Raw genomic sequence first — 56390 nt, 5'->3', positions numbered from 1 at the left:
CATGCGCTGCTGAAACTGCTCCCAGGATTGCTCCGGATGCTGCGGCCAGAACTGGTTTTTTCCACCCACCGGCAGGCTGACTTCGTACAGGCGCTGCCACTCCTGCTGCGAATCATCGAGCATCAGCGCCTTGCCGATCCCGGTGCGCGCCAACGGCATGCGATGGCCGACCCGCGAACGCATTTCCGGGCCATTGCGCCCCGGATTCTTGTGCAGGTACAGCACTTCGTCGCCTTCACGAATCGCCAGGTGAATGGTGTCGCCGGTCAACGCCGACAACTCATCCAGGTACGGCCCGGCCAGGGTTACCAACGGCAGCTCTTCACGGGCCTGAAAGCCCAGTTCGATCAGTTTCGGCCCCAGCAAATAACCGACTTGCGGCACCACCCGCAGATAACGCTCGTCCACCAGGCAACTGGCCAGGCGATGGGTGGTGCTGCGCGTGGTGCCGATCAGCCGGGCGATTTCCTTGAGATCCCGGGCGCCGCTGGCCACGGCCTGGACCACACCCAACCCGCGAAGCAGGGTCTGGGTGCCGGTCGGCGCGGCGTCCTTGGCGATTTTTGGGGCGTCTTCCTGCATATCCAGCCTTTACCGTTGAGCGAGTGAACGGGCGGCATTATGGTCGCCCGCGTGCCACGACTACAACTTGATACGCTCGACCTTGCCTACCAGCAAGATGTAGGACAGTGCGCCAATCAGTGCCAGCACCGAGATGTAGGTGATCGCCGGGGCAAAAGAATCACCCGTCGCGAGGAAGCCGATCACGATAGGCGTGGCAATCGCCGACAGGTTGCCGATGAAGTTGAACACACCACCGGTCAGCCCGAGCAAGCGCGCCGGAGCCAAAGTCGATACCAGCGACCAGGTAATCGAAGCCAGGCCATTGCCGAAGAATGCCAACGCGAGGAAGGCAATCACCAACGGCGTCGACTCGACAAAGTTGGCGCCGATGATCGAGGTGGAAATCAGCAGGCCGCTGATGATCGGCAACTTGCGGGCGAAACCTACCGTGTAACCGCGACGGATCAAAAAGTCCGAGAAGAAACCGGAACACAGCACACCGATAAACGCGGCGAGAAACGGCAGCGATGCCAACAGGCCGGACTTGATGAAGTCCATGCCGCGATACTTCACCAGGTAGGTCGGGAACCAGGTGAGGAAGAACCACAATGTCGAGTTGAGGCAGAACTGCCCGAGGTAAATGCCCCAGAGCTTGCGCTTGGTCAGGACAATCCCCAGGTCGGTCCAGCTGAATTTGGCTTTGACCCTGGCCTGTTCGGCCTGGATATCCACCAGCCCGCCGCCCTCGCGGATCAAATCGATTTCCGCGTCATTGGCGCCTTTGAAATCCCGTGGCTCGCGATACACCGCGTACCAGATCACCGCCCACACAATGCCCACCGCGCCGGTGGTGACGAACACCATGTGCCAGCCGAACTCGTGCTGCAGCCAGGCCAGCACCGGCGTCAGGAAGGCCAGACCGACAAATTGCCCAGAGGTATAGAAACCGATGGCCGTGGCACGCTCGCGCTCGGGGAACCAGGTGGTGACCACACGGCTGTTGATCGGGTACGCCGGCGCTTCCAGGGCGCCGACTGCCATGCGCAACACGAACAGCGCGATGAAGCTGCCGGCGAAGCCGAGCATCACCGTGGCCACCGACCACAACAGCAAGGCAACACTGTAAAGGATGCGCGGTGGCACGCGATCCACCAGCCAGCCGCCGGGGATTTGCATGGCCGCGTAGGTCCAGCCGAACGCGGAGAAGATCAGGCCGACGTGGATCGGGTCGATGCCCAGGTCACTGGTCAATGCCGGGGCAGCGATGGACAGGTTGCTGCGGTCCAGGTAGTTGATCACTACAGTGATGAACAACAGCACCATGATGAAAAAACGCTTGCGGCTGGGCGTCACAAACGACGCCTGCCCGGTGAGGGTTTGCGGTTGCATGGGGGGTGCCTCTTCTTATGGTTATTGAGGTCGATTTGAAACTTCGCGCAGACCCCTTGTAGGAGCGAGCCTGCTCGCGATAGCGGTGTGTCATTCAGCATTGATGTCGACTGACACACCATCGCGAGCAGGCTCGCTCCTACAGGGGATAGGTGGTGGATCAGAGATCACTCACCACTCGGCAAAACTGCCATCGGCATGGCGCCAGATCGGGTTGCGCCAGCGGTGGCCGATGGCGGCGCGTTCGATCACGTATTCCTCGTTGATCTCGATGCCCAGGCCCGGGCCGTTCGGGATTTTCACGAAGCCTTTGTCGTAGTCGAACACCCTTGGGTCTTTGACGTAGTCGAGCAGGTCGTTGCTCTCGTTGTAATGGATGCCCAGGCTCTGTTCCTGGATGAACGCGTTATAGCAAGCCGCGTCCAGTTGCAGGCACGCCGCCAGGGCAATCGGGCCCAACGGGCAATGCAGCGCCAGCGCCACGTCGTAGGCTTCGGCCATGTTGGCGATCTTGCGGGTTTCGGTGATGCCACCGGCGTGGGAGGCATCCGGCTGGATGATGTCGACATAACCTTCGCTGAGCACGCGCTTGAAATCCCAGCGCGAGAACAGCCGTTCGCCCAGGGCAATCGGCGTACTGGTCAGCGGCGCCAACTCTTTGAGCGCTTCGTAGTTTTCGCTCAGCACCGGCTCTTCGATGAACATCAGCTTGTACGGATCAAGCTCCTTCATCAGCACCTTGGCCATGGGCTTGTGCACCCGGCCATGGAAGTCGACGCCTATGCCGACGTTCGGGCCGACGGCATCGCGCACGGCAGCGACGTTGGCCAGGGCCTGGTCGACCTTGTCGAAGGTATCGAGGAATTGCAGCTCTTCGGTGCCGTTCATTTTCACCGCGGTAAAACCACGCTCGACCGCTTCTTTCGCCGCACGCGCGGTGTCCGCTGGACGGTCACCGCCGATCCACGAGTACACACGAATCTTGTCCCGCACCTGGCCACCCAGCAGATCGCTGACCGACACGCCCAGCGCCTTGCCCTTGATGTCCCACAAGGCCTGATCGATACCGGCCAGAGCGCTCATGTGGATCGCGCCGCCACGGTAGAAGCCGCCGCGATAGAGCACGGTCCAGATGTCTTCGATGTTGCGTGGGTCTTTACCGATCAGGTAGTCGGACAATTCTTCAACGGCAGCGGCAACGGTGTGGGCGCGGCCTTCGACCACGGGCTCACCCCAACCGGTGACGCCCTCGTCGGTTTCGACTTTGAGGAAGCACCAGCGCGGCGGAACGATGAAGGTGGTCAGTTTGGTGATTTTCATCTTTTGGCTCTCTTATTAGATGCAGCGCGCTCGGCGCTCAATGAAGTCTTAGCGAAGGGCTTTCCAGGCAGCGACGTAGGCCTCGGCATTGGCCGCCACTTGCGTAGGCGTCATGCCCGGTTTGAACAGGCCGGAACCGAGGCCGAAACCTTTGACGCCGGCGTCGATGAACGACTGCATGTTGTCTGGCGTGATCCCGCCAACCGGCGCCAGCAGGGTTCCGGCAGGCAATACGGCGAGCCAGGCTTTGACGACTGCCGGCCCCATCTGCTCGGCCGGAAACAGCTTCAGCACATCCGCGCCTTCAGCCAGTGCCGTGAAGGCTTCGGTCGGCGTGGCGACACCCGGCGACAGGTACAACCCTGCCGCTTTCGCCGCGCGCAAGACCTTCGGATCGCTATGGGGCATGACGATCACCTGGCCGCCCGCGGCTTTCACTTGCTCGACCTGCTCCGGCGTCAACACCGTACCGGCACCGATCAGGCAATCGGCGGGCAAGGTACTGCGCAGGATGCGGATACTTTCGTACGGTTCAGAGGAATTGAGCGGCACTTCGATGACGCGAAATCCGGCGGCGTACAGGACTTCGCCGACGGCCGCCGCTTCCTGCGGGCGCAGGCCACGCAGGATCGCGATCAGGCCGTTTTGCGCCAGGGCTTGTTTGAGCATGTCAGGACTCCAGTCAGGTTTAACGGGATGCGGTGCACGTGACCAGGCCGGCAGCCAGCGCCAGTTGCCACAACCCGCGTTCGGTGGCCTGATCGGCCAGAGTCACCCGGGCAAAACCGCAGGCGTCGAGCGCACGGCTGTAGCGGGCACAGAGTTGGGTGTTGCCGATGAGGATGATCGAAGGCAGATGCACACTGTTGCGTCGGCGCCGCTGGACATTGGCCACGGCCGTCAACTCGTGGCCGATCAGCAGGCCGGACAGATAGTCCGCCTGGGCGATTGCACTCAACTCGCCGGTCAGCCCGAGACTGCGGGCGCTGAACATCGTCGATAGCGGACCGATTTCACCGTGCGCCGACAACGCGACCTTCACGCCGCGATCAAACGCATCGCCATCGAAAGACGCGCCACATTGTTGGGTGCGTCCGAGAATGCTGTGTTGACTGAGCACAGCGAAGACTTCGCCGGTCATGAAAGTGTCGAAGTGCACGATGCAGCCGTCGGCCACTTCCACCCATTTCGAATGGCTGCCCGGCAGGCCGATCAGCAGATCAGCGCCCGCCTCGCTCGTCAGGTTTTGCAGCACGCCGAGTACCTGGGTTTCTTCGCCGCGCATCACGTTCGGCAAAGGCGAACGCTCGATGACGCCGGGCACGATGTGCACATCGACGCCGCGCCGGCTGCGCACGGTTTGCAAGGACGTACCGAGCGTGGCGACGTTCGCCGGCGTGTCGCGGTAGGCCGCTTCGCTCCAACCCTGGGCGCTACCGACCATGCCGCAGGCAATCACCGGCAAATCCGGCTGGGCGTCGAGCCAGTCGCCGCAAGCCTCATCGAAGGCCAGTTCGAAACCATCGGCGCATTCCCGGCCGCCAATGATTCGCGGCGCTTTCGGCAGCTGCATGATCCCCGACGACAGCGAGCGCTGTTCGAGCACTTGCCCACCTTCGGCCAGTTTGTAAGCACGTAATGAGGTTGTCCCCCAGTCGAGCGCGATCAATTGCGCCTGCATCGCTTCACCTGTTTTGGTTTTTGGCAGTGAGTGAGCGGGACTATAAACCTGTGACGGGACAAATCTCAATATATAAATATCAATCCCATATTATGAGGCAAGACAAAAAAATCGCAGCCCGAAGGCTGCGATCTTTTAGAAGCGATCAGTTACCCGCTGCAAAATCCCGCAACACCGCCCCATCCATCCGATAGCGCACCCACTCCTCCTGCGGCTGCGCGCCCAGGGATTTGTAGAAATCGATGGCCGGCGTATTCCACTCCAGCACGCTCCACTCGAAACGGCCGCAGTCGTTGGCGCAGGCGATTTTCGCCAGATGCCGCAACAGGGTCTTGCCCGCGCCACCACCGCGTTGTTCCGGGGTGATGTAGAGGTCTTCGAGGTACAGGCAGTTGCTGCCAAGCCAGGTGGAATAGCTGAAGAAGAACACCGCGAAACCGATGGGTGCACCCTCGCGCAGGCAGATCAGGCCATGGGCTGTGGCGCCTTCGCTGAACAGGCTGCGCTCGATATCGGCAACGCTGGCGATGACTTCATGGCGGGCACGTTCGTAGTCGGCCAGTTCAGTGATGAACGCGAGGATTTGCGGTGCGTCACTGGGGGTCGCCGGGCGGATTTCGATCGTCATGGACGTGCCTTGTCAAAAGTGGAAAACGCCATACTAAGTCGGCGCGGTATTTGTGGCGAGGGAACTGTCCCAACACCTGTAGGAGCTCGCTCGCGATGGTCGTTAACGATAACGCGTGCTTTCTGGATACACGCGGTGTTCTCGGGCTCATCGCGAGCAAGCTCGCTCCTACAAAGGGGGTTTACTCCGGCCGGCGCTAACCCTGGCATCGATAACCTCGGACCTAACATTCAGGCACTGCGTGGTTAGATAGATGCGCTGCTCATTTATCCGGCCAAGGAACCGCCTCATGTCTTGCGCAACACCTCCTGTATCAAGCAAGTTATTCGGCCTTTTTTGCCTCGCCAGTTACCTGTTGTCATTGTCCTACGGCTCGACGTTTCTGCTGTCGTTGCTGATTGGTTCTCGCGGCGGTAACGAACACGACGCCGGAAGTGTGATTTCGGCGGCGATGCTCAGCACCTTTGCAGCGGTGATTGTTTCCGGTCATTTGTCCGACCTGCTCGGTGCCGCCCGCTCGGTGGCGCTGTTCGGTGTATTGCTGGTAGCGGCCAGCCTGGGCTTCGCCCTGACCCCGGGCTTCGGTCACCTGTTGTTGTTTTTCGGCCTGCTGCTGGGCTTGGGCTGGGGCGTGTTCTACACCCTGGGGCCGATCATCGTGGCAAGCCTGGTGACACCCGCGCAGCGCGCCAGATACTTCGCCCTGTTGTCCGGCAGCATGATGACCGGGATCGGCAGCGGCCCGTTGCTCGGCCGCGCGGCGAGTGCGCTCGGTTATCCGGTGACCGCGGCGTTTTACCTGGCGGCGCTGGCCAGCCTGATCGGCGTATTGCTGTTCTGGCGCCTGGATCGACAACTGAAACCGGCGCCCGCGCAATCTGGCAGCGTATCGCGAATTTCCTGGCGTGCAGCGGGTCAGGTGCTGTCGTCCAGGGCCGTTCTCCCGATCATCATGGTTGGTCTCGGCGGCTGCGTGTTCGGTGGTCTGTCGAGCTTTCAAACCAGTTATGCCGCAGCGCGCTCGCTCGACTATTCGCTGTTCTTCCTCGGCTTCATGAGCGCGGCGATCAGCGGCCGCATGCTGGTTGCCGGTTTCGTGGTCAAGCGCGATCCATTGCGTGCATCGTGCCTGCTTTCGGGGCTGATGCTGGCATCGATCGTGATGTTCGGTGTTGTCGTCGACAGCAGCGTCAGCTACGTGCTCGCGGCGGTGATGCTCGGGATCGGTTACGGCCTGACCTACTCGGTGATCAACGGCCTGGCCGCCAATGAAGCGCCGAACGGCACCACCGCACAATCCTTGCTGCTGTTCAGCCTGTCGTACTTCATCGGCGTGTTCGGATTTCCATTGCTGGCAGGGAAAATCATCGTCGAGCAAGGCATGCCCACGCTGTTGCTCACGGTGTTGGCGGTTGCCTCGCTCAACTGGCTGATCACCGTGGGCCGCTTGATCTGGCGTAGAGCCACAGCGGTCAGGGCACTGGAGGAGGCCTGAGCCGTTCGTCGCTGACAATGCACCCATCCGGATCGAGGGCGGACTAATCAGGTAAGGACTCTACTCGCTGGAGACGCCACCATGACCCTGTCCAGGTTGACCGCCCTCGTTTTCACTGCCCTTTTATCCGCCGCCTCCTTCGCCGGAACCATCGGCTCGAGCACCGGCCCGACCAATCCGGTGGAAAAACCCAGGGCTCCCGCCATCCAGAGTGCCCCCGGCATGAACACCGATGGCACGACGATCGACCAAAACCTGCCGCCCGCCACCGGCACCGACCCGCGGATTCAAGGCAACGACGCGGGACGTCAGGGCGGGACGAATCTGCCGGACAAAAAAACACCCGGCAGTGGTGGCCTCGGTTCAAGCACCACCGAGGACGAGGAAAGCCATTTGAGCCAGTAATGAAGCCAGTCCGTCATCGCGAGCAAGCTCGCACACAGGTGTAATGGGGTATCAGCGCTGTTTCAGGCGGTCAATCACGACGGCCAGAAGCAAAATCGAACCCCGGATCACATACTGATAAAACGTATCGATGTTCTTCAGGTTCATCGCATTTTCGATGATCGCCAGAATCAACACCCCGGCGATCACGTGCCGGATCATCCCGATCCCGCCACTCAACGACACCCCGCCCAGCACGCAGGCCGAGATCACCGTCAATTCGAAACCCTGGCCGATCATTGGCTGGCCGGAGGTCATGCGCGAGGCCAGGATCACCCCGGCCAACGCGCCGATCACACCGTGCACGGCGAAGATGATGATCTTGGTCCGGTCGACATTCACACCGGCCAGCAGTGCCGCTTCCTGGTTGCCGCCGATGGCCATGGTGTTGCGCCCGTAGGTGGTGTAGTTCAGCAGCCAGCCGAAGAACAGGAAGCAGACGATGGTGATCAGGATCGGTACCGGCACGCCAAACATCTGGCCGTTACCGAACACAAAGAACGATTCCTGGGACACCCCCACCGCTTTGCCGTTGGCAAAGATGTAGGCCAGGCCGCGCACGATCTGCATGGTCGCCAGCGTGGTGATCAGCGCATTGACCCGCAGCTTGGCGATCACTATCCCGTTGATCAACCCGACGATCAGGCCCATCACCAGCGCGGCACAGACACCGAGAAACACGCTGTCGGTGTCGCGCATCACCACCGCCGCGACCACCCCGGCACAGGCAATCACCGAGCCCACCGACAAGTCGAAATGCCCGGACGCCAGACAATACAACATGGTGCAGGCAGCAATTCCGGTGGTGGAAATCGCCAGGCCCAGGCCACGCATGTTCAGCGGTGAAAGGAAGTTGTCGATCAGCAAAGTGCAGGCGACAAAGATGCCGACCGCCGCCAGCAGCATCACCCAGTCATCAAGGAAGCGCCGCAGGTCCAGCGGTTTGCGCGTGGTCGGCAGGGTGTTGTTTTGGGTTGTCATCATAGTCACCTCTCAGTTCGCCACGCCGTCGGCGCGTTGGCGCGGCAAAGCCAGTTGCAGCAGGTTGGATTCGTTGGCCTGTTCGCGGCTCAGCTCGCCACGCAGGGCGCCTTCGCACAGCACCAGGATGCGGTCGGAAATGCCCATGACTTCCATCAAGTCGCTGGACACCACAATCACCGCGATCCCCTCGGCTGCCAGGTTATGGATGATCTGGTAGATCTCGGCCTTGGCACCGATGTCGATGCCGCGTGTGGGTTCGTCGAGCAGCAGCACTTTCATCGGCATCGACAGCCAGCGACCGAGAATGGCCTTCTGCTGATTGCCACCGGACAGGTACATGATTTTCTGCGCCGCATTGGGCGTCTTCACTTTCAGCGCCTTGATCTGCTGCTCGGCGTTGTCCTTCTCCCACAGGCCACGCAACAGGCAACCGAAGGTGGAGTGGGCGCCTCGGGCGCTGATGTTGATGTTCTCCGCGACGCTTGCCAGCGGCAGGATGCCTTCCTTCTTGCGGTCCTCGGGGCACAACAGGATCCCGGCGGCAATCGCGTCCCGGGGTGAACGCAGCTTCAGTTCATGGCCTCGAAGTTTCAGCTGTCCGGCGCTGTTGCGCGCTAGGCCACTGAGCAGGCGCAACAGCTCGGTGCGACCGGCCCCAACCAGCCCGAACAGCCCGAGGATTTCGCCTTTGTGCACCTCGAAACTCACTGGCTCGCGCAACCCCGGCCCGAGCAGTCCGTCGACATTGAGTGCCACCGCGCCGCGCTGGCGCGGGCGGTAATCGTAGATGTCCTGGATGTCGCGCCCGACCATGCAGGTGACCAGTTGATCGTGGGTCAGTTGGCTCATGTCATCGAACGTGCGCACGTAGCGCCCGTCCTTGAACACCGTCACCGCGTTGCAGATGCGGAACACTTCTTCCATGCGATGGGAGACATAGAGCACCACTTTGCCTTCGTCCCGCAGCCGGCCGATGATTGCCATCAAGCGGTCGATCTCCCTTGCCGAAAGGCTGCTGGTGGGTTCGTCGAAGGCAATCACGTGGGCGCCACGGGACAAAGCTTTGGCGATTTCCACCAGTTGCCGCTGGCCGAGAGACAGGCGCCCGACTTTCTCCTGCGGGTCGATTTCATCGGCCAGGCCTTTGAGGCAGGCCAGTGCCTGCTGGCGCAGGGTGCTGCGATTGATCAGGCCGAAACTGGCTGGCAGATGCCCGAGAAACAGGTTCTCGGCCACGGTCATTTCCGGCACCAGATGCAGCTCCTGATGGATCACCGCGACGCCACTGCCGATGCTGTCGGCGGTGGACTTGAAGTCCATCGTCCGCTCGCCGATTTGCAAGGCACCGCTGCAAGGCGTATAGGCCCCACCTAGAATTTTCAGCAGCGTCGACTTGCCGGCGCCGTTCTCGCCCATCAAGGCGTGAACCTGCCCCGGATGGGCGACGAAGCTGATGTTGTCCAGCGCCTTCACCCCGGGAAAGGTCTTGCCGATCCCGTTGAAGCGCAAGCTGCCGGTAAGGCTGTGTTCGTGTTGGATTGTTTGCGCGTGCATAACCACCTCTTCACACCGATCAGGCGACCCCGCCGCCGAGGCCGCCGCTGAAGTCAAACGGCCGTCAGTTCCACAGGCCGATCTTTTCCAGTTCCTGCTTGAAGTTGTCGCGGGTGATCAGCGTCACGTCATCCATGGCGGTGTACTTCGCCGGTTCTTTGCCGGTGGTGACCCACTCGTACATCATGCTGGCGGTGTTGTAGCCCTCAATGTGCGGGCTCGGCAGCATCGAGCCGTAGAAGCCGCTGTCGGGTTTCTTCAGCTCGCCGATGGCGTCGGTGCCGTTGATGCCGATGCCGATCACGTTGGCCGCGGCGAAACCGGCGCTCTCGGTGGCGCGCACCCCGCCGAGCACGGTGTTGTCGTTCATGCCGCCGATGATCAGGTTTTTCGCCGCCCCCGGCAGTTTCACCAGGGCCGAGTTGGTGGCGTCCATGCTGCCCGGCACGTCGAGGGTCTTGAGGGCCGCGAACAGGATGTGGTCTTTGGGCATGCCGGCATCCTGCAGCGCTTTCACCGAACCGTCGGTGCGCTTCTTGCCGGTGTCGAGTTCGTTGTAGGTGTTGATCACCGCATAGGTGTCTTTCCAGTCCCAGCCGCGTTTCTTCGCTTCGGTCGCCATGGCATTGCCTTGTTTCTGGCCGACTTCGAAAGCGGCCATGCCGAGGTACGGCACGTCTTCCATGAACTTGCCGCTGGCATCGACGAAACGGTCATCGACGGCGATCACTTTCAACCCGTTGAGTTTGGCCTTGGCCATGATCGCCGGGCCGAGGGACACGTCCGGCGGGCAGATCACGAACCCCTTGGCGCCGTTGGCCGCGAGGCTGTCGATGGCAGAAAGGGTTTTCTCACCGTCGGGCACGGCGATCTTGATCAGGGTGAAGCCCTTCTCTTTCGCGGCCTTTTCGGCAAAGGCCCACTCGGTCTGGAACCAGGGCTCTTCGGCCTGCTTGACCAGGAAACCGATCTTCACTTCCTCGGCTGCCAGCAGCGTGTTGCTCAGGCTGAACGCCGAGACCGCCAACGCGGCACAGCACAGGGAACGGATAGCATGACGACGATTCATAAGCTGACTCCTTGTTATTTTTCTTGAGCACTCGTTGAAAGCGTTCTTTGTTAACCAACGGGCGGTAAAAACATACTGCCAATAGTCATATCGTATGATGATTGGATTTCAGGCGTAGCAAGGCGCCGGAAAGCCCGATCACTCAGTCGTGGTACATCACCGAGCGACCACCATCGATGGTGATGCACGAGGCATTGATGAACGGCGCTTCATCACTGGCCAGGAACACGGCGGTCATTGCCACTTCGATCGGCTGCCCGATACGGCGCGGCGGGTGCAGGTCAAACGCGCGCTGGCGTTCGGCGTGGGGGTCGGCAAAACCGTTCCAGTAATCGACGTTCAACTGGGTTTCGATGTAGCCCGGCGCAATCGCGTTGACGCGCACACCCTTGGGCGCATATTCGATGCCCAGCGCGCGGGTCAGACCGAGCAGGCCATGCTTGGCCACCGGGTACGGGAAGCAGCCAGGAATGATGTGGGTGGAATGGGTGGACGCGATATTGATGATGCTGCCGACGCCCTGCTCGATCATCTGCGGCAGCACTGCCTTGCAACCGTACCAGGCACCATCGAGGTCGATGGCAAAGCAGCGACGCCAGTCTTCCTCGGTCATTTCCAGCGGATCGCGGAATACGTTGACCCCGGCGCAGTTGACCAGCACATCGATCCGGCCGTGCAGGTCGATCGCCAGCCGGGCCATGGCGTGCAGGTCCTGCTGACGCGACACGTCGGCCTTGATCGCCACCACATCGGCGCCCTGGTCTCGCCAATGCGCCGCGACCTTCTCGACTTTCTCGCCCTGAATGTCGCTGATGATCAGCCTGGCCTGCTGGGACGCGAAGGTCGCCACAATCGCTTCGCCAATACCCTGGGCGGCACCGGTCAGCAATACGACCTTGTTTTTCAGGCGTTCGCCCTTGGGCGGTTCGGGCACCGGTGGCAATGACAGTGGTTCAGCCATGAATCAAGACTCCTGTTCGAAAACACGACGAAAACCGGGCATCTGTCGATGTCCGGTCAAAAGGCGCTGGGTAGGAAACAGGTGAGCGCGAAACGTTTCAGCCTGGAAACGTTCTGAGGCACAGGCTCCGCAAGGGAGCACGGGGGAACTTCGCTGCATCACTTCACCTGTTTTGTTTTTTTAAGTGTGAGTGCATGTAACTGGTGAGGCCGACTATAAACCCGGCCTGCGACAAATCTCAATATATATATTTGCATCCCATATTTTGGGATTCATCCAGCAAAGCGCGTACAATGTTTTCCAGGCACATCCACTGTGATCGACAACACAGCCCCATCCAACGGATGGCCCAGCGGACTGGCCGCGCTGGTGATGTACAGGGTTTTGAGGTCTGAACCGCCGAACACGCAACTGGTGGGACGACTGACCGGCAGTTCGATGATCCGATCGACTTTGCCGTCCGGGCTCAACCTGAGCAGGCAGCTGCCGTCCCAACGGGCATTCCAGATAAAACCTTCGGCATCCATCGCTGAACCATCCGGGCCGCCACGCTCGTGCGGACCAAACCAGACCTGCGGCGCATCAAGGGTTCCGTCGGTACGGATGAAATGTCGATACAAGGTGCCGTCGAGGCTGTCGCCGAAATACACGGTGGTGGCGTCATCGCTCCACAGCAGCGTGTTGGGAATGCCCAGATTGCGCAGCAACGGCGCAACCCGCCCGGCGCGATCGATGCGGAACAGTCCACCGGAACGGTGGACGATGGGCAGGTCTTCGCCGTTTGCGCCGATGTTGTTTTGCATGGTGCCGAGCCAGAGCCGGCCTTGGGCGTCGCAACGGGCTTCATTGGGGCGGTTGCCCGGTTGCGGATCGGCAACGCAAAACAGTGTCAGGCGCGGCGCCAGGCCCGGTGAATCGAGATCGAGCCGATACACGCCGCTGCTCAATGCCACCAGTGCATCGCCGCTTTCGCAGGGAATGAACGCCGACACGTGCTCCGGCATCTGCCAGATCTGCACGTTGGCGCCGATCAACCGCAACGCCTGCTTACCGGCGATATCCACCCAGTACAGGGCTTGGGTGGGCGCATCCCAGAACGGGCCTTCGCCCAGTCGTGCCCGATGCTCGGTCACCGCAGTCCACGCCATGAAACCTCCTGCGTTGTTCTTGTTTTTATTGTGTAGGAGCCAGCTTGCTCGCGAAGGTGTGCCAGTCAACCTGGTGGTAGCTGATACACCATCGCGAGCAAGCTCGCTCCTACAGTGGTTCGAGCTGTCAGCTGGCTTTTTTATCGGCCATGACTTGCGGGTAGTAACGCTTGATCGCAAGGTCCGCGTTATCGATCAGGGTCATACAGGCCCAGACACCCCGGGCGGTATCCCGGGCCGCGATAGCCTCGGCCAGGTCCCGGTGAATCGGCAGGGTGCGACGCAGTTCATCCGGGTCGGCCGCGGACACTTCAAAGGCCACCGCCAGCAACGCGCCGAGGGCGGGAACCATTTGTTCAATGAATTGATTGTGGCTGGCGGCGAGGATGCACTCGTGGAAGAACTGATCGGCGCGGTTGTAATCGATGCCGCTGTCCACCGCCCGTTCCAGCGCGTTGCAGGCCAACAGGATCTCGTTCACCTGTTCGCCGGTTGCGCGCTCGCAGGCCCAGCGCACGGCCATCGGTTCGATGGTGCGGCGCAGGTCGAGCAGATCGTCGACGAAGTTTTCCGGTAAGCCGCTGCGCGACAACCAGCCAACGACTTGTGGATCGAAGAGGTTCCAGCGCCGCACTGGCAATACCCGCGTGCCGACTTTCGGCCCGACCTCAAGCATGCCTTTGGCAACCAGGGTCTTGATGGCTTCACGGATGACCGTGCGGCTCACGCCGAGTTGTTCGCCGAGGTCGGCTTCGACCTTGAGTGACTCACCTGGCTTGACCTGCCCCGTGGCGAGCCAGCAACCCAGCCAGTCAACCGTCGATGCATGAAAGCTGCTGGACATGGACACCTCAATGCCGTTCGCAATGGAGGCCCACGCTAATCATCATATGATTGGATGTCAATTTGATTTTTTGAGTGTTCGCAATCCCCTGTGGGAGCGAGCTTGCTCGCGATGACGGAGTAACAGGCACCCTCATCGCGAGCAAGCTCGCTCCCACAGGGTTATGGGTCAGGGTTCGAGACCGATGGGGAAGAACTCGCCGCCACTCCATACACCGAGCCAGCGCTGGCCGTCGATCTCGCGACTCACCGCCAGCTCCACCAATTGATAGAACACGTTGCGATGGATCAACGCTTCAAGATTGCTGCGCACATGCACGTAAGGGGCAGGCTCTTGCGTTACCGGGTCGATGACCACACGCAGGAGGTGCTCGGCGCCGGCCTCGGTGGTTTCATCGACGTTGGTGGTAAAGCGCAACACCTGCGCCTCGCCCTCGCCTTCCACGTCCACCGCAATCGCCACGAACGGCGCATCGTCGACCTTGATCCCGACCTTTTCCACCGGTGTGATCAGGAAATAATCATCGCCGTCGCGGCGAATGATAGTGGAGAACAGTTTGACCATCGGCTTGCGCCCGATCGGCGTGCCCAGGTAATACCAGGTGCCGTCCCGGGCGATGCGCATGTCGATGTCGCCGCAGAAATCGGGATTCCACAGGTGCACCGGCGGCAAGCCTTTGGTCTTGGGGATTTGCCCCAGCAAGTCGTTGGCTTTTTGCGGGCCACTCATGGCGTTCTCCTTGAAATTACTGGTCGCTGAGCCCCAGCAGGCTGCGCGCGTATTGTTCCAGCGGCGGGCCCATCAGGTCTTCGGGTTTTTTATCGTGGAACGTCAGTAAACCGCCACGACTCTTGATGGTTGCAGTATCAATCAAATACTGGGTGCTGGTCTCGATCAACATGATCTGAATCATACCGCTGTCGATGCCGAGACGATCCAGGGCTTCCTGGTCCAGCCACTCGTCCGAGTTGCCGATACGGTCGTCAGACTTGGCAAACCGGGTGTAGAGCAGATAGTGCGCACCGGCCGCACGGGCTTCGCCCATGGCCTGGTCGAGGCCTTCCGGCGTACGGGCACGGCGGACCATCGGGAAATATTCGACAAAGCCGTCGAACGCGACTTCGGCAATCACGTTGGGCCGCGGATAAACGGCGCTGCCCGGCGGCATGAAAGCGCCCTGGGCGATGTAGACGAACGAGTCCGGCTGAATGCGCAGGTTGTTTACGCGACGGCTGTCACTGTGATCGAGCAGCCCCGCATCGCTCATATGGTAACGAGTCCCTTCGGCCATATCGCTGACGTTCATGCAGCCACCAAGTGCCAAAACGGCCAGCAGCAAAACCAGGCTACGCATCCTATCCTCCAGAGGCCGGTGTCGGAAAACCGGCGAATGGCCGTAGGATGCAGCTTCCGCGCCAGCTCATTAGCATCAGCATCTGACAGACCGAATCGCGAGCAAGCTCGCTCCCACAGGGGATTGCATATCACCCGTGGGAGCGAGCTTGCTCGCGATTGCGGAAGATCAGCCGCCGATAATCTTCATGACAGTCGCGCCGCCAGAGAACGCCACTTCCTGCTTGTCACCCAAGGCTTTCACCAGCAGCCGCTGCAAGGCCGGCAGGGCCTGATGGCGTGGCTTGTCCAGCAGATCACCGATGTAATGGCGATTGCTCGACGACAGGCAGCCATGCAGCCACCCGGTGGAAGACAAACGAAGTCGCGAACAGGTACGGCAGAAAGGCACGCTCTCGTTGGCGATCACGCCGAAATAACCCTGGCCGGGAATTTCATATCGAACGGCCGTCGCATCGACCGGGGCATCGGCTTGCAGATATTCGTAGCGTTCGCCGATCAGACTCAGCAATTGCTGGAGACTGACGAACTGCTGCAGAAAGGCATTGGAATCGTTGGCCAGGTGGCCCATGCGCATCAGTTCGATGAAGCGCAGTTCATAACCGCGCTCCAGGCAGTAGTCGAGCAGCGGCATCACTTGATCGAGGTTCTGTCCGCGCAGCGGCACCATGTTGACCTTGATCTTCATGCCGGCCGCACTGGCCTCGCTCATGCCGTCGAGCACGGTGGCCAGGTCGCCGCCCCGGGCAATACTGCGGAACGCACTGGCGTCGAGAGTATCGAGGGAGACGTTGAGGCGCCGGATACCAGCGTTCACCAGCAGCGGCAGTTTCTTCGCCAGCAACTGGCCATTGGTGGTCAGGCTGATGTCTTCCAGGCCCATCTGCCCGACCGCCGTCATGAACGCCTCGAGTTTCGGGCTGACCAGCGGCTCGCCGCCGGTAATGCGCAGACGCTCGATGCCCGCCGCTTCAATCAGATAAGCCACGCCGCGCGCCATGGCTTCGGCCGACAATTCATCCTGCGCAGCCACCAGCCGCTTGCCGTTGGGCACGCAGTAGGTACAGGCGTAATTGCAGGCTGAGGTCAGACTGATTCGCAAGTTGCGAAAACGCCTGCCTTGACGATCAACGATCATGGTCACTCCGGCGGAAGAATATCGGGCCGCTAAAACTTGACTCAGAAATCAAGTTTTAGCAAGTCCTCTACCTGAGTATATTCCTGCGCTACTGCGCCATGTAGCGAAATCATGGCGCAATAAGGCAACTGAATGGCTCAGCTGCCGGAAGTGTCGGTGTCACGCTTGCGCTTGTTGCCCATGCGCACGCCGATGTCCATCAGGAACTGGAAGAAACCTTCCTGATCTTCCAGCACATTGCTCCAGAACGGCGAGTGATACAGCGCGACGGCACCGTGCACCAGCGCCCAGGACGCGCAGTAGTGGAAGTAAGGTGGCACGTCTTCCAGCTTGCCTTCGCTGATCCGGCCCTTGATCAGCAAGGTCAGGCGTTCGAAATTCGAGGCACGGATCTTGTGCAGCTCCTCGATCATCTCCGGCACCTGGTTGCCCTTGACCACTTTCTCTTCGAGGCGGTCGAACAGGCGATAGCGTTGGGGATCGCGCATGCGGAATTCGAAGTAGGCCCGGGACAGGGCTTCCTTGTCCTTGTCGACATCGGCCGAATGCAGCAGAGCGTTCAAATCGCGCTCGTAGTCGAGCATCAGGCGCAGATAGATTTCCGCCTTGGATTTGAAGTGCTTGTAGATCGTGCCTTTGCCGATACCGACGGCATCAGCAATCATCTCGACGGTGACACTGTCTTCACCTTGTTCGAGGAACAGCTTGAGCGCGGTATCGAGAATTTCCTGCTCGCGGCGACGGAATTCACGGACCTTACGAGGTTCTTTATGCATAAGAAAAGGTCTGTCGGGGTCAAAATTCGAAGCCGCGTATTATGCCTAACTTACGCAAAAATGCACGGATCATCCGACCATATCTGCGCTTTCTGGTCATTCCGCGTACGTTTACAGGGTGATGAGAACTCTTCCGAAGCGCACGTATTCCAAATTTGTTTAAAAACCCGGACCGGTAAACTGGACGAGGCGCAATCCTGATCAATACTTGAACTGTCGGCGGGGCATCTCCCCCAAGTGTCACGCCGATATTGGTACCAACGGACCGCGTGCCATTGTTTTACTCCTAATGGTCTTAACCCGGATTCACCCCCCAGAACCCGGGTTTTTTTTGCCTGCGATTTAACCTTTTACGTGTGCCAGCGGGAACAGTCGCTTGAAATTCGCCGTGGTTTGCTCGGCAAACCGCTCGTAGGGCTCACCACGCAACATTGCCAGAAATTCCGCAACTTCACGCACGTACTGCGGCAGGTTTGGTTTGCCACGATACGGAATCGGCGCCAGGTACGGCGAGTCGGTTTCCACCAACAACCGGTCGGCAGGCACCTTGCTGGCCACATCGCGCAACGCATCGGCATTGCGGAAAGTGACAATCCCGGACAGGGAAATGTAATAGCCCATGTCCAGCGCAGCCTTCGCCATCTCCCAGTCTTCGGTGAAGCAATGCAACACGCCTGCCTGGGGCAGCGCCGCGTCCCGCAGCAAGTCCAGGGTATCGGTGCGGGCGCCGCGGGTATGGATGATTACCGGTTTGCCGGTCTGCTGCGCCGCTTGCAGGTGCAGGCGGAACGATTCCTGCTGCAACTCTGCCGCTTCAGGCTCGTAGTGGTAATCGAGGCCGGTTTCGCCAATCGCCACCACCCGCGGGTGATTGAGCTCCTGCAACAGCCAGTCCAGCGCCGGCGCGCCCCCCGGCTGCACATCCAGAGGGTGCACGCCCACCGAGCAGTCGACATCGTCATAACGTTCGGCCAGGGCCTTGACGTCGGCCGCGTTGTCCGCGCTGACACCGATACACAGAAAGTGCCCTACCCCACGCTGCCGGGCAGCCTCCAGGGCAGCATCCAGGGAGCCCTCGTGGGCGGTCAGGTCAAGGCGATCAAGGTGACAATGGGAATCTACGAGCATAAAAGGCTGCAACTTGTATGGGTGGGACGGTCGGATGTTCTGATACTCAGAGTCTAGGCGCAGACAGTCATCGTTGGGCAGGCAACGACGCCCATTGCACCAGCAATGCTTCCAGCAACAAGGCGGGGTTGAGGTTGGCCTTGCTCAGAACTTTCTGCCGCTGGGCGAGGATCCAGTCCTGAATATCGAGGACTTTGCCCTGGGCGCTTTTCTGCGCCAGGTATTGCACGACCTTGCGCATGTCGGTCAGGCCGAGGCCGGCTTCATCCTGAGTCAATTGATAGCGCAGGATCAGGCTCGACCAATCGCAGAACCAATCGAACAGGCGCAACATCGGAATGTTTTTCCATTCTTCGGCCAGTTGCGTCGGCGACTGCTGTTGCTTGAGGAGTTTTTTCACCCCTTCCACCACTTGCGTGCGCTGTTCACGCACGCCCTGGGCCTGGAGATTGACCGCCGCCAGCGGCGAACCGGCGGCCAGCGTCAGCAGTTCGACGCGCTCATCTTCGGAGGATTCCGGCAACGCCTGGGCCAACCACTTCAAGCTCATGGCCTCGCCCGGCAGCGGACAGGCCTGCTGCACGCAGCGACTCTTGATGGTTGGCAACAAGCGGCTCGGCTGATGGCTGACCAGCAACAGAACGGTATCGCCGGACGGTTCTTCAAGGCTTTTGAGCAAGGCGTTGGCGGCGTTGATGTTCATCGACTCGGCCGGCTCGATCAGCACCACTTTGCGCCCGCCCAACTGTGCGGTCTGCACCACGAAACCGACCAGGTCGCGAACCTGGTCGACCTTGATCGCCTTGTCGGCTTCTTCCGGCTCCAGGATGTAGTTATCCGGATGGCTGCCAGCCCTGAGCAGCAGGCAGGATTTGCATTCGCCGCAGGCTTGCAGCGCGTTCGGGCGCTGGCACAGCAAGCTGGCCATCAAGCGCTCGGCCAGTGCCCGCTTGCCGATTCCGGCAGGGCCATGCAGCAGGTAGGCGTGCGCATGCTGGGTGCGACCGGCCAGTTGCTGCCAGAGGTTTTCCTGCCACGGATAGGCCTCAGCCACGGCTCAACTCCAGCAGGCGCGGCAGCAAGGCATCCAGCGATTGCTGAACCTGTGCCAACGGCTGGGCAGCATCGACCAGCACATAACGCGCCGGATCCGCCTTGGCCCGCTTGAGGAAGGCACTGCGTACCGCGTCGAAAAAGGTCCGGCCTTCGAGCTCGAAGCGATCCAGACGACCACGAGCGCTGGCGCGGGCCAGGCCGACCTCGACAGGCAGATCGAAAATCAGAGTGAGGTCCGGGCGCAGATCGCCCTGGACGAAGGTTTCCAGGGTCGCGATGCGCTCCAGCGACAAGCCGCGACCGCCGCCTTGATAGGCGTATGTCGAGTCGGTAAAACGATCACACAAGACCACGGCACCGCGGGCCAGCGCCGGGCGAATCACCTCGGCCAGATGCTGGGCACGCGCCGCGAACACCAACAGCAACTCGGTATCCGGGTTCATGACTTCATCGACCGGGGCCAGCAGCACTTCACGAATGCGCTCGGCCAACGGCGTGCCACCCGGCTCGCGGGTCAGCACCACCTCGATGCCGGCGGCGCGCAGGCGCTCGGCCAGGTATTCGCGATTGGTGCTCTTGCCGGCGCCTTCCGGGCCTTCCAGAGTAATAAACAAGCCAGTCACAGGCAGTCCTTAATCAGAGTCATTGCGGGCTTTTCGGTGCGCTTGCATCGGGTTCGGGCGTTTCAGGGGCTGGCGCAGGATCTTGCGCCGGTACTTGCGGCAGCCCCTCGGGAGCCGTGTTCGGTGAAGCGGCCGGGATCGGCGCCTGCTCCTGCGAAGACTTGGCCTCCTGCATACCGTTTTGCTCAGCCTGGATTGGCGGCATCTCGGGCGCAGTAGCGGGAGCCGGGCTGGAGCGGTAATCGGCGCGGCGCTTGATCTGGAACTCCTTCACGGCATTGTTGTGGGCATCCAGGTCATCGGAGAACACATGGGTGCCATCGCCACGCGCCACGAAGTAAAGGCTGTTGCCGTCCACCGGATTGAGTGCCGCATGGATGGCTTCGCGACCGACCATCGAAATCGGCGTCGGCGGCAATCCCGCATTCATGTAAGTGTTATACGGCGTCGATTCCCTTAGGTGAGCCCGGGTCAGCTTGCCGCTGTAGCGGTCGCCGAGGCCGTAGATCACCGTCGGGTCGGTCTGCAGCAGCATGCCCATCGCCATGCGCCGCACAAACACGCCGGCAATCTGCCCGCGCTCCTGCGGTACGCCGGTTTCCTTTTCCACCAGCGAAGCCATGATCAGCGCCTGGTAGGGTTCGGTGTACGGTGTATCTGCAGCGCGCTTCTCCCACTCCTTGGCGAGCACTTCATCGAGGCGGTCGTAAGCGGTTTTCAGCACCTCGACATCGGACATGCCCCGCACGTAGCGATAAGTGTCAGGGAAGAAGCGCCCTTCCGGAAAAATCCCGGTGTGGCCGAGCTTGTCCATGACCTGGCTATCGCTCAAACCGTCGAGGCTATGTTCGAGCTTCTCTTCCCTGGCCAGCGCTGCGCGGACCTGACGGAAACTCCAGCCTTCGACCAGGGTCAGGCTGTACTGAACCATTTCCCCGCGTTTCCACAGGTCGATCAGGCCTTCGACGGTCATGCCGGGCTGAATGCGGTATTCACCGCTGTGCAGGGGTTGTCTGGCGAGGTTGAAGCGCCAATACACCCGCAGCCAGAATGCGTCCTTGATGACGCCGTTGGCTTCGAGTCGGTAGAGGGTGCGGGTCGGCGTGGTGCCCTTGGGCACATCCAGCAATTGTTCCTGGGTAATGTTCAGCGGCTGTACCAGCGCCGAATGAATCTTCCAGGCTGAAGCACCCATCAGCAGCCCCGCCAGAACCACACCGGTTTCCAGCAGCAGCAAGAGTTTACGTCTCACGTATCAAGCATCCAGTAGCACACGGGCAATGGTTTGGAGTTTACGGGTGAGCGGCCCAACCGGCCAGTGAAGAGCAGCATAGGCGCGCACCGGCCAGACACCATACACGCTGTTGCAGACAAAGACTTCGTCAGCCCATTGCAGCTGTTCGAGGGGGATATCGGTGATTTGCGTGGGGATTCCCAGCGACTTGGCCTGAAACAATATTTCTGCGCGCATCACGCCTGCCACGCCGCAGCGCTTGAGGTCAGCGGTGATGAGCACGCCATCACGCACCAGGAACAAGTTGCTGAACACACCCTCAATTACGCGCCCGGCCTGATCGAGCATCAAGCCTTCGGCATGCTCGGTGTCCTGCCATTCGGCACGGGCGAGGACTTGTTCAAGACGATTGAGGTGTTTGAGGCCGGCCAGTAATGGCTGCCTGGACAATCGCGTGGCGCAAGGAAACAAACGAACACCCTGTTCACCATGCGTGGCAGGGTAAGCCGCAGGTGGACTGCCTTGCACAATACGTCGGGCCTGGGCCGAAGGATCGGGGGCATAACCGCGCAGACCGTCGCCACGGGTGAGAATGAGCTTGAGCACCCCGTCACCCAGTGCCGCGGCGTAGGCCAGCAGTTCGTTGCGGATCAGCTCCTGCTCGGCCGTTATCGCCAGGCGCGAACAGCCGTCCGCCAGACGCGACAGATGCCGGTCCAGCAACACGGGCTGACCGCTGCGCACGGCGATGGTCTCGAACAGACCATCGCCATAAGCCAGGCCGCGATCCTTCAGCGACAAAGCGTCAGCCGGCTGACCGTCGACCCAGCTGTCCATCAGCCTGCGAACCGACGGAACACCAGCGAACCGTTGGTGCCGCCAAAACCGAAGGAGTTGGAAACGACCACATCGATATCCATGTTGCGCGCCGTGTGCGGCACAAAATCGAGATCGCAGCCTTCGTCCGGCTCATCGAGGTTGATGGTCGGCGGCGCTACCTGGCTGTTGATTGCCAGCACGCTGAAGATCGCCTCGACCGCGCCCGCCGCACCCAGCAGGTGACCGGTCATGGACTTGGTGGAACTGACGGCCAGCTTGTAGGCGTGCTCGCCGAATACCGACTTGATCGCATTGACTTCGGCCAGGTCGCCTGCAGGAGTCGAGGTGCCGTGGGCGTTGATGTACTGCACTTGATCGCCATTGACTTTGGCATCGCGCAGCGCATTGGTGATGCAGCGCGCAGCACCTGCACCATCGGCTGGCGGCGAGGTCATGTGGTAGGCATCGCCACTGGTGCCGAAGCCGATCAGCTCGGCGTAGATGGTCGCGCCACGCGCCTTGGCGTGCTCGAGTTCTTCCAGTACCAGCGCACCGGCACCATTGGACAATACGAAGCCATCGCGGCCCTTGTCCCATGGACGGCTGGCGCGGGTCGGCTCGTCGTTGCGGGTCGACAGCGCGCGGGAAGCACCGAAGCCGCCCATGCCCAGACCGCAGGCCGCCATCTCGGCGCCGCCGGCAATCATCACGTCAGCTTCGTCGTACATGATGTTGCGGGCCGCCATGCCAATGCAGTGTGTACCGGTGGTACAGGCCGTGGCGATGGCGTAGTTGGGTCCCTGTGCACCGAGGTGGATGGACAGGAAACCGGAAATCATATTGATGATCGAGCCTGGCACGAAGAACGGAGAGATCCGTCGTGGGCCGGTCTCGTGCAGCGTGCGGGCGGTTTCTTCGATATTGGTCAGACCGCCAATACCCGAGCCCATGGCCACGCCGATACGCTCACGGTTGGCGTCAGTGACTTCCAGACCGGCATTGCGTACCGCCTGAAAACCTGCGGCCAGACCGTATTGAATGAACAGGTCGAGCTTGCGGGCTTCCTTGACCGACAGGTATTCCTCGACATTGAAGTCCTTTACCGAGCCGCCAAAACGGGTGGAATAGGCAGAAAGGTCGGTGTGTTCGATCAGACCAATGCCACTGCGGCCAGCCAGAATGCCCTGCCAGCTGCTCGGCACATCCGTGCCCAGTGGCGACAACATACCCATACCGGTGACTACGACGCGTCTACGCGACACAGCACTCTCCTTTTTTCAAATGACGACTTTGCATCAGGCCTAAAGAAAAAACCGCACGCCATGATGGCAGTGCGGTTTTTCCATGACAGCGAGCAACGATTACAAACTATTACGCCTGGTGGCTAGTAACGTAGTCGATTGCAGCTTGTACAGTAGTGATCTTCTCGGCTTCTTCGTCAGGGATTTCGGTCTCGAATTCCTCTTCCAGAGCCATCACCAGCTCAACGGTGTCAAGGGAGTCGGCACCCAGGTCTTCAACGAAGGAAGCAGTGTTGACCACTTCTTCTTCTTTAACGCCCAGTTGCTCAGCAACGATTTTCTTGACGCGCTCTTCGATGGTGCTCATACCTTGTTTTCACTCCTAATGGACAAATTCAGGCAGCTGGCCAGTGGGTAAGTGTATAGAAAGGCTTTTCAGCTTTTCAACTGAAAGCTTCACTCCTCGAACCCGGTGACCCTCTGCCTATAAATAGATTGCAGCTTTATAACGGATTTTAGACAGCTCGTATGACATTTTTTTGAAGCAATCCGTCACATTTGAATTACATGTACATCCCGCCGTTCACCGGGATTGTAGCTCCGGTAACGTAAGCCGCACCGTCCGACGCAAGAAAAGCGACCACGGACGCGATCTCTTGAGCCTGCCCCAGACGACCCAGCGGAATCTGCGACTGCAAGGCTTCACGCTGTGCCTCGGGCAGTTCACGGGTCATATCGGTATCGATGAACCCAGGAGCCACCGAGTTTACCGTAATCGAACGCGAACCGACTTCGCGCGCCAGAGCACGGCTGAAACCTTCCAGACCGGCCTTGGCGGCAGCGTAGTTTACTTGGCCTGCGTTGCCCATGGCACCCACAACCGAGCCAATACTGATAATTCGGCCCCAACGAGCTTTGGTCATGCCGCGCAAAACGCCCTTGGACAGGCGGAACAGACTGTTCAGATTGGTATCGACAACGTCGTGCCACTCGTCGTCTTTCATGCGCATCATCAGGTTATCGCGGGTGATACCGGCATTATTGACCAGAATCGCCGGCGCACCGAACTGCTCCTGAATGCTCGCCAGAACACTTGCCACGGACTCGTCGCTGGTGACATTGAGTTCCAGGCCAGTGCCCTGAATACCGTTTTCCTTCAGGGTCGCGGCAATGCGCTCAGCACCCGACGCGGAGGTCGCGGTACCAACAACGATGGCGCCCTGACGACCCAGTTCCAGGGCGATAGCCTGGCCGATGCCACGGCTGGCACCGGTGACCAGTGCAACTTTACCTTGCAGACTCATGCAAGCTTCTCCTGATTCAGGCCAACGCTGCACGGGCGGCAGCGAAAGCGTCTGGGGTATTGAGGTTGGATGTCGACACGCCTTCGGCGCAACGCTTGTTCAGACCGGCCAGCACTTTACCCGGGCCACACTCGACCAGGTTGGTCGCGCCCTTGGCGGCCAGTGCCTGGACCGATTCAACCCAGCGTACTGGCTTGTACAGTTGCTCGAGCAGATCGCGCTTGAGGATTTCCAGATCGGCCGGCACCTGGGCACTGACGTTCTGCACCACGGGAATCTGCGGTGCCTGCCAGTCGATCGCCGCGATCGATTCGGCGAAACGCTCGGCAGCCGGGCGCATCAGTTCGCAGTGCGACGGCACGCTGACCGGCAACGGCATGGCACGCTTGGCGCCACGCGCCTTGCAGCCTTCGATGGCGCGCTCGACGGCAGCCTTGGCACCGGCGATGACCACCTGGCCCGGCGAGTTGAAATTGACCGCGCTGACCACTTCGCCTTGCGCCGCTTCGGCACAGGCTGCCAGTACGTCGGCATCGTCCAGACCCAGGATGGCGGCCATGCCGCCCTGCCCGGCCGGAACGGCTTCCTGCATCAGCTGGCCACGACGCTCGACGAGCTTCACCGCATCGCCCAGGCTCACACTGCCTGCCGCGACCAGCGCGCTGTATTCACCCAGGCTGTGCCCGGCAACGTAAGCCGGGCGCGCACCACCTTCGGCCAGCCACAAACGCCACAGGGCGATAGAGGCGGTCAGAATGGCTGGCTGGGTTTTATCGGTTTGATTGAGTTGCTCTTCCGGCCCTTGCTGGGTCAGTGCCCACAGGTCGTAACCCAGTGAATCGGAAGCTTCTTTGAATGTTTCAAGGACAACCGGATGTTGCGCGCCCAGCTCGGCCAGCATGCCGAGGGACTGCGAACCCTGTCCTGGAAAGACGAATGCGAGGGAAGCAGACATGTAACAAGCCCCTAATGATCTTGTCGTCGGAGAGTTGGCGCCCCGCTTTGGGGACGCAAGAAACTGACAGTTGGATGGCCCATCGAACCAAGCGGTCACATTTAAGCATTGTCCGACGAAAACGCCTAAAGCAACAAATCCTCCAGACGACCGTGCAGGCGCTCGGGAAGATTCTCCTGAATCTCGATCAAGGCGCGCTGAATGGCACTCTGAAACCCCTGGACCCCGGCAGAACCGTGGCTTTTCACCACAATGCCCTGCAAGCCGAGAAAGCTCGCACCGTTGTGCCGGGCAGGTGCCAGATCGGCCTGCAGGCGCTTCATCAACGGTAGTGCAAGCGCACCGACCGCGCGAGAGGCTACGTTCTTCCTGAACAACGCTTCGATGCGCCCGGCAATCATGGTCGCCAGACCTTCGCTGGATTTGAGCAGGATGTTGCCGACAAAACCGTCACACACCACCACATCCGCTTCGCCACGGTACAAACCGTCGCCCTCGATAAAGCCGATGTAATTGATGCCACGGGCGCCTTGCAACAAAGTCGCCGCCAGCTTGACCTGTTGATTGCCCTTGATGTCTTCGGTGCCGATGTTCAGCAACGCCACCCGAGGACGCGCTATGCCCAGGGTCTCGGCCGCCACCGAGCCCATGACCGCAAACTGCAACAGATGCTCGGCACTGCAGTCGACGTTGGCGCCCAGGTCGAGCAACTGGCAATAACCCTTTTGTGTCGGAATCGCCGCCACCATGGCCGGACGGTCAATGCCGGGCAAGGTCTTGAGCACGAACCGCGACAACGCCATCAGCGCACCGGTATTACCGGCACTGACACAAGCCTGGACCTTGCCGTCACGCAACAACTCAAGCGCCACGCGCATCGACGAGTCGGGCTTGCCGCGCAAAGCCTGGGCAGGTTTTTCGTCCATGGTGATGACTTCGGACGCTGGCATAATCGACAGGCGCGCGCGATCCACAGCCGGATGGCCAGCGATCAGCTCTTCAAGAAGGGAGGGTTGACCGACGAGGGTCAGGTGCAGCGAGGGTGTAGCAGACAGACAAGCAAGGCTGGCCTGGACAATGCTGCGGGGACCGAAGTCCCCGCCCATTGCGTCAATCGCGATGACTTGAGCGGACAAGTGATTACTCGTCAGCGCCCTTGTCGATCACTTTACGACCACGGTATACGCCTTCTGGCGATACGTGGTGACGCAGGTGAACTTCACCGGTGGTTTTTTCTACAGACAGGGTGCTAGCCTCGAGAGCGTCGTGCGAACGGCGCATGTCACGGGCAGAGCGGGATTTTTTGTTCTGCTGAACAGCCATAATTGATTAACTCCTAAACGTTTGGGTCACGCTTTAACTGCGCCAATACACTGAACGGGTTGGACCGCGTTACCTCGTCCTCGCTCGGTTCGGGCTCATCTGCTCCCGCCGGCTGCTGGCATTCTTCCGGATGATGAGCAGGCACAATGGGCAAGGCGAGCAGAAGCTCCTCCTCGATCAGTGACTGCAGATCCAAAGGATCTTCGCCCAGTTCCAGCACGTCATAACCTTTCGGCAACGACTGGGTATTCGCACCCTCCTTCACCACAGCGTAACTGCATTCGCTATGGATCGGCAGGGTGACCAGCTCAAGACAACGCTGGCAAACCATTTTGACTTCAGTGTCGATAAAGCTGTGGATGACCACAGATTTACGTTCATCTCGTTCAAAAACGAATTTAGCCTGCACCGTACCGACATTGTCGGAAAGCGGGTCGCAGAGTCTCTCCAAATCGGCCAGCAGCATTTCACCTTGAAGGGTGGTGCCACGATCAGCCAATTTGCGCGGGTCAACGTGAGGTGGAATCGGGTCATTCAACATAGGCGCAGCATTATAGGGATGCACCCGCCCATGTCAAAGGAAATTCAGCCCTGTCCGTCACTTGGAAGCCTCGCTAGAATTCGCACACGCCTTATGGAGTTGTGCATGCTGCCTTTAATACTCGCTTCCAGCTCGGCCTATCGCCGGGAATTGCTGACCCGCCTGCAGCTGCCTTTCACTTGCAGCTCGCCGGATATCGACGAAAGCCATCGGCCGGCTGAGTCCGCCATCGAGCTGGTCAAGCGCCTCGCCGAAGAGAAAGCGCGCGCCCTGGCCGACAGCCATACCGCTCATCTGATAATCGGCTCCGACCAGGTCGCCGTACTGGGAGAGCGGATTATCGGCAAACCCCACACATTCGAAAAAGCCCGGGAACAACTGCTGGCCGCCAGCGGTGCCAGCGTGACGTTCCTCACCGGCCTGGCCCTGCTCAACAGCCAGACCGGGCACTGCCAGGTCGATTGCGTGCCGTTCACCGTACACATGCGCACACTCGACGCACCTCGCATCGAACGCTACCTGCGCGCCGAACAACCCTACGACTGCGCAGGCAGCTTCAAGGCCGAAGGCCTGGGGGTCAGCCTGTTTCGCAGCACCGAGGGACCTGACGCCACCAGCCTGATCGGCCTGCCGCTGATTCGCCTGATCGACATGCTGCTGACTGAAGGCGTACAGGTTCCCTGAATCCCGATACTAAAAAACCGGCCACGCAGGCCGGTTTTTCATGTCACATCAGAATCAGCGCAGCGACGGACCGTTAAAACCCATCCACATCGCCAAATGCTCAGCCACGCTGGCGCCGAGCTTTTTCGAAAAGCGATCGAATGGCGATTCCTGAACGGTGAAGTCCACCAGTTCTTTCTCACCGATCACATCCCGCGCAACCGAACTGGCATTACCCAGCCCATCGATCAATCCCAATGGCAGTGCCTGCTCGCCGGACCAGACCAGGCCAGAGAACAACTCCGGATGCTCCTTGTCTTTCAAGCGGTCGCCACGACCCTGCTTGACGCTATTGATGAACTGCTTGTGGGTCGTATCGAGCACGCCCTGCCAGAAGGCGGTTTCTTCCGGCTTCTGTGGCTGGAACGGATCGAGGAACGACTTGTGCTCGCCAGACGTGTAGGTACGACGTTCGACACCCAGCTTCTCCATGGTGCCAACAAAGCCATAACCGGCTGCCGTCACACCGATGGAGCCGACCAGGCTCGCCTTGTCGGCGTAGATCTGATCCGCCGCACTGGCGATGTAGTAAGCGCCGGAAGCCCCCAGATCGGAAATGACCGCATAGAGCTTGATGTCCGGGTGCAGACCGCGCAGACGCTTGATCTCGTCATAGACATAACCCGACTGCACCGGACTGCCGCCCGGGCTGTTGATGCGCAGGATGACGCCCTTGACCTTCTTGTCCTCGAAAGCAGCACGCAAGCTGCCAACGATATTGTCTGCACTGGCCGACTCCTTGTCGGCAATCATGCCTCTCACATCGATCAACGCCGTGTAATTGGCACTAAGGGTGCCGGCCTTTTCCATATCCATCAGAGGCGAAAACAGGGCAATGGCGCCGAACAGATACACAAAAATCAGAAACTTGAAGAATATCCCCCAGCGACGGGACCGGCGCTGCTCCTGTATGCCGGCCAGCAGGGTCTTTTCCAGCAGTTTCCAGCTTTTGTCGTCACCGCTCTCTGCGCTCGCCTTGGCGGGCGCCTTCCATTCGTCGGTCATGCCATCCACCCCAAAAACAACCGGTTAAGCCCGCTGATTCAGCCAGGCATGCAATTCTGAAAAACGGTCGATGGCCAGTCGCGGCTCATACAACCTCAAGGCATCGATCGATTGAGCGCCATAACTGACGGCCACCGAACCCATGCCGGCGTTGCGCGCCATCTGCAAATCAAAGGACGAATCACCCACCATCAACGCCTGTTCCGGGCGAACCTCGCAATGGGCGAGAATCTGTTCGAGCATCAGCGGATGGGGCTTGCTGGCGGTTTCATCGGCGGCGCGAGTGATATCGAAGTAATTCTCCCAGCCATGGGACTTCAACACCCGATCCAGCCCGCGACGGGCCTTGCCGGTCGCCACAGCCAGATGATAGCCCTCGGCACGAAATGCCTCGAGCGACTCGACCACACCCTCGAACAGCGGCGAAGGCACAGCCTCCGACGCGATGTAATGCTCAGCATAGTGCTCGCGGAACGCGATCAGCTCGGCGTCGCCGATTTCGGGGTACAGGGTGCGGATCGCTTCCGGCAAGCCCAGGCCAATGATGCCCTTGACGGCCAGATCATCGCGCAGCTCAAAACCGGAACGCTGCGAGGCAACGTGCATCGCCTCGACAATCCGACCAATGGAATCGGCCAGAGTGCCGTCCCAATCAAAGATCAGCAGCTTGTAGTCAGATGGGCGCACTCAATCGCTCCACGGTTTTGGCCCACATCTCGTCGACCGGCGCTTGCAGCTTCAGCTCACCACCATCGGGGAGCGGCACCGTCAGCATGTAGGCGTGCAGGAACAGGCGTTTGCCGCCCAGATCGCGGATTTCCTTGCTGAAACCTTCGTCGCCATACTTGGTGTCGCCAGCGATGCAATGCCCGGCGTGCAAGGTATGGACGCGGATCTGGTGAGTCCGGCCGGTAATCGGCTTGGCTTCGATCAGGGTGGCAAAGTCGCCGAAGCGGCGCAGGACCTTGAACACGGTCACGGACTCCTTCCCCTCCTCCTCGTCGACCTCGACCATGCGCTCGCCGGAGCGCAGATTGCTCTTGCCCAGCGACGCACGGACTTGCTTGATCGAGCTCGCCCAGTTACCGCGGACCAGCGCCATGTAGCGCTTGTCGACGCCATCACCGCGCAATGCGGTGTGCAAGTGGCGCAACATGCTGCGCTTCTTGGCGATCATCAACAGGCCGGACGTATCACGGTCGAGACGGTGAACCAGTTCGAGCTCTTTGCAATCGGGGCGCAACTGACGAAAGGCTTCGATTACCCCGAAAGTCAGGCCGCTACCACCATGAACAGCAATGCCCGCGGGCTTGTTGATCACGATCAGCGCCTTGTCTTCGAAGACAATCGAGGCCTCTAGCCGCTGCAACAGGCCTTGTGCCAGCGGCACCGGTTCGTCGCGCTCAGGCACGCGAACCGGCGGCACGCGCACGATATCGCCCGCCTGCAGCTTGTACTCGGGCTTGATCCGACCTTTGTTCACGCGCACTTCGCCCTTGCGCAAAATGCGATAAATCAAGGTCTTGGGCACGCCTTTGAGTCGGGCGAGAAGGAAATTATCAATGCGTTGGCCGGCATATTCCGGCGAGACCTCAAGCAGTTGTACGCCTGGAGTCGGGGGGGTAGTCGTCGTCATGGCGCGGATGATAACAATTTTTTATGGAATTGAAGCACTTAATCATTGCTGCTATAGTCGCGAACGCCGCCAAAAGCGGCCTGGACAGCGGACCAACGGTCAAAAACCGGCCCTGACCAACGCAATTCACCAGGACGCGAGGCCGTCCTACGGGGCTTTCGCTACGTAACGGTGGAGTTTGCAGGTGTAACGAGCGCAGGTGACATGAGGCCTGAATCACGCCACAAAGCAGAGTTTTCCACTCGTTTTGCGAGCCATATTCACGGCCAGTTCACAAAGTGCAGTCAGCTGCGAATGACCCCGAGCGAAGGCATCGGAAACAACGCCTAAATTAGCCATGATGCGTGACCTCCCCTTTCGGAGCTCACGGTAAATGCCAACCCGCTGCGGATTCTGCGCGCGGCAGCACCCGAATTATCAGGGATACGTGTAGGGTGGAGATGCACAACCGCCGGACTGTGTAGCAACAGGCTTTCTCAAGACGCTTCATCTCGTCCACAGCCGCTGGTTGATTCCTCCTCCTGACTGAGTGCTTAAGTAGCCACAGCAAGCAGGACGCGTACGTCGCGATGAAGGCCCACATTGGCCGGACTTCGCTGGACACGGGAAATGGCCAACCACTCCCGACGCACCTGACACCGACCGTGAGAAGTCGTGTGTGCCGAACGCCGTTTCCGGCAGCCCGGAAACCGACGGTACTACATGAAAAGAATGCTGATTAACGCAACTCAACCCGAAGAGTTGCGTGTTGCACTGGTAGATGGCCAGCGCCTCTACGACCTGGACATCGAATCCGGTGCACGCGAGCAGAAGAAGGCCAACATCTATAAAGGCCGGATTACTCGCATCGAACCAAGCCTCGAGGCTGCCTTTGTCGATTTCGGCTCTGAGCGCCACGGCTTCCTGCCCCTCAAAGAAATCTCCCGCGAATACTTCAAGAAAGCCCCGGAAGGTCGCGTCAACATCAAGGACGTCCTGAGCGAAGGCCAGGAAGTCATCGTTCAGGTCGAAAAAGAAGAACGTGGCAACAAGGGCGCCGCCCTGACCACCTTCATCAGCCTGGCCGGTCGTTACCTGGTGCTGATGCCGAACAACCCGCGTGCCGGCGGTATCTCCCGTCGCATCGAAGGCGAAGAGCGCAACGAACTGCGTGAAGCCCTGAACGGTCTGGTTGCCCCGGCCGACATGGGCCTGATCGTGCGCACTGCAGGCCTTGGCCGCAGCAGCGAAGAAATGCAGTGGGACCTCGACTACCTGCTGCAACTGTGGACCGCCATCAAGGAAGCTTCGCTGGACCGCGCCGCGCCATTCCTGATCTACCAGGAAAGTAACGTGATCATCCGCGCGATCCGCGATTACCTGCGCCAGGACATCGGCGAAGTGCTGATCGACAGCGTTGAAGCCCAGGACGAAGCCCTGACCTTCATCCGCCAGGTAATGCCGCAGTACGCCAGCAAGATCAAGCTGTACGAAGACAGCGTTCCGCTGTTCAACCGTTTCCAGATCGAAAGCCAGATCGAAACCGCTTTCCAGCGCGTTGTCGAACTGCCTTCCGGCGGTTCCATCGTGATCGATCCGACCGAAGCCCTGGTGTCCATCGACATCAACTCGGCGCGCGCCACCAAAGGCAGCGACATCGAAGAAACCGCGCTGCAAACCAACCTTGAAGCGGCCGAGGAAATCGCCCGTCAGTTGCGCCTGCGCGACATCGGCGGCCTGATCGTCATCGACTTCATCGACATGACCCCTGCCAAGAACCAGCGCGCAGTGGAAGAAAAAGTCCGCGAATGCCTGGAAGCCGACCGCGCTCGCGTGCAAGTCGGTCGCATTTCGCGCTTCGGCCTGCTGGAAATGTCCCGTCAGCGCCTGCGTCCATCCCTGGGTGAAAGCAGCGGCATCGTCTGCCCGCGTTGCAACGGCACCGGCATCATCCGTGACGTTGAATCGCTGTCCCTGGCGATCCTGCGCCTGATCGAAGAAGAAGCCCTGAAAGACCGTACCGCCGAAGTTCGTGCACAAGTGCCGATCCCGGTGGCGGCGTTCCTGCTCAACGAAAAACGCAACTCGATCACCAAGATCGAACTGCGCACCCGTGCCCGCATCGTCATCCTGCCGAACGATCACCTCGAAACGCCGCACTTTGAAGTACAGCGCCTGCGTGACGACAGCCCGGAAGCCGCGACCAACCAGTCCAGCTACGAAATCGCCGCTGCCGCTGCCGAAGTCGAAGAAGTCCAGCCAGCCGCTGCGACCCGCACCCTGGTTCGCCAGGAAGCTGCGGTCAAAACGGCCCCAGCCCGTGCCAACGCTCCTGTGCCAACAGAGGTGGCCGCTCCAGCCCCTGCCCCGGCCGCCGTACCGGAGCCAAGCCTGTTCAAAGGCCTGGTGAAGTCGCTGGTGAGCCTGTTCGCCACCAAGGAAGAGCCTGCCGCACCGGTTGTGGTTGAAAAACCTGCCGCCGAGCGTCCGGCCCGCAACGAAGAGCGTCGCAACGGTCGCCAGCAGAGCCGCAACCGTAACGGTCGCCGCGATGAAGAGCGCAAGCCTCGCGAAGAGCGTGCACCGCGTGAAGAACGCGCACCACGTGAGCCGCGTGAAGAGCGTCAGCCACGGGAAGTGCGTGAACCTCGCGAAACCCGCGAAGAAACGCCAGCGGTAGCCCGCGAAGAACGCGCACCACGCGCGCCTCGTGAAGAACGTGCACCGCGCGCTCCGCGTGAAGATCGCAAGCCACGTGGCGAGCGTGAAGAACGCGTTCGTGAACTGCGCGAGCCTCTGGATGCCACTCCGGCTGCTCCGACCGCCGCTGCTACCGCTACGGCTGCTACCGCTACGGCTGCTACCGCTGAAGAACGCCCAGCTCGTCAGCCACGTGAAGAACGCGCGCCACGTCCACCGCGTGAAGAACGTCAGCCACGTGCCGAACAAGCTGCCGCAGCCGCAACTGAAGAAGAACTGACCACCAACGAAGAGCAACTGTCGGAAGACGGTCAGGAAAGCGCCGAAGGCGACCGTCCACGCCGCCGCTCCCGTGGTCAGCGTCGTCGCAGCAACCGTCGCGAGCGTCAGCGTGACGCCAACGGCAACGTGATCGAAGGTTCGGAAGAGTCCGAGTCCGGCGAAAACGCTGAAGCGCCAAGCACTGCCGATCTGGCCGCCGGCCTGGCTGTCACCGCAGCTGTTGCCAGCAGCGTGATCAGCGCTCCAGCAGAAGCTGAAGCCAATGTGCAAGCCGAACGCGCCACTGCCGCGGCCCTGGAAGCAGCTCCGGTTGAAGCGCCAGTCGTTGAAGCAACCACACCGGTCGAAGTCACCGCCTCGCCGGAAATCGAAGTGGCGCCAGCGCCAGAAGCTCAGCCTGCTGTTGAAGCGGCTGCCGAGCCAGCGCCAGTGGTAGAAGCACCTGCCCAGGCTGCGGAAGCTGTTGTTGAAACCGTGGCTGACACCGTGCGTGAAGTTCGCGAAGAGCAAACCGCATTCAACTGGGTTGCCGAGCCAGCCGTCGCTGAAACCGCTGCACCAGCCGCTGAAACCCAAGTGGCAGAAGCCATGGTTTCCGAGCCGGTGGTTGCCGCAGCAGAACCGGCCCCGGCGCCGGTGGTTGAAGCGCCAGCCGTTGAAGCACCGGTCGTTGCCCAAGCACCTGCACCAGTGGTCGAAGCCGCTCCTGCCAGCGCCCTGACGCCAAGTGGCCGTGCGCCTAACGACCCGCGTGAAGTGCGTCGTCGCAAGCGTGAAGCCGAGCGTCTGCAGAAGGAAGCTGAACTGGCTGCCGCTGCGGCTCCAGCTGAAGCGGTTGTCGCCGCCGAGCCTGCACCGGTTGCTGCTGAAGTGGTTGAGGCAGCTCCTGCCCCGGCTGCCGAAGTGGCTGCCGAGCCGGTTGAGTCGGTGATCCACGAAGCACCGCGCTCCGTTCAGGAAGCGGTAGAGCAACACGAGCAGGCCCAGGAAAAAGAGCACGAGCCTAAACCTCTCGTCTGATTCCATCGGCCACTAAAAAGCCCCGCCTGGTGATCCCAGGCGGGGCTTTTTTTACATCTGTGAAATCACACCATTCCCCTGTGGGAGCAGCCGGTCGACGCTCGATTGCTCGCGATGGCGGAATGACATTCAACATTGGTGCTAGCTGATCCACCGCTATCGCGAGCAAGCTCGCTCCCACAAGGATCTATGCTGGCCTGAAGGTTAGTGCTTCAGGCACATCCACATCCCACACCACACCAGGATCATCCACGCTCACTTCAACCACCCGGCCTTGGGCGAACAGCGGCTTGGCGCCGCGATCACCCGATAACGCCATCAACCCCGCCGCGAAGTCCCGTCCGAAACCGACCGGATGCCCGTACCCGCCGTCCTGCACGGGCACGCTGATACTGTCATCGCCAATCCCCGCCACCACTTGCTCGATACTCGATGGCAGGATGAACGGCATATCCCCCAGCACCATCAGCCAGCCATCGAGTTGCTTGCAGGCAGCGACTCCCGCGGCAATGCTGTCGCCCATTCCCGTCGATTCGATCAGCACAATCTCGCAGCCATAGGCCTGAGCCATGCGAATCACTTGCGGGCGGTCAGCAGTGGTCACCAGTACGCGCTTGTCCAGCGTCGCCGGCAGGTTGACCAATGTGTGCTCGATGACGGACCGCACCACGCCGTCACGCCCGATGCAATCGGCCACCAATTTATCCTTTTCGGCACCCGCCACCTGACGAAACCGGCTGCCCTGCCCCGCTGCCAACACGATAACGCCGATGGATTTGCTCATACGCTCTCCCGCAGGACTTTCTTCTGCTTCAGTTCGATGCCGTTTTTGACCGCCACGATTTCCGCCATGAGCGACAAGGCAATTTCCGCTGGATTATGACTGCCGATGTGCAAACCGATCGGACCATGCAAGCGGTCAATCGCCGATTGCAACAACCCCAGTTGAGCCAGGTTTTCCCGGCGCTTCTGGCTGTTGACCCGCGATCCCAGCGCTCCGACGTAAAAAGCCCTGGAATCCAGGGCCGTGAGCAGCGCCATGTCATCCAGACGCGGATCATGGGTCAAGGCCACGATAGCCGTGCGTTCATCGGTCTGGATACTCAATACCGCCTCATCCGGCATGCCCGAAACAAATCGTCCGTGCTGCTGCTCCCAGCCGTAGACGAACTCGCTACGCGGGTCGCAAATCAGCACCTCGAAATCCAGCAGCCGGGCCATTTCCGCCACATAGCGCGACAGCTGCCCCGCGCCGATCAGCAGCAAGCGCCAGCGCGGGCCATGGATCACCCGCAAGGTCTGTCCATCGAACGTCAACACGTCAGTTTTACTGGCTGGCTGCAAAAGTACTGCGCCGGTGGTCAGGTTCAGTTCACGCGCAACGATTTCATGGGCCTCGCAACGGGCGAGCAATTGCTCGACCCAATCCCCATCGTCGATACGCTCCTCGGTCAAGCGCAAGGTGCCACCGCAGGGCAAGCCGAAACGTGCGGCTTCCTCGCGGGTCACGCCGTAGGTGATCAATTGCACCGGCGGCCCGTCAAGTGCGAGGCGTCCGTCGTGCAGCCGGGCAATCAAGTCATCTTCGACACACCCGCCCGAGACCGAACCAATCACCATGCCGTCTTCGCGCAAGGCCAGCATGGCGCCGGGTGCCCGGGGCGCAGTGCCCCAGGTTTCGACCACGCTGTACAACACCACCCGCTGACCGGCGCGATGCCATTGCAACACGCTGCGCAGGACGTTCAGATCGGCGCTGTCCATCAGGCGCCGGCCTTCTGCCAACCCGACAACTGATAACGAACAGGCAGATTGCGGATGCGTTTGCCGGTGGCGGCGAAGATCGCGTTGCACAGTGCCGGCGCAATCGGTGGCACGCCCGGTTCACCCACACCACCCAACGGGACATTGCCCGGCGGCGTCACCAGATGCACCGCCACTTCTTTCGGCGCCAGGGACATGCGCGCCACTTCATACATATGGAAGTTATCCTGCTGGACCTTGCCGTCCTTGAAGCTGATTTCCCCCAGCACCGCATTACCCAGGCCCATGACACAGGCGCCTTCGAATTGCGCGCGAATCCGCTCGGGGTTGATCTGCGGCCCGCAATCGACGGCGATGTCAGCCTTGTGCACCACCAGCGTACCGTCGTCCTTGACCTCCACCTCGATCACCGCCGCCACATAGGTCACGAAGCTGTAATGCACTGCCAGGCCCAGGCCGCGTCCCTTGGGCAACTCACGCCCCCAACCGGCGGCTTTGGCGGCGGTCTCCAGTACCGTGCGCAGGCGCGCGGTGTCGATCGGATAACGCTCGGGGGATTCGCCGTAGTTCCACTCTTCACTCAAGGTACGCGGATCGATCTGACGGTCCGGGCCGAGCAATCTGATCTGGTACTTCAGCGGATCCTGCCCGGCCTTGTGCGCCAGTTCATCGATAAAACTCTGGATCGCGAAACCATGGGGAATGTTCGACACCGAGCGATACCAACCTACCCGGGTATGCACCGTTGCCTCGGGGTTTTCCAGGCGAATGTTGGGGATCGCATACGCCATGTTGGTGAACCCCATGCCCAGTTCGAACGCCGCCTCATGGTTCATGCCCGGCGCAAACAACGCGGTGATGCTCGGCGCCACCGTACGGTGCAACCAGCCGGTTGGCAGGCCATCCTTGTTCAGGCTGGCCTTGAGGTATTCGGCCGACACGGTGTGAAAATAGGAACAGTGGATGTCGTCTTCGCGGGTCCATTGCACCCGCACCGCTTTACCGGGGAATTCCTTGGCGAGGATGGCGGCCTCGATGATGAAGTCAGGCTTGGACTTGCGCCCGAACCCGCCCCCGAGCAGAGTCACGTTGAACGTGACCTTGTCGAACGGCAGGCCCAGGCGCTCACCGATCCGTTCCCGGGTGACCTGCGGCGCCTGGCTTGGCCCCCAGGCTTGGCACGCACCGTCCTTGAACCGCGCAATGGCGACCATCGGTTCCATCGGCGACTGTGACAAATGCGGCAAGTAGTAGGAGGCTTCCAGCGTGCTATCGGCGCTGACCATGGCCTCATCGAGGTTGCCGGTATTGCGCACCACCTTGCCGGGCTTGAGCGAGGCGGCTTCGAGTTCTTTGCGATAGGCAATCGAGTCGTAGCTGGCGTTGGGGCCGTCGTCCCATTCGATTTTCAGTGCCTCGCGGCCCTTGATCGCCGCCCAGGTATTGCTCGCTACCACGGCGATGCCGCCCAGGGGTTGGAACTCCGAAGGCAACGGGCGGCTTTCGATCTGTACCACTTTGACCACGCCTGGGACTTTCATCGCCGCGCTGCCATCGAAGCTTTTGACCTTGCCGCCATACACCGTGGGCCGCGCGATGGTCGCGTACAGCATGCCGTCGAAATGCACGTCGGCGCCGTACACCGCACGACCATTGACGATGTCCTCACCGTCGATGGCCTTGGTGCCTTCCTTACCGATATATCGAAATTCCGAAGGTTGCTTGAGTCTCAGGCTTTCTCGCGCAGGCACGGCCAAAGCGCCAGCGGCGGCGGCCAGCGAGCCATAGCCCAGTTCGCGGCCCGACGGTTTATGAATGACTTTATGAAGTTGCGCCTGGCACTCGCCGACTGACACTTTCCACTGGTCAGCCGCGGCTTGTTCCAGCATGGCCCGTGCGGCGGCGCCGCAACGACGCATCGGCTCGTACCAGTGACGCATGCTGCGCGAGCCGTCGGTGTCCTGGTTGCCGAAGCGCGCTTCATCGCCGGGGGCCTGCTGTACCTTGACCATCGCCCAGTCGGCTTCCAGTTCATCGGCCACCACCATGGTCAAGCTGGTGCGCACGCCCTGGCCCATCTCCGAGCGGTTGCAGATAACGGTCACCGTGCCATCGGCGGCGATGCTCACATAGACTTTCGGATCGTCGACCCAGCCGTGGGGCATGCCGTCGGCGCCGAACTTCTTCTCTTTCTCTTCGGCAAACGCGTCTTGCCAGCCCCAACTCGCGGCGACCACCAGCGCACCGGTCGCCCCCACGCCCTTGAGAAAACCACGGCGACTGAGGTTGCTCAGGGTGAAATCATTCGGTAACCGGCTCATGCCTTGGCCTCCTTCAGGTGAGTGGAAGCCTGACGGATCGCGGTCTTGATACGGTTATAGGTGCCGCAGCGGCAGATGTTGCCGACCATGGCTTCTTCGATCTGCTCGTCGCTCGGGTTCGGATGGGTCTTGAGCAGTGCCGTCGCCGACATGATTTGCCCGCCCTGGCAGAAGCCGCATTGAGCCACTGCCGTGTCGAGCCAGGCTTGCTGCACGACTTTGCCGATCGGATCGGCGTGCAGGTTGTCGATGGTGCTGACATTCTGCCCGACGACTGAACCGATGGGCGTAATGCAACTGCGTGCCGGAGCCCCTTCGATATGAATGGTACAGGCGCCGCACAGGCCCATGCCGCAGCCGAATTTGGTGCCGTTGTAACCGGCCACGTCGCGGATCGCCCAGAGCAGCGGCATGTCCTCGGTGACGTCGAGTTGATGGTCTTGACCATTGAGTTTCAGGGTAATCATGGGCACGCCCGCATAGGTCTTGAGTTATGGGGTCGAGCAATCTGCCGCTGGATCTCGGTGGGTCGCACGCAGATCGACTCAGGCTAATGGGCTCTCTTATGCTGACTCAAACGGTCTGCACCGGGCCTTTGGTGGAGCAAGAGTGTGCATCGTTAGCTGACTAAGTTAACCGAGCATTAACAAAAAAGCCCTGCACAATAAACATTGTGCAGGGCTTTTTGATCCGTCCTGAAAGCTTAGCTCAATACCGGTTCGGCTCCATTTCCAGATCGACATGGAAACGCTCGAGAATGTCTTTCTGGATGCGCTGCGCCAGGTTCAACAGTTGCAGGCCCGTCGCGCCTCCATAGTTGACCAGCACCAGCGCCTGCAATTTATGCACGCCAGCATCAGCTTCACGGAAACCTTTCCACCCTGCCCGCTCGATCAGCCAACCGGCGGCCAGTTTCATCTGCCCGTCGGGTTGCGCATAGGCCACCAGGTCCGGGTATTCACCCTTGAGCCGTGCAGCCAGCGCCGACGACACCAAAGGGTTCTTGAAAAAGCTGCCGGCATTGCCGAGTACGGCCGGGTCCGGGAGTTTTTCGTTGCGGATGCTGCAAATGGCCTGGCTGACATCGCTGGCGGTCGGATGCTCGATGCCTTGTTCGGTCAGGCGCTGGCGCACCGGGCCGTACTCCAGGTGCAGATGCGCGGCGCGGTCGAGGGCGAAACGCACACGCAGGATCAACCAACGCCCCGGCTCCTGCTTGAACAGGCTGTCGCGGTAGGCGAAGTTGCACTCTTGCAGGGTAAAGTCGCGCAGTTCGCCGGTCTGGCGATCGAGGGCGGTCAGGCCGGCGAACACGTCCTTGATCTCGACGCCATAAGCGCCGATGTTCTGCATCGGTGCCGCACCGACAGTGCCGGGAATCAGGCTGAGATTTTCCAGGCCGGACAGCCCCAGGGACAGTGTGTGTTGCACAAATGGATGCCAGGGCTCGCCTGCCTCGGCCTCGATCACCACTTTGCCGCCCTCATCGCTCAGCACGCGAATCCCGCGCGTGGCCATGCGCAGTACCAGTGATTCGATATCCGCCGTCAGCAACAGGTTGCTGCCGCCGCCGATCACCAGCACCGGAACCTTGTGCTCCAGCCCGTAGGCCAGAGCTTCGCGCACATCGGCGTCGCTATGGGCCTGGGCAAACAGCCGGGCCTGGACATCCACGCCAAAGCTGTTGAACGGCTTGAGCGAAACCTGTGATTGAACCTGCAAACTCATAACCGTCCCTTCAATTCGATCACCAGCAAATCACTGGCGTGCTCGATCAGGTCCAGCACCTGCTCGAAGCCTTGTTCGCCGTCGTAGTACGGGTCCGGCACTTCATCGACTGGCGACTGGTAGCGACGCAGGAACAGGTCCAATTCGGCCTTGCCCTTGGCCGGCTGCAAGGCCTTGAGGTTGCGCAGGTTGCTGTTGTCCATCGCCAGGATCAGGTCGTAGGTGGCGAAATCGGCACGACTGACTTGTCGGGCGCGCTGGGCGGACAAGTCATAGCCGCGCAGCTTCGCCGCGGCCTGACTGCGCTTGTCCGGCGCCTTGCCGACATGCCAGTCACCGGTGCCGGCGGAGGCCACTTCAACCTGATCGGCCAAGCCGGCCTCGCGCAGCTTATGCCGCAGCACGCCTTCGGCCGTGGGCGAGCGACAGATGTTGCCCAGGCAGACAAACAGAACCCGCATCACGCCTCCAGCAGGCGACGAACGCGCTCAAGGTCTTCAACGGTGTCGACTCCGGGTGGCGGCGCGATCAGTGCATCGGCGACGTGAATTCGTACGCCGTGCCACAGCGCACGCAGCTGCTCCAGACACTCGGTGTTTTCCAGCCAGCATGGACCCCAACTGACGAAATCCTGCAGGAATCCGGCGCGATAGGCATAAATGCCGATATGGCGGCGGTACGGCACACCTTCGGGCAACTGCTCACGGTTCACGGCGAAGGCATCCCGCGCCCAGGGCAAGGTAGAGCGGCTGAACGTCAGCGCCAGGCCATTGAGGTCGCTGACGACCTTGACCACGTTGGGATTGAACAGGGTGTCCACGTCTTCAATCGGCTCGGCCAGGGTGGCCATGCGCGCTTCGGCGTGGGCTGCCAGGTTGGCGGCCACCTGATCGATCACGTTCGGCGGGATCAGCGGCTCGTCGCCCTGGACGTTGACCACGATAGCGTCGGGCGCCAGGCCCAGCTTCATCGCAACTTCAGCCAGGCGATCGGTGCCGGAGTTGTGATCTTCACGGGTCAGCACCACTTCGGCGCCAAAGCCATTGCAGGCCTCGACGATGCGCGCGTCGTCGGTGGCCACCACCACCCGCTCGGCGCTGCTTTTGCTCGCCTGTTCCCAGACGTGCTGGATCATCGGCTTACCGGCGATCAGCAGCAGCGGTTTGCCGGGCAGGCGTGTGGAGGCGTAACGCGATGGAATGACGACAGTAAAGGCTGTGGTCATTTATCCAGGCGCTCGTCGGTGGTCAGGGTGCGCGCTTCGGATTCGAGCATCACCGGGATGCCGTCGCGAATCGGGTAGGCCAGGCCTGCGCCCTTGCTGATCAGCTCGGTCTTGTCGGCGCTGAGCTTGAGCGGGCCTTTACAGACCGGGCAAGCGAGGATATCGAGCAATTTGGTGTCCATGAGCATTCCCTGGAAAAAACGGAGTTAAGGCAACAAACGAGCCGGCAGCAGGCGCATCAACTGCGTGTCGAACCAGGCCACGAAGGCCGGCGACGGCACAGCATCGACCGCCAGGTACCACCAGTCGGCGGCGGCAAAGGCACGGCATTTCACCGCGTCCTTTTCCGTCATCACCAACGGCAATGACGGCGTGAAATTCAACGCCTCCACGCTGTATTCGGCGTGGTCGGCAAACGCATGTGGAACCGGCTGCCAGTGTAGCGTTTCGAGGGTCTTGAAGAAACGTTGTGGATTGCCGATGCCGGCCACCGCGTGCACGGCCTGGCCTGCGCCAAAGTGGTCGAGGGGACGACGTTCGCCGCTGCGCAGGTTGACCAGCGCGGTGGGTTGCAACTGGAAGGCAAATCCATCATCGCGGTCGGCCACGGCACCGTTGTAGAGGACCGCGTCGACGCTTTGCAGGCGCTCGACCGGCTCACGCAATGGCCCGGCAGGCAGGCAACGGCGATTGCCCAGGCCACGGGCAGCGTCGATCAGCACCAGTTCGAGGTCACGGGCAATGCGGTAGTGCTGCATGCCGTCGTCGGACAGGATCAGGTCCAGCGGCTCACTGGCCAACAAGGTTTTGACGGCGTTGCTGCGATTGGGGTCGATCATCAGCGGGACGCCCGTGCGCTGGACGATCAGCAACGGCTCGTCACCGGCGACGTCGGCGCTTTGCTCGGCCTCGACTCGCCATGGCAGTTGCGGCGGTTTGGCGCCGTAGCCGCGGCTGACCACGCCGACCCGCAGGCCGCTGCGCTGGCAGTGCTCGATCATCCACAGAATCAGCGGTGTCTTGCCGGTGCCACCCACAGTGATGTTGCCGACCACGATCAGCGGCACCGGTGGCTGATAGATCTCGCCCTCTCCGGCCAGAAAGCGCTTGCGCTTGTTCATGACCACGCGCCGGTACAGCCATTCCAGCGGCTGCAACAGTTTCAGGGCCGGATGACCTGCGTACCACGCGGCGAGCAATCGATCGGACATGGCCATCAGGACGCGGGGGGCGCCGCTTCGACAGTGGTCATGCGCAAATGGCTGAAACCGAGCTTGCCGGCCGCATCCATGGCGGTGATGACGGACTGATGCTGTGTCTTGCCATCAGCGCTGATCGACAGTGGCCGGTTGGTGTCGCCATTGGCTTCCTTTTGCAGCGCGTCCATCAGCGAAGCCAGGTCGCTTTTCGGCAGGATCTGGTTATTCACCGAGAACACGCCGTCGGCACTGATGGCGATGTCCAGAGGCTTGTTCTGATCGTCGGCCGGCGCGCCGCTGACCGCTTCCGGCAGATCGACGCGCAGCTGGGTTTCACGGGTGAAGGTGGTGGTCACAACAAAAAACAGCAGCAGGATGAACACCACGTCGATCAGCGACGCGAGGTTGATGTCCACCGTTTCCCGTGGTTTGCGGCGGAATTTCACGCTTTGCTCCCGGCCAGGTCCACATCGCGGTCGCCCTGCACTACCTCGACCAGTTTGATCGCTTCCTGCTCCATCCCTACCACCAGTTCATCGATCCGGCGTTGCAGGAATCGATGGAAGAATACCGCCGGGATACCAACCATCAAACCGGCAGCCGTGGTGATCAGGGCCTTGGAAATACCACCGGCCAGTACCGAGGCGTTGGTGGTCATGCCTGAGCCTGTGAACGCGCTGAAAATATCGATCATGCCCAGCACGGTACCGAGCAAGCCCAGCAACGGGGCCATGGCAGCAATGGTGCCCAGGGCGTTGACGTAGCGTTCGAGCTCATGGATGACCCGTTGAGCGGCCTCTTCGATGCACTCCTTCATGATCTCGCGACCATGCTTGGAGTTGGCCAGGCCGGCCGCCAGGATCTCGCCCAAAGGCGAATTGGCGCGCAGTTCCTTGAGCTTTTCCTTATTGAGCTGTTTGTCCTTGATCCAGACCCATACCTGCCCGAGCAAGTGCTCCGGGGTCACGCGGCTGGCCCGCAGGGTCCACAGACGCTCGGCAACGATCGCCATGGCCGCGATGGAACTCAAAATGATCGGCAGCATCATCCAGCCGCCGGATTTGACCAATTCCCACACAGTGACAGCCCCCTCGAAAAAGTGCGCCACTCTAACATAGGGGGTGGACGCACCGAAGACCGTGATGTCGCATCCGGTCGGGCTTTGATAACGCTCGGTTATGGGTTCAAGGGCGGCGGATCGCGCCAGAAACGCCGTTCCTGGCGCAATGACCACGGCGGCTCGAAGCGTCCCAGTTGCAGACGAATGGCACCCTGTTCGACGCTGTCGTAGATCGCCATTCCACGTTTTTGATAACGCGCGATGACCGTGGGATGCGGATGGCCAAACGAATTGCCCTGCCCGCGGGAGATCAGCGCACCTTTGGGTTGCAGGACATCCAGGAGGGCATTGGACGACGAGCTGCGACTGCCGTGGTGTGGCGCCTGCAGCCAATCGGTGGGCCGGGCCAACGGACTGTCCAGCAGGGCTCTCTCGGCGGCGGCATCGATGTCACCACTCAACAGCAGCCGTTCGCCATTGGCCTCGATCAGCAAGACACAAGAGTTCTGGTTGCTATCGCCGGCCAATGGCCAGTGCCAAAGCTGGAAATCGACTTCATCCCAGGTCCATCGCCGACCGCTCTCACATCTCCCGGCCTGCAGTTGCGCAGGCAAGTCTGACGGTTCACCACTGACCACCTGTTTCACCGGCAACCCCCTGGCAATCGCCGGGGCACCGCCGGCATGATCGGCGTGGGCGTGGCTGATCAGCATCAGGTCTATGCCCTTCACCCCCAGTTTGCGCAATGCCGGCAGCACCACCCGTTCCCCCTGGTCGAGTTCTCCGAAACGCGGTCCGGCGTCATACAGCAACGTGTGATGCCGGGTGCGCACCAGGATCGCCAGGCCTTGACCGACATCCAGTTGCCAGACTTCCGCCATGCCCTCCTGCAACATCGGCCTGGGCGAAAAAACCAGCATCAACAGCATGGGCCACCCTAACGGGCGCATCGGCAAGCCTCGCGGCAGCAAGAGCAAAAAGGCGCCAATAGCACCGATTGCCCAGGCCCATAGCGGGACTGCCGCGGGCACCCACGCAGGAACCTGACCGGAGACGACCCCCAATCCGCTGAACCAACCGTCGATCAGACCGCCCGCCAGCCACAGCAATTTCTCACCCACATAAGGCACCGGCAGCAACAGCGTCCCGAGCAACGCCGGTGGCAATACCACCAGACTGATCCAGGGCACCGCAAACAAATTGGCCAGCGGCCCGCTCAGACTGATGGGCAACCCCAGTGCCAATAACAACGGGCACAGCCCGATTGCAATCAGCCACTGGGCACGGGTCCAGGTCTGCCACCAACGCCACGGCCCCAAACGTCCGCCGAAGGTCAATATCAAGACTGCCACGGCCGCGAAAGACAGCCAGAAACCAGGCTGGAGACTCGCCAGCGGCGCCAGCAGCAAAATGCCGTTGAGTGCCAACAACAGTGGCCACCACGCACCGAGATGACGGAACCGCAGACGCCACAACAATACCAGACCAATCATCAAGCAGGCCCGTCGCACCGGTACCTCGAAACCGGCCAGCATCCCGTAACCGAGCGCAGCGGCGAATGCCAGGCCACACGCCCAGGGCAGCCATGGCAGACGGTTCGGCCATAACCCAAAGCGGGCCAGGCCGGCGATCAGCAGATACACGACGCCCGCCAGCAATCCGATGTGCTGCCCGGAAATCACCAACAGATGAACCGTGCCGGTGTCCTGCAATACCTGCCAGTCTTCGCGACTCAACCCGGCGCCGTCCCCGAGCACCAACGCCGTCAACGCGCCGTTTCGCCCTTGGGCATCCACCGCCAGCAAACGCTGACGGATTGCATCGCGCCAGGCCCACTGGGCTGGCGCAAGGCGTTCGCCCTGCTTGATCGTCCCGGTCGCCCCGATGCGTTGTGCCAGCAACCAGGCCTGGTAGTCGAAGGCCTGCGGATTGAGCAGCCCGACCGGACGCTTCAACTTGACTGCCAGGCGCCAGCGCTCGCCACTGTTCACCGGCGGCCCGCCATACCAGGCCAGACGCATTTGCTGCGGCAGCCGGGTACGTCGGGACTGGATGTCGGTCAACTCGAAACGCACGACACCGTCGTCATGCCGGGGCAAGCCAGTGACCCGCCCTTCGACCCAACGGGTTTCTCCGTCCAGCGCCGGCGGTAACCGGTCATCCAGCGCCCATTGCGCATTCGCGCAGGCCCAACTCAAGCCGAACAAGTAAAACGCCACCGGATAAGTCCTGAACGGCAGCAACATCAAACCCGCCACCGGCATCGCCAGCCATAACCAGACCGGCGGTAATGCCGGTAAAAAACGCAAGGTCAAAAGACCCAACGCCAGCGCCATCATCCCTGTGCGCATAAGCCCGTCCTTGAAAGTCCCCTTCAAGGCTTAGCCCGCTCGTCGCATGGGCGCCGTCAATAATTGTCACAAAATCTGAATAGGCAGTTCATGGAATCCAGACATACTTGCCGCCCTGACCGACCGAGAAGCCTTATGCCCCGGCGCTTATTCAAACGCTACATGCCAGACCCGATGAGCATCAGGGAACACAAGTCCTTACGCTTTCTCGGCACGCTGTTGCATGACCCGAACCTGTGGCACCTCAACCGCCACTCCGTTGCCCGCGCCATGGCGGTGGGGCTGTTCGCCGCGTTCCTGCCGATCCCGCTACAGATGCTGCTGGCGGCAATCCTCGCCATCATCGTGCGCGGCAACATGCCGATTGCCGTGAGCCTGGTCTGGCTGACCAACCCGATCACCATGCCCGCCGTGTTCTTCTGCACGTACCAGACCGGCGCCTGGCTGATGGACGTTCCCGCACGGCAGTTGCCGGACTCACTGAACTGGGAATGGATTACGGGTGAAATCTCGACCTTGTGGCAACCGTTTCTGTTGGGCTCAGTGGTAACGGGGCTGGTACTCGGCGCACTGGCCTACTTCCTGGTGATGATGTATTGGCGCTGGTGGGTGGCCAGGCAGTGGAAGCGGCGCAAGAAGAGCCGGATGTGAGAATGCAAAACGGCCTCCACTTGGGAGGCCGTTTTTTTTTGTCCGGGCTGACGCCATCGCGAGCAGGCTCGCTCCCACATTCAATCTACGCGGCGAACAAGATCCCCTGTGGGAGCGAGCTTGCTCGCGATGCAGGCGACGCGGTATTCCTTAAGTCCGCATCCCGCGCCCGCTGACCAGCAACCTTGCACTACCGAAATACAGCACCGCGGTCGCAACCAGCATGAAGGCGATGGCCACGCTGATGCGGATATCCGATACGCCAAGGATGCCGTAGCGGAACGCGTTGACCATGTGCAGCACCGGGTTGGCCAAGGACACGGTCTGCCAGAACGGTGGCAGCAAGGTGATCGAGTAGAAGACCCCGCCCAGGTAGGTCAGTGGCGTCAGCACGAAAGTCGGGATGATCGAAATGTCATCGAAGTTGCGCGCAAACACGGCGTTGATGAAGCCCAGCAACGAGAAGATGGTCGCGGTCAGCACCACCACCAGAATGGTCACGCCCAGGTGATGCACCTGCAAATGGGTGAAGAACAGCGACAGCAGGGTCACGATGATCCCCACCATCAGGCCACGCAGCACGCCGCCCAGGGTATAGCCAATCAGAATGGTGTGCGGCGACAACGGCGAGACCATCAATTCTTCAATGGACCGCTGGAACTTGCTGCCGAAGAAACTCGACACCACGTTGCCGTAGGAGTTGGTGATCACCGACATCATGATCAGCCCCGGCACGATGTACTCCATGTAAGTGAAGCCACCCATGTCGCCGATCTGCCGACCGATCAGATTACCGAAGATCACGAAGTACAGGACCATGGTGATGGCCGGCGGCAGCAGGGTCTGGGGCCAGATCCGGGTGAAACGCCGGACTTCACGGTAAACGATGGTGTTGAGGGCAACGAGGTTGGGGCGCAGCTCGGAACTCATACCGCCACCTTCGACAGATTTTTCTCCACCAGGGACACGAACAACTCCTCGAGGCGATTGGTTTTGTTACGCAGGCTCAGCACTTCGATGTTCTGCTGCGCCAACTGGGTGAACAGCGCGGTGATGCCCATGGACTTTTCCACCTGGACTTCCAGGGTGTGGCTGTCGATCAGCCGGGACGGATAGCCGAGCAACTGCGGCGCAGCTGGCAGGTCGCCCTTGAGGTCCAAGAGGAAGGTTTCGACATGCAGCTGGCTGAGCAACTGCCGCATGCTGGTGTTCTCGACGATGGTGCCGTGGTCGATGATGCCGATGTTGCGGCACAGCTGCTCAGCCTCTTCCAGATAGTGGGTCGTGAGGATGATAGTGATGCCTTTCTCGTTCAGCTCGGTGAGGAAGCTCCACATCGAGCGACGCAGCTCGATGTCCACCCCGGCGGTCGGCTCGTCGAGGATCAGCAGACGCGGTTCATGAACCAGCGCGCGGGCGATCATCAGGCGACGCTTCATACCCCCGGACAGCGAGCGCGATGGCACGTCCTTCTTGTCCCACAGGCCGAGCTGGGTCAGGTACTGTTCGGCGCGTTCCTTGGCGATTTTCGCCGGGATGCCGTAGTAGCCGGCTTGGGTCACGACGATGTCGAAGGTCTTTTCGAACTGGTTGAAGTTGAATTCCTGAGGCACCACGCCGATGGAGCGCTTGAGCTGCGCAGGATTCCTGTCCAGGTCGTGACCGAAGATGTTCACCGTGCCGCTGGTCTTGTTCACCAGGGTCGAGAGAATGCCGATGGTCGTGGACTTGCCGGCGCCGTTCGGGCCGAGCAAGGCGAAAAAGTCACCTTCGGCGACATCCAGATCGATACCACTCAGGGCCTGGAAACCGTTGCCGTAGGTTTTGGTTAGCTGCCGGATGGACAGAGCGGAACTCATATCTGATTTACGCACCAAGAAGGGAAGAAAAGGATAAGTATGGGCGGCGGCGAACAAAACAACCGCAGCGGAGTGGCACAATGGTGCTTGTCGCCGCCACACAAGTACAGTCAAGCGTGTCGATAGTGAGTATTAAGTCAACGCGGTCATGACCGCCTTTTGATACGCCGGACGCTGCTTCAACCGGCCATACCAGGCCTGCAGATGCGGTTGTGGCGCACGTTCGATCGGCATCTCGAACCAGGCATAAATGAAACTGCCCAGGGGAATATCGCCCATGCCGATCTCGTCTCCGGACAGGTAGGGCTTGTTCGCCAACGCCTGATCGGCCATTGCCAGCAGCGTGTCGCACTCCTTGATCGCCGCCTTGATGGCGGGCCAGTCCTGCTGGTCTGCCGGGGTACGCAGCACACCCCAGAACACGGTACGGAACGGGCCGGCAAAGCTTGAGGTGGTCCAGTCCATCCACTTGTCGGCAGTGGCCCGGGCCTTGGGACTATTCGGGTACCAGGCCGTGCCGTCGGCATGCAAGGCCATCAGGTAACGCACGATGGCGTTGGACTCCCACAACACAAAACCGTCGTCTTCAATGACAGGCACGCGACCATTGGGATTCATGGCGCGGTATTCGGGTGTATCGACGACACCAAAGGCGCCACCGGCATCGATCGCCTCGTAGGCCAGTCCCAGTTCTTCGGCGGCCCACAATGGTTTTCTGACATTCGACGAGTTTTTCCGACCCCAGATCTTCAGCATGACCGCCTCTTTTTCGGTAAGTGGGCAGGCAGCATACGCCGGATCAGGCGCGACTCAAATCGCTCTGCATGTCGCCCAATAGTGGTTGCTGTTGCTCACCGAACAGGTGCGGATAGCACTTTTCCAGGTGTTCGAAAAAGAACGCTTCAGGTACGTCGGCGAACTGGCCGTGATCGACCAGGTACTCCATCAGCTTCGCGCCATCGCGGTTGAAGGGATGAAAAACGCTGTCGTTGATCCCGTCGAATTCCAGCGGCGCCACATTGAACAGGTCGCAGAGTTTGCGGTTGAACGCGGGTGTCGCCTTGACCCAGCGATCCTGCAAGTAAAACTCGGTGTAGCCGTGCATGGCGAACATGTCGCTCTTGAGCAATTCGAGCAGCCGTGGCGTCGACAAATGATTGCGCACATCCGCCAGGCCGATTCGCGCGGGAATCCCGCAATGCCGCGCTGCACCTGCCAGCAACGTGGCCTTGGGCACGCAGTAACTCTCCCCGGCCACCAGCGCATAACTGCCGCGCAGGGTCTGCGGGTCGCGACTGAACGTGTACGGGTTGTAGCGCACCGCTTCGCGCACGGCGTAATAAAGACTGATCGCCTGCTCCAGCGGATCGCGACTGGCGCCACGGTGCTTTTCGGCGAACGCCACCACGGACGGATGGTCACTATCGATGAAGCGGCCGGGACTCAGATACTCGCGCATGAAAATAATCTCCTGGGGAAGCCCCGAGTCTAGCGAGAGCTTCAACACAGAGATAACGACGTTTCGGCCAAACATGGCCGCTTTGCCGCTCGCTCAATGAACGTATTTCCCACGTGTGCGGCCCATTTGTCGCACGAAAATCATCCGGGATTTCCCACGATTCGAATCACATCGCTCCAACCAGCCTGTTTCGCGGATGCCGTCTAAGCTCTGTGGGCTGGTTCGCCCTGGTTTCACGGAGGAATGAATATGCTGTTGTTGTGGATACTGGTTTTGCTGGTCGGGATTGCTTATTTGGCCCACCGCCGCATCGCCCCGCTGCCCGCCTTGGTCATCGTGGCCATCTATGTCGTGGCCATGGGCGCTTTCAGCCGCGCACCGGGCTGGCTGCTGCTGGTTTTCTGGGCGTTGATCGCCGCCGTCGCCGCGCCTTTGCTGCTGCCCGACCTGCGCCGCAATTTGTTCAGCGCGCCGATGTTCAACTGGTTCCAGAAAACCCTGCCGCCGATGTCGCAAACCGAACGCGATGCCATCGACGCTGGCACGGTCTGGTGGGACGGCGAACTGTTCAGTGGCCGTCCGGACTGGAGCAAGCTGCTGTCCTATCCCAAGGCGCAATTGAATGAAGAGGAACAGGCCTTCATCGACGGGCCGACCGAAACACTCTGCGCCATGGTCAGTGAATGGCAGCTCGGTCAAACCATGGACCTGCCGCCGCAAGCCTGGACATTCATCAAGGACAACGGCTTTTTCGCCCTGATCATCCCCAAGGAGTTTGGCGGCAAGGGCTTCTCCGCCTATGCCCACTCGCAAGTGGCGATGAAACTGGCGAGCCACAGCGGCGACCTTGCCTCAACCGTGATGGTCCCCAATTCCCTCGGCCCGGCCGAACTGTTGCTGCATTACGGCACCGACGAACAACGCAATCATTACCTGCCTCGCCTGGCGCGCGGCGACGACATCCCGTGTTTTGCCCTGACCGGCCCGCTGGCCGGCTCCGACGCCGGCGGCATGCCGGACTCAGGAGTGATCTGCAAAGGTGAATGGGAGGGCCAGGAAGTCCTCGGCCTGCGCCTGAACTGGGAAAAACGCTACATCACCCTCGGTCCGGTGGCCACCCTCCTCGGCCTGGCCTTCAAGGCCTACGATCCGGATCACCTGCTGGGTGACAAGGAAGACCTGGGCATCAGCCTGGCACTGATTCCGACCGACATCGCCGGTGTCGAGATCGGCCGCCGGCATCTGCCGTTGGGCGCGGCATTCATGAATGGCCCGAACTCGGGCAAGGACGTGTTCGTCCCGCTGGAGTTCCTCATCGGCGGCCAGGAGATGCTCGGCAAAGGCTGGATGATGCTGATGAACTGCCTGTCGGTCGGGCGTTCGATTTCCCTGCCGGCGGTGGGCACCGGCATGGCCAAGTTCACCAGTCTGGTAACGGGCCAATACGCTCAGGTTCGCGAGCAGTTCAATGTGCCGATTGCCTCGTTCGAAGGCATCCAGGAAGCCATGGCCCGCATTGGCGGCAACGCCTGGATGATGGACGCCGCCCGCATGCTGACCGCCAATGCAGTCGATCTGGGCGAGAAACCGTCGGTGCTGTCGGCAATTCTCAAGTACCACCTGACCGAACGCGCCCGCGACTGCATTAGCGACGCCATGGATGTGCACGGCGGCAAGGCGATCATCATGGGGCCGAACAACTACCTCGGCCGCAAATGGAACGGTGCGCCGATTTTCATCACCGTCGAAGGCGCGAACATTCTCTCGCGCAACCTGATGATCTTCGGCCAGGGCGCGATTCGCTGCCATCCGTTCGTGCTCAAGGAAATGGCCCTCGCCGGCCGTGAAGACAAGGATCAGGCGCTCAGAGAATTCGATGACCTGCTGCTCAAGCACATCGGTTTTGCCGTGGGCAACGCCGCCAGTACGCTGGTGCTCAATCTCGGTTTCGGGCATCTGGAACACACCCCGGGCGACAAACTCAGCCAAGGTTATTTCCGCGCACTCAACCGTCAGGCCGCTGCTTTCGCCCTGCTCGCCGACCTGAGCATGATGTTGCTGGGCGGCGCACTGAAACGCCGCGAACGCCTGTCCGCACGGCTAGGCGACGTATTGAGCAACCTTTACCTGGCGTCCGCCGCGCTCAAGCGCTACAACGACCTTGACTCACCGCAGTACATGACACCACTGCTGACCTGGGCCATGGAAGAAAGCCTGGGCCAGGCGGAACGGGCGATGGATGAACTGCTGAGCAACTTCCCGAACAAAGTCGTGGGCTGTGTGTTGCGAGTGATCGTGTTCCCGTTCGGGCGCCGGCACAAAGGGCCATCGGACAAACTCGGCGCCGAAGTCGCAGGGGTGATCGGCCGCGCCAAGGGCGACCCGGCACTGGAAGAAGTGCTCCTGGGGTGCTACCGCCCGCAAGCGAGCGACGATCCGGTCGGTGCACTGCAACACGCCTGCAATCTGTTGAGCACCGCACAGCCGCTGCAGAAAAAACTGCATATGGCACTCAAAAGTGGCCAGGTCAAACCAGTGGCCGGCGAGTCGGTGATCGATGCCGCCCTCGAGGCGGGTGTATTGCAGCCGGTGGAAGCCCAAACCCTGCGAGAAGCCGAAGCGGCTCGGCGCAAGGTGATCGATGTCGATGACTTTGACCAAGAGGCCTTGGCACTGGCCAAGGGAAAAGTCCGCTGATCCCCTCAAACATGTAAAAACGGGCGCGGGCGCTTTATACTCCCGCGCCCGTTTTGCTCTTGAGGACTTATCTCGTGTCCAACATCGTTGCCGATCATCTCGTTTTACTCGACCACCTGCGCAGCATCCTGGTCGCCGTAGGTGAGGCCGAGCAGGTTCCCGACGAAAGTCATGCCTTGTTCCTTGAGCGCTTCGACGAACTGCTTGCGTTACTGCCTGTCGACCCGATCGAAAGCCAGTACCTGGGCCAGGACATCCTGTGCCAGGTCATCACTCGCTACCCGCAAATCGCTCACCTGGTCCCGCGCGACCTGCTGTGGTATTTCGCCGGCGACTGCCTGCACTACATGCCCGATGATGAAATCGACCTGTATCAGGCACTGGAAGAGCGCCGCTTCGAAGCCGAACAGAACGACGAGCCCTTCGATTGGAACCAGGAAAAGCAGTTGCTGGCGCTGTCGAACCAGGACAGCAAGCACTGATCATCAATCAGTGATGCCAAAGGCCCGCATGCTTGAGCATGCGGGCCTTTTTTTTCCTTCAGCGCACCCCGTCAACTTCAGGCAACCGCACTGTGCCGCGACCTTTTCCGCAGCGTCCGCCTGCCTAGCTCCAGCCTTTGCACCAATAGTTTTCTCTCTATCTCATGGCACTTTGGTTTGATTGAACTACCTTCAAACTACAAGAAGTCATAACGGCTCGAGTTTTCACGTTAGCTTCAGTGATCAGATAGCGGATTGGCAAAAGGAGTTACCTCACCATGATCCTGGCAGGCGTTTTCCGGCTCTGTACCTGCATTGCCGATGACTTTCCGGGGGGACCAGGTCGAACCATAGGCGCGAGTATCGCTCCGACAGGCAGTCCAGGTCACCGGATCACTGAAAACCGTTTCAGCAATGGTCGCTCGCTATCCAGCCAGATCAGCGAATTGCGCCCGCTCATGTGTAGCACGCAAGGAATAACGCCAAGGCCGTGGATAAGTGGTCTGGCGCATTGGGAGAGGTAGTCCGGTCCCCGTGAGTGATCCGAGACAACTTAGTCAGCCTGAAGATGGCCTATCCAGCGAGGATGTCCTTAATGAGCTTTCGTACCGAGCCCGCTTTCAAGCGAATTATCCATGGCCTGTTCTGGATGGGCCTCAGCGTGGATGCGGCTCAGGCCGCGCCGGCCAATTGTTCACAACTGGACAATTGGCCGACAACGTACGAGGTCGGTCAGGGGCTGCAGAATGAACTGCGCAGCCCCGTTCCGGTGACGCAACTGGCGGTGGGTGACCCGAAAATTGCCGACGTGCAGCCCAGCGGCAGCAGCGCGTTCATACTCACGGGCATTGCGCCGGGGACCACCAGCCTGATGGTCTGGACCGCCTGTTCGAAAACGCCACGCCAAAGCATGGTGTTCGTCAAGGGTAGAGCCACATCGGCGCTGACCAGTGTGCCGTCGGTGCCCTCCGACGACCCGTTGCTACCGAGCCAGGTGCAGACCGATATCCGCTTCGTTGAAGTCAGCCGGACCAAACTCAAGGAAGCCTCCGCCTCGATTTTCGGCGTCCGTGGCAACTGGCTGTTCGGCTCGCCGAGAACCTTGCCCACCATCGGCGGCATTGTCACGCCGTCAATACCGGTGAACAACGACAACTTCAACCTCACGTTTGCTACCGGCAGTACCCTGGTGGCGCTCAATGCGCTGGAGGGCAGCGGCTTCGCCTACACCCTGGCGCGGCCAAGCCTGGTAGCGCTCAGCGGGCAGAGTGCGAGCTTCCTGGCCGGCGGTGAAATACCGATTCCGGTGCCCAGTTCAGGCAGCGATAGCATTTTCATCGAGTACAAGGAGTTCGGTATCCGCCTGACCCTGACGCCGACCATCGTTGGGAAAAACCGAATTGCACTGAAGGTGGCGCCGGAAGTCAGTGAACTAGACTTCACCAATGCAGTGAGCATCGCCGGCACGATAGTCCCGGCCCTGACCGTGCGCCGTACCGATACCAGCATCTCCCTGGCCGACGGCGAAAGCTTTGTCATCAGCGGCCTGATCAGCTCCCGCAACAATTCCCAGGTGAACAAGTTTCCGGGGCTGGGCGATATCCCGGTTCTGGGCGCGTTTTTCCGCGACAACACCATCAACCGTGAAGAGCGCGAACTGCTGATGATCGTAACCCCGCATCTGGTCCAGCCACTGGCTGCCAACGCACAACTGCCGTCATTGCCTGGCGAACAGCTGCGCAATTACGACCCGAACTTCTACCGCATGTTTTTCCTGGAAAATGGCGATTTCGACAGTCGTAGCGGGCTCTCGCAATGAACCGAAGCCTGAACCGGATGTGCCTCGCCCTCACTCGTAACGGTGACGTTGAACGCTTGCCGGGCCAGCTGTATTGCCATTGGCCAGGCGTTCAACCTGTTGTCGCCAGAGGACCTTCAATGAAAGCAGTCATTGCAATAGCGGCGACATTAATGCTCGCAGGTTGTGCCAGCAATGGTCTGTCTTCGCGACCGGCCAGCTGTGCCAAGCCCGGTTCGGAGCAAGAACTGGCCCTGAACCTGGCCGACAACATGGCCGACGAAGGCCGTTTGTATGCCAGCCTGGCGAATCTGGAAGGATTGCCCGATAACCTGGTCCAGGTTCGCCTGCGCAAGGCTCGGGTACTGCGCTTGATGGGGCGTAGCGGCGACGCGCAGCCGTTGTACGAAGGCTTGCTAGGCACCTGTCTGGCGGCTGAAGGGGAACATGGCCTGGGCCAGTTGGCCGCCGCCAGAAATGATAATGCCGCCGCTGCCACTCACCTCGAGCGTGCGGTGAGGATGGCCCCCACCGACGACAGGATGCGCAATGACCTGGGGGTCGTCTACCTCAATCAGCAACGGATCCCTGAAGCACGCTTTGAGTTCATGACCGCCATGGAGCTCAAGCAGGCAAACACACTGGCGGCACTCAATATGGTGACGCTGCTGATCTACCAGGATAACTGGAAGGCGGCCGCCGAACTCGTGACCCGCGCCGACTTGAGCCCCAAGCAAGTCGTAGAGGCTCAAACCCGCGCGGAAAAACTCAAGGCCTCCGCCAAAAAAGTGGTGGCATCCGAGGGGAATCGCAAGACTGAGGTAGCAGATGCCTCAGCCAGTGCGAACAAGTAGAACGTTCGAGGAGTCGAGATGAATA

General features: G+C 60.7%; 57 protein-coding genes (2 of these 57 only partly in view). 10 read left to right on the top strand and 47 right to left on the bottom strand.

Annotation, left to right across the window (positions count from 1 at the left end; all coding sequences use genetic code 11):
* From ABIE16_RS03255 to ABIE16_RS03230, 6 genes are all read right to left on the bottom strand, one after another.
* Positions 1-582: the 5' portion of an IclR family transcriptional regulator gene (locus tag ABIE16_RS03255; RefSeq protein WP_429520559.1), read on the bottom strand. Its footprint begins 222 nt before the window's first position; the window shows 582 of its 804 coding nt (coding positions 1-582); its start codon is at positions 580-582; its stop codon lies beyond the left edge, outside the window.
* A gap of 60 nt (positions 583-642) precedes the next feature.
* Positions 643-1953 (bottom strand): MFS transporter, encoded by a 1311-nt coding sequence (locus tag ABIE16_RS03250; RefSeq protein WP_429520558.1) that lies wholly within the window; start codon positions 1951-1953, stop codon positions 643-645.
* Between the two features lie 171 nt (positions 1954-2124).
* A complete protein-coding gene (gene dgoD, locus ABIE16_RS03245; protein ID WP_008047041.1) occupies positions 2125-3273 on the bottom strand; it encodes a galactonate dehydratase in 1149 nt (382 codons plus the stop codon).
* Between the two features lie 48 nt (positions 3274-3321).
* Positions 3322-3942 (bottom strand): 2-dehydro-3-deoxy-6-phosphogalactonate aldolase, encoded by a 621-nt coding sequence (locus tag ABIE16_RS03240; RefSeq protein WP_429520557.1) that lies wholly within the window; start codon positions 3940-3942, stop codon positions 3322-3324.
* A gap of 19 nt (positions 3943-3961) precedes the next feature.
* Complete coding sequence (locus ABIE16_RS03235; protein ID WP_429520556.1) at positions 3962-4954, bottom strand: 2-dehydro-3-deoxygalactonokinase; 993 nt, start codon at positions 4952-4954, stop codon at positions 3962-3964.
* 145 nt (positions 4955-5099) lie between these two features.
* Positions 5100-5582 carry a GNAT family N-acetyltransferase gene (locus tag ABIE16_RS03230; protein WP_057713732.1) on the bottom strand — a complete coding sequence of 161 codons (483 nt, stop codon included), beginning with the start codon at positions 5580-5582 and terminating at the stop codon, positions 5100-5102.
* Positions 5583-5871: 289 nt separating this feature from the next.
* Between ABIE16_RS03230 and ABIE16_RS03225 the strand changes: the two genes are divergently transcribed.
* Both ABIE16_RS03225 and ABIE16_RS03220 read left to right on the top strand, forming a co-directional pair.
* Positions 5872-7077 carry an MFS transporter gene (locus ABIE16_RS03225; RefSeq protein ID WP_429520555.1) on the top strand — a complete coding sequence of 402 codons (1206 nt, stop codon included), beginning with the start codon at positions 5872-5874 and terminating at the stop codon, positions 7075-7077.
* Positions 7078-7158: 81 nt separating this feature from the next.
* On the top strand, positions 7159-7482 hold the full coding sequence (locus ABIE16_RS03220) for a hypothetical protein (RefSeq protein WP_218494413.1): 324 nt from the start codon (positions 7159-7161) through the stop codon (positions 7480-7482).
* A gap of 51 nt (positions 7483-7533) precedes the next feature.
* Here the strand turns inward: ABIE16_RS03220 and araH are convergent, their stop codons facing one another.
* From araH to ABIE16_RS03110, 22 genes are all read right to left on the bottom strand, one after another.
* Complete coding sequence (araH, locus tag ABIE16_RS03215) at positions 7534-8502, bottom strand: L-arabinose ABC transporter permease AraH (RefSeq protein WP_090457976.1); 969 nt, start codon at positions 8500-8502, stop codon at positions 7534-7536.
* A 12-nt stretch (positions 8503-8514) separates the two neighbouring features.
* The gene (gene araG, locus ABIE16_RS03210; protein WP_429520554.1) at positions 8515-10059 is read right to left on the bottom strand and encodes an L-arabinose ABC transporter ATP-binding protein AraG; all 1545 of its coding nucleotides are present in this window, start codon (positions 10057-10059) and stop codon (positions 8515-8517) included.
* Between the two features lie 64 nt (positions 10060-10123).
* Positions 10124-11128 carry a substrate-binding domain-containing protein gene (locus ABIE16_RS03205; RefSeq protein WP_429520553.1) on the bottom strand — a complete coding sequence of 335 codons (1005 nt, stop codon included), beginning with the start codon at positions 11126-11128 and terminating at the stop codon, positions 10124-10126.
* A gap of 142 nt (positions 11129-11270) precedes the next feature.
* Complete coding sequence (locus ABIE16_RS03200; protein ID WP_340313674.1) at positions 11271-12089, bottom strand: SDR family oxidoreductase; 819 nt, start codon at positions 12087-12089, stop codon at positions 11271-11273.
* A gap of 272 nt (positions 12090-12361) precedes the next feature.
* Positions 12362-13237 carry an SMP-30/gluconolactonase/LRE family protein gene (locus ABIE16_RS03195; RefSeq protein ID WP_429520552.1) on the bottom strand — a complete coding sequence of 292 codons (876 nt, stop codon included), beginning with the start codon at positions 13235-13237 and terminating at the stop codon, positions 12362-12364.
* Between the two features lie 127 nt (positions 13238-13364).
* Positions 13365-14081, bottom strand: coding sequence for a FadR/GntR family transcriptional regulator (locus ABIE16_RS03190; protein WP_057713725.1), 717 nt, complete (start codon positions 14079-14081; stop codon positions 13365-13367).
* A gap of 168 nt (positions 14082-14249) precedes the next feature.
* Positions 14250-14810 (bottom strand): DUF1285 domain-containing protein, encoded by a 561-nt coding sequence (locus tag ABIE16_RS03185; protein WP_090457194.1) that lies wholly within the window; start codon positions 14808-14810, stop codon positions 14250-14252.
* Between the two features lie 16 nt (positions 14811-14826).
* Positions 14827-15435, bottom strand: coding sequence for a DUF4823 domain-containing protein (locus tag ABIE16_RS03180; RefSeq protein WP_057713723.1), 609 nt, complete (start codon positions 15433-15435; stop codon positions 14827-14829).
* A 168-nt stretch (positions 15436-15603) separates the two neighbouring features.
* A complete protein-coding gene (locus ABIE16_RS03175) occupies positions 15604-16572 on the bottom strand; it encodes a GTP 3',8-cyclase MoaA (RefSeq protein ID WP_090457196.1) in 969 nt (322 codons plus the stop codon).
* Between the two features lie 137 nt (positions 16573-16709).
* Positions 16710-17348 carry a TetR/AcrR family transcriptional regulator gene (locus ABIE16_RS03170; RefSeq protein WP_007977040.1) on the bottom strand — a complete coding sequence of 213 codons (639 nt, stop codon included), beginning with the start codon at positions 17346-17348 and terminating at the stop codon, positions 16710-16712.
* A gap of 342 nt (positions 17349-17690) precedes the next feature.
* A complete protein-coding gene (locus tag ABIE16_RS03165) occupies positions 17691-18476 on the bottom strand; it encodes a TatD family hydrolase (RefSeq protein WP_429520551.1) in 786 nt (261 codons plus the stop codon).
* 67 nt (positions 18477-18543) lie between these two features.
* On the bottom strand, positions 18544-19530 hold the full coding sequence (locus ABIE16_RS03160; RefSeq protein ID WP_429520550.1) for a DNA polymerase III subunit delta': 987 nt from the start codon (positions 19528-19530) through the stop codon (positions 18544-18546).
* Complete coding sequence (gene tmk / locus ABIE16_RS03155; protein WP_057713719.1) at positions 19523-20155, bottom strand: dTMP kinase; 633 nt, start codon at positions 20153-20155, stop codon at positions 19523-19525. The genes ABIE16_RS03160 and tmk overlap by 8 nt, the downstream gene beginning before the upstream one ends.
* Before the next feature lie 19 nt (positions 20156-20174).
* On the bottom strand, positions 20175-21407 hold the full coding sequence (gene mltG, locus ABIE16_RS03150) for an endolytic transglycosylase MltG (protein WP_429520549.1): 1233 nt from the start codon (positions 21405-21407) through the stop codon (positions 20175-20177).
* A gap of 3 nt (positions 21408-21410) precedes the next feature.
* On the bottom strand, positions 21411-22226 hold the full coding sequence (pabC, locus tag ABIE16_RS03145) for an aminodeoxychorismate lyase (protein ID WP_429520548.1): 816 nt from the start codon (positions 22224-22226) through the stop codon (positions 21411-21413).
* Positions 22226-23470 (bottom strand): beta-ketoacyl-ACP synthase II, encoded by a 1245-nt coding sequence (fabF, locus tag ABIE16_RS03140; protein ID WP_429520547.1) that lies wholly within the window; start codon positions 23468-23470, stop codon positions 22226-22228. Before fabF ends, pabC begins: the two co-directional genes overlap by 1 nt.
* 109 nt (positions 23471-23579) lie before the next feature.
* Positions 23580-23816, bottom strand: a complete 237-nt coding sequence (gene acpP, locus ABIE16_RS03135) for an acyl carrier protein (RefSeq protein ID WP_003175607.1) — start codon at positions 23814-23816, stop codon at positions 23580-23582.
* 196 nt (positions 23817-24012) lie between these two features.
* A complete protein-coding gene (gene fabG / locus ABIE16_RS03130) occupies positions 24013-24753 on the bottom strand; it encodes a 3-oxoacyl-ACP reductase FabG (RefSeq protein WP_090457205.1) in 741 nt (246 codons plus the stop codon).
* 16 nt (positions 24754-24769) lie between these two features.
* Entirely contained in the window at positions 24770-25708 is a 939-nt protein-coding gene (gene fabD, locus ABIE16_RS03125) for an ACP S-malonyltransferase (protein ID WP_429520546.1), read from the bottom strand.
* A 125-nt stretch (positions 25709-25833) separates the two neighbouring features.
* Positions 25834-26844 carry a phosphate acyltransferase PlsX gene (gene plsX, locus ABIE16_RS03120; RefSeq protein WP_349735039.1) on the bottom strand — a complete coding sequence of 337 codons (1011 nt, stop codon included), beginning with the start codon at positions 26842-26844 and terminating at the stop codon, positions 25834-25836.
* Positions 26845-26848: 4 nt separating this feature from the next.
* Complete coding sequence (rpmF, locus tag ABIE16_RS03115) at positions 26849-27031, bottom strand: 50S ribosomal protein L32 (RefSeq protein WP_003179396.1); 183 nt, start codon at positions 27029-27031, stop codon at positions 26849-26851.
* Between the two features lie 13 nt (positions 27032-27044).
* Entirely contained in the window at positions 27045-27572 is a 528-nt protein-coding gene (locus tag ABIE16_RS03110; protein ID WP_007942001.1) for a YceD family protein, read from the bottom strand.
* A gap of 105 nt (positions 27573-27677) precedes the next feature.
* On the opposite strand from ABIE16_RS03110, the gene ABIE16_RS03105 reads away from it, so the two are divergent.
* Positions 27678-28256: a Maf family protein gene (locus ABIE16_RS03105; RefSeq protein WP_218494405.1), complete on the top strand. Its 579-nt coding sequence runs from the start codon at positions 27678-27680 to the stop codon at positions 28254-28256.
* Positions 28257-28310: 54 nt separating this feature from the next.
* Here ABIE16_RS03105 and ABIE16_RS03100 read toward each other — a convergent pair whose 3' ends face one another.
* From ABIE16_RS03100 to rluC, 3 genes are read right to left on the bottom strand one after another with little or no spacing between them, the layout of a single operon-like run.
* Positions 28311-29300, bottom strand: a complete 990-nt coding sequence (locus tag ABIE16_RS03100; RefSeq protein WP_150812203.1) for a S49 family peptidase — start codon at positions 29298-29300, stop codon at positions 28311-28313.
* A 24-nt stretch (positions 29301-29324) separates the two neighbouring features.
* Positions 29325-29987 (bottom strand): HAD-IA family hydrolase, encoded by a 663-nt coding sequence (locus ABIE16_RS03095; RefSeq protein ID WP_154909309.1) that lies wholly within the window; start codon positions 29985-29987, stop codon positions 29325-29327.
* Entirely contained in the window at positions 29974-30936 is a 963-nt protein-coding gene (gene rluC, locus ABIE16_RS03090; protein ID WP_007977058.1) for a 23S rRNA pseudouridine(955/2504/2580) synthase RluC, read from the bottom strand. The genes ABIE16_RS03095 and rluC overlap by 14 nt, the downstream gene beginning before the upstream one ends.
* A 702-nt stretch (positions 30937-31638) precedes the next feature.
* Here rluC and rne point away from each other — a divergent pair.
* The gene (gene rne, locus ABIE16_RS03085) at positions 31639-34917 is read left to right on the top strand and encodes a ribonuclease E (protein ID WP_429520545.1); all 3279 of its coding nucleotides are present in this window, start codon (positions 31639-31641) and stop codon (positions 34915-34917) included.
* Positions 34918-35104: 187 nt separating this feature from the next.
* Here rne and ABIE16_RS03080 read toward each other — a convergent pair whose 3' ends face one another.
* The 12 genes from ABIE16_RS03080 to ABIE16_RS03025 form a co-directional block, all read right to left on the bottom strand.
* The gene (locus ABIE16_RS03080; protein ID WP_218494403.1) at positions 35105-35701 is read right to left on the bottom strand and encodes a nucleotidyltransferase family protein; all 597 of its coding nucleotides are present in this window, start codon (positions 35699-35701) and stop codon (positions 35105-35107) included.
* A complete protein-coding gene (locus ABIE16_RS03075; RefSeq protein WP_429520544.1) occupies positions 35698-36681 on the bottom strand; it encodes an XdhC family protein in 984 nt (327 codons plus the stop codon). Before ABIE16_RS03075 ends, ABIE16_RS03080 begins: the two co-directional genes overlap by 4 nt.
* Positions 36681-39002, bottom strand: coding sequence for a molybdopterin cofactor-binding domain-containing protein (locus tag ABIE16_RS03070; RefSeq protein ID WP_429520543.1), 2322 nt, complete (start codon positions 39000-39002; stop codon positions 36681-36683). Before ABIE16_RS03070 ends, ABIE16_RS03075 begins: the two co-directional genes overlap by 1 nt.
* Positions 38999-39469, bottom strand: coding sequence for a (2Fe-2S)-binding protein (locus ABIE16_RS03065; protein WP_015096391.1), 471 nt, complete (start codon positions 39467-39469; stop codon positions 38999-39001). Before ABIE16_RS03065 ends, ABIE16_RS03070 begins: the two co-directional genes overlap by 4 nt.
* A 241-nt stretch (positions 39470-39710) precedes the next feature.
* Positions 39711-40730 carry a UDP-N-acetylmuramate dehydrogenase gene (gene murB / locus ABIE16_RS03060; protein WP_090457214.1) on the bottom strand — a complete coding sequence of 340 codons (1020 nt, stop codon included), beginning with the start codon at positions 40728-40730 and terminating at the stop codon, positions 39711-39713.
* Positions 40727-41191 (bottom strand): low molecular weight protein-tyrosine-phosphatase, encoded by a 465-nt coding sequence (locus tag ABIE16_RS03055; protein ID WP_090457215.1) that lies wholly within the window; start codon positions 41189-41191, stop codon positions 40727-40729. The genes murB and ABIE16_RS03055 overlap by 4 nt, the downstream gene beginning before the upstream one ends.
* A complete protein-coding gene (gene kdsB, locus ABIE16_RS03050) occupies positions 41191-41955 on the bottom strand; it encodes a 3-deoxy-manno-octulosonate cytidylyltransferase (protein ID WP_090457217.1) in 765 nt (254 codons plus the stop codon). Before kdsB ends, ABIE16_RS03055 begins: the two co-directional genes overlap by 1 nt.
* Positions 41952-42137, bottom strand: a complete 186-nt coding sequence (locus tag ABIE16_RS03045; protein WP_003179363.1) for a Trm112 family protein — start codon at positions 42135-42137, stop codon at positions 41952-41954. The genes kdsB and ABIE16_RS03045 overlap by 4 nt, the downstream gene beginning before the upstream one ends.
* Before the next feature lie 24 nt (positions 42138-42161).
* Complete coding sequence (gene lpxK, locus ABIE16_RS03040) at positions 42162-43172, bottom strand: tetraacyldisaccharide 4'-kinase (RefSeq protein WP_429520542.1); 1011 nt, start codon at positions 43170-43172, stop codon at positions 42162-42164.
* Positions 43172-43600 carry an ExbD/TolR family protein gene (locus ABIE16_RS03035; protein ID WP_057713701.1) on the bottom strand — a complete coding sequence of 143 codons (429 nt, stop codon included), beginning with the start codon at positions 43598-43600 and terminating at the stop codon, positions 43172-43174. Before ABIE16_RS03035 ends, lpxK begins: the two co-directional genes overlap by 1 nt.
* A complete protein-coding gene (locus ABIE16_RS03030) occupies positions 43597-44232 on the bottom strand; it encodes a MotA/TolQ/ExbB proton channel family protein (protein WP_057713700.1) in 636 nt (211 codons plus the stop codon). Before ABIE16_RS03030 ends, ABIE16_RS03035 begins: the two co-directional genes overlap by 4 nt.
* 98 nt (positions 44233-44330) lie before the next feature.
* The gene (locus ABIE16_RS03025) at positions 44331-46565 is read right to left on the bottom strand and encodes a DNA internalization-related competence protein ComEC/Rec2 (protein ID WP_218494396.1); all 2235 of its coding nucleotides are present in this window, start codon (positions 46563-46565) and stop codon (positions 44331-44333) included.
* A 135-nt stretch (positions 46566-46700) separates the two neighbouring features.
* Here ABIE16_RS03025 and ABIE16_RS03020 point away from each other — a divergent pair, with 135 nt between their 5' ends.
* Positions 46701-47216 (top strand): DUF2062 domain-containing protein, encoded by a 516-nt coding sequence (locus tag ABIE16_RS03020; protein WP_057713698.1) that lies wholly within the window; start codon positions 46701-46703, stop codon positions 47214-47216.
* Between the two features lie 150 nt (positions 47217-47366).
* Here the strand turns inward: ABIE16_RS03020 and ABIE16_RS03015 are convergent, their stop codons facing one another.
* The 4 genes from ABIE16_RS03015 to ABIE16_RS03000 form a co-directional block, all read right to left on the bottom strand.
* The gene (locus ABIE16_RS03015) at positions 47367-48146 is read right to left on the bottom strand and encodes an ABC transporter permease (protein WP_057713697.1); all 780 of its coding nucleotides are present in this window, start codon (positions 48144-48146) and stop codon (positions 47367-47369) included.
* Positions 48143-49075, bottom strand: coding sequence for an ABC transporter ATP-binding protein (locus ABIE16_RS03010; protein ID WP_218494395.1), 933 nt, complete (start codon positions 49073-49075; stop codon positions 48143-48145). The genes ABIE16_RS03015 and ABIE16_RS03010 overlap by 4 nt, the downstream gene beginning before the upstream one ends.
* A 132-nt stretch (positions 49076-49207) precedes the next feature.
* On the bottom strand, positions 49208-49831 hold the full coding sequence (locus ABIE16_RS03005) for a glutathione S-transferase family protein (RefSeq protein ID WP_090457223.1): 624 nt from the start codon (positions 49829-49831) through the stop codon (positions 49208-49210).
* 43 nt (positions 49832-49874) lie between these two features.
* On the bottom strand, positions 49875-50534 hold the full coding sequence (locus tag ABIE16_RS03000) for a transglutaminase-like domain-containing protein (protein ID WP_429520541.1): 660 nt from the start codon (positions 50532-50534) through the stop codon (positions 49875-49877).
* A gap of 249 nt (positions 50535-50783) precedes the next feature.
* Here ABIE16_RS03000 and ABIE16_RS02995 point away from each other — a divergent pair, with 249 nt between their 5' ends.
* The 5 genes from ABIE16_RS02995 to ABIE16_RS02975 all read left to right on the top strand — a co-directional run.
* On the top strand, positions 50784-53231 hold the full coding sequence (locus tag ABIE16_RS02995; protein ID WP_429520540.1) for an acyl-CoA dehydrogenase: 2448 nt from the start codon (positions 50784-50786) through the stop codon (positions 53229-53231).
* Positions 53232-53305: 74 nt separating this feature from the next.
* Entirely contained in the window at positions 53306-53713 is a 408-nt protein-coding gene (locus tag ABIE16_RS02990) for a PA2817 family protein (protein WP_007972361.1), read from the top strand.
* 595 nt (positions 53714-54308) lie between these two features.
* Positions 54309-55532, top strand: a complete 1224-nt coding sequence (locus ABIE16_RS02985; protein WP_057713692.1) for a type II and III secretion system protein family protein — start codon at positions 54309-54311, stop codon at positions 55530-55532.
* Between the two features lie 119 nt (positions 55533-55651).
* Entirely contained in the window at positions 55652-56365 is a 714-nt protein-coding gene (locus ABIE16_RS02980) for a tetratricopeptide repeat protein (protein ID WP_057713691.1), read from the top strand.
* Positions 56366-56383: 18 nt separating this feature from the next.
* Positions 56384-56390, top strand: partial view of a DUF3613 domain-containing protein gene (locus ABIE16_RS02975; protein ID WP_057713690.1) — the 5' end (the start) only. Its footprint extends 263 nt past the window's final position; 7 of the gene's 270 nt are visible here — the first part of the coding sequence; its start codon is at positions 56384-56386; its stop codon lies beyond the right edge, outside the window.

The organism is Pseudomonas sp. 2725 (genome assembly GCF_050434585.1).
In the GTDB taxonomy this organism is placed as follows: domain Bacteria; phylum Pseudomonadota; class Gammaproteobacteria; order Pseudomonadales; family Pseudomonadaceae; genus Aquipseudomonas; species Aquipseudomonas jessenii.
This window is presented reverse-complemented; position numbering and strand designations above follow the sequence as displayed.

What these genes read in the sequence shown, in the direction of transcription:
- ABIE16_RS02985 (WP_057713692.1), top strand. Translation starts at nt 54,309, where the DNA reads ATGAGCTTTCGTACCGAGCCCGCTTTCAAGCGAATTATCCATGGCCTG.
- dgoD (WP_008047041.1), bottom strand. Translation starts at nt 3,273, where the DNA reads ATGAAAATCACCAAACTGACCACCTTCATCGTTCCGCCGCGCTGGTGC.
- ABIE16_RS03185 (WP_090457194.1), bottom strand. Translation starts at nt 14,810, where the DNA reads ATGAGTGGCCCGCAAAAAGCCAACGACTTGCTGGGGCAAATCCCCAAG.
- ABIE16_RS02995 (WP_429520540.1), top strand. Translation starts at nt 50,784, where the DNA reads ATGCTGTTGTTGTGGATACTGGTTTTGCTGGTCGGGATTGCTTATTTG.
- kdsB (WP_090457217.1), bottom strand. Translation starts at nt 41,955, where the DNA reads ATGACCACAGCCTTTACTGTCGTCATTCCATCGCGTTACGCCTCCACA.
- ABIE16_RS03070 (WP_429520543.1), bottom strand. Translation starts at nt 39,002, where the DNA reads ATGAGCCGGTTACCGAATGATTTCACCCTGAGCAACCTCAGTCGCCGT.
- rluC (WP_007977058.1), bottom strand. Translation starts at nt 30,936, where the DNA reads ATGACGACGACTACCCCCCCGACTCCAGGCGTACAACTGCTTGAGGTC.
- ABIE16_RS03250 (WP_429520558.1), bottom strand. Translation starts at nt 1,953, where the DNA reads ATGCAACCGCAAACCCTCACCGGGCAGGCGTCGTTTGTGACGCCCAGC.
- fabG (WP_090457205.1), bottom strand. Translation starts at nt 24,753, where the DNA reads ATGAGTCTGCAAGGTAAAGTTGCACTGGTCACCGGTGCCAGCCGTGGC.
- ABIE16_RS03000 (WP_429520541.1), bottom strand. Translation starts at nt 50,534, where the DNA reads ATGCGCGAGTATCTGAGTCCCGGCCGCTTCATCGATAGTGACCATCCG.
- ABIE16_RS02980 (WP_057713691.1), top strand. Translation starts at nt 55,652, where the DNA reads ATGAAAGCAGTCATTGCAATAGCGGCGACATTAATGCTCGCAGGTTGT.
- rne (WP_429520545.1), top strand. Translation starts at nt 31,639, where the DNA reads ATGAAAAGAATGCTGATTAACGCAACTCAACCCGAAGAGTTGCGTGTT.
- ABIE16_RS03175 (WP_090457196.1), bottom strand. Translation starts at nt 16,572, where the DNA reads ATGATCGTTGATCGTCAAGGCAGGCGTTTTCGCAACTTGCGAATCAGT.
- ABIE16_RS03080 (WP_218494403.1), bottom strand. Translation starts at nt 35,701, where the DNA reads ATGAGCAAATCCATCGGCGTTATCGTGTTGGCAGCGGGGCAGGGCAGC.
- ABIE16_RS03190 (WP_057713725.1), bottom strand. Translation starts at nt 14,081, where the DNA reads ATGTCCAGCAGCTTTCATGCATCGACGGTTGACTGGCTGGGTTGCTGG.
- ABIE16_RS03065 (WP_015096391.1), bottom strand. Translation starts at nt 39,469, where the DNA reads ATGATTACCCTGAAACTCAATGGTCAAGACCATCAACTCGACGTCACC.
- murB (WP_090457214.1), bottom strand. Translation starts at nt 40,730, where the DNA reads ATGAGTTTGCAGGTTCAATCACAGGTTTCGCTCAAGCCGTTCAACAGC.
- ABIE16_RS03200 (WP_340313674.1), bottom strand. Translation starts at nt 12,089, where the DNA reads ATGGCTGAACCACTGTCATTGCCACCGGTGCCCGAACCGCCCAAGGGC.
- fabD (WP_429520546.1), bottom strand. Translation starts at nt 25,708, where the DNA reads ATGTCTGCTTCCCTCGCATTCGTCTTTCCAGGACAGGGTTCGCAGTCC.
- ABIE16_RS03010 (WP_218494395.1), bottom strand. Translation starts at nt 49,075, where the DNA reads ATGAGTTCCGCTCTGTCCATCCGGCAGCTAACCAAAACCTACGGCAAC.
- ABIE16_RS03205 (WP_429520553.1), bottom strand. Translation starts at nt 11,128, where the DNA reads ATGAATCGTCGTCATGCTATCCGTTCCCTGTGCTGTGCCGCGTTGGCG.
- ABIE16_RS03100 (WP_150812203.1), bottom strand. Translation starts at nt 29,300, where the DNA reads ATGACCGACGAATGGAAGGCGCCCGCCAAGGCGAGCGCAGAGAGCGGT.
- ABIE16_RS03110 (WP_007942001.1), bottom strand. Translation starts at nt 27,572, where the DNA reads ATGTTGAATGACCCGATTCCACCTCACGTTGACCCGCGCAAATTGGCT.
- ABIE16_RS03165 (WP_429520551.1), bottom strand. Translation starts at nt 18,476, where the DNA reads ATGCTCGTAGATTCCCATTGTCACCTTGATCGCCTTGACCTGACCGCC.
- araG (WP_429520554.1), bottom strand. Translation starts at nt 10,059, where the DNA reads ATGCACGCGCAAACAATCCAACACGAACACAGCCTTACCGGCAGCTTG.
- ABIE16_RS03195 (WP_429520552.1), bottom strand. Translation starts at nt 13,237, where the DNA reads ATGGCGTGGACTGCGGTGACCGAGCATCGGGCACGACTGGGCGAAGGC.
- lpxK (WP_429520542.1), bottom strand. Translation starts at nt 43,172, where the DNA reads ATGGCCATGTCCGATCGATTGCTCGCCGCGTGGTACGCAGGTCATCCG.
- ABIE16_RS03170 (WP_007977040.1), bottom strand. Translation starts at nt 17,348, where the DNA reads ATGCATAAAGAACCTCGTAAGGTCCGTGAATTCCGTCGCCGCGAGCAG.
- pabC (WP_429520548.1), bottom strand. Translation starts at nt 22,226, where the DNA reads ATGGACAGCTGGGTCGACGGTCAGCCGGCTGACGCTTTGTCGCTGAAG.
- ABIE16_RS03220 (WP_218494413.1), top strand. Translation starts at nt 7,159, where the DNA reads ATGACCCTGTCCAGGTTGACCGCCCTCGTTTTCACTGCCCTTTTATCC.
- ABIE16_RS03005 (WP_090457223.1), bottom strand. Translation starts at nt 49,831, where the DNA reads ATGCTGAAGATCTGGGGTCGGAAAAACTCGTCGAATGTCAGAAAACCA.
- ABIE16_RS03240 (WP_429520557.1), bottom strand. Translation starts at nt 3,942, where the DNA reads ATGCTCAAACAAGCCCTGGCGCAAAACGGCCTGATCGCGATCCTGCGT.
- ABIE16_RS03225 (WP_429520555.1), top strand. Translation starts at nt 5,872, where the DNA reads ATGTCTTGCGCAACACCTCCTGTATCAAGCAAGTTATTCGGCCTTTTT.
- ABIE16_RS03055 (WP_090457215.1), bottom strand. Translation starts at nt 41,191, where the DNA reads ATGCGGGTTCTGTTTGTCTGCCTGGGCAACATCTGTCGCTCGCCCACG.
- acpP (WP_003175607.1), bottom strand. Translation starts at nt 23,816, where the DNA reads ATGAGCACCATCGAAGAGCGCGTCAAGAAAATCGTTGCTGAGCAACTG.
- ABIE16_RS03235 (WP_429520556.1), bottom strand. Translation starts at nt 4,954, where the DNA reads ATGCAGGCGCAATTGATCGCGCTCGACTGGGGGACAACCTCATTACGT.
- ABIE16_RS03025 (WP_218494396.1), bottom strand. Translation starts at nt 46,565, where the DNA reads ATGCGCACAGGGATGATGGCGCTGGCGTTGGGTCTTTTGACCTTGCGT.
- ABIE16_RS03015 (WP_057713697.1), bottom strand. Translation starts at nt 48,146, where the DNA reads ATGAGTTCCGAGCTGCGCCCCAACCTCGTTGCCCTCAACACCATCGTT.
- ABIE16_RS03180 (WP_057713723.1), bottom strand. Translation starts at nt 15,435, where the DNA reads ATGCGTAGCCTGGTTTTGCTGCTGGCCGTTTTGGCACTTGGTGGCTGC.
- ABIE16_RS03020 (WP_057713698.1), top strand. Translation starts at nt 46,701, where the DNA reads ATGCCCCGGCGCTTATTCAAACGCTACATGCCAGACCCGATGAGCATC.
- ABIE16_RS03045 (WP_003179363.1), bottom strand. Translation starts at nt 42,137, where the DNA reads ATGGACACCAAATTGCTCGATATCCTCGCTTGCCCGGTCTGTAAAGGC.
- rpmF (WP_003179396.1), bottom strand. Translation starts at nt 27,031, where the DNA reads ATGGCTGTTCAGCAGAACAAAAAATCCCGCTCTGCCCGTGACATGCGC.
- ABIE16_RS03105 (WP_218494405.1), top strand. Translation starts at nt 27,678, where the DNA reads ATGCTGCCTTTAATACTCGCTTCCAGCTCGGCCTATCGCCGGGAATTG.
- ABIE16_RS03075 (WP_429520544.1), bottom strand. Translation starts at nt 36,681, where the DNA reads ATGGACAGCGCCGATCTGAACGTCCTGCGCAGCGTGTTGCAATGGCAT.
- ABIE16_RS03230 (WP_057713732.1), bottom strand. Translation starts at nt 5,582, where the DNA reads ATGACGATCGAAATCCGCCCGGCGACCCCCAGTGACGCACCGCAAATC.
- araH (WP_090457976.1), bottom strand. Translation starts at nt 8,502, where the DNA reads ATGACAACCCAAAACAACACCCTGCCGACCACGCGCAAACCGCTGGAC.